The sequence below is a fragment of the Bacillus sp. Hm123 genome (assembly GCF_051842975.2).
GTDB lineage: Bacteria > Bacillota > Bacilli > Bacillales > Domibacillaceae > Bacillus_CE.
Genome location: NZ_CM200277.1, coordinates 3,375,525 through 3,433,195 on the forward strand (window position 1 = coordinate 3,375,525; position 57,671 = coordinate 3,433,195).

The 57,671-nt window shown below is 41.0% G+C and carries 58 protein-coding genes and 1 pseudogene (2 of these 59 cut by a window edge); 21 read left to right on the top strand and 38 right to left on the bottom strand.

Annotated features, from left to right (window positions below; translation table 11 throughout):
- From pyrG to ACSVDJ_RS17650, 9 genes are all read right to left on the bottom strand, one after another.
- Positions 1 to 14 carry the start of a CTP synthase gene (gene pyrG / locus ACSVDJ_RS17610; RefSeq protein WP_439167632.1) on the bottom strand. Its footprint begins 1,585 nt before the window's first position, so only the first 14 of its 1,599 coding nucleotides appear in the window; the start codon lies at positions 12 to 14; the stop codon falls past the left edge of the window.
- A 200-nt stretch (positions 15 to 214) separates the two neighbouring features.
- Positions 215 to 757, bottom strand: a complete 543-nt coding sequence (gene rpoE / locus ACSVDJ_RS17615; RefSeq protein ID WP_439167634.1) for a DNA-directed RNA polymerase subunit delta — start codon at positions 755 to 757, stop codon at positions 215 to 217.
- Positions 758 to 1,298: 541 nt separating this feature from the next.
- Entirely contained in the window at positions 1,299 to 4,568 is a 3,270-nt protein-coding gene (icmF, locus tag ACSVDJ_RS17620) for a fused isobutyryl-CoA mutase/GTPase IcmF (RefSeq protein WP_439167636.1), read from the bottom strand.
- 12 nt (positions 4,569 to 4,580) lie between these two features.
- Entirely contained in the window at positions 4,581 to 5,219 is a 639-nt protein-coding gene (locus ACSVDJ_RS17625) for a TetR/AcrR family transcriptional regulator (RefSeq protein ID WP_094833601.1), read from the bottom strand.
- Between the two features lie 198 nt (positions 5,220 to 5,417).
- Positions 5,418 to 6,557, bottom strand: a complete 1,140-nt coding sequence (locus tag ACSVDJ_RS17630; RefSeq protein ID WP_439167638.1) for an acyl-CoA dehydrogenase — start codon at positions 6,555 to 6,557, stop codon at positions 5,418 to 5,420.
- 20 nt (positions 6,558 to 6,577) lie between these two features.
- On the bottom strand, positions 6,578 to 7,714 hold the full coding sequence (locus ACSVDJ_RS17635; protein ID WP_439167640.1) for an acyl-CoA dehydrogenase: 1,137 nt from the start codon (positions 7,712 to 7,714) through the stop codon (positions 6,578 to 6,580).
- Positions 7,715 to 7,742: 28 nt separating this feature from the next.
- The gene (locus tag ACSVDJ_RS17640; protein WP_439167641.1) at positions 7,743 to 8,594 is read right to left on the bottom strand and encodes a 3-hydroxybutyryl-CoA dehydrogenase; all 852 of its coding nucleotides are present in this window, start codon (positions 8,592 to 8,594) and stop codon (positions 7,743 to 7,745) included.
- Between the two features lie 42 nt (positions 8,595 to 8,636).
- Positions 8,637 to 9,821: an acetyl-CoA C-acetyltransferase gene (mmgA, locus tag ACSVDJ_RS17645; RefSeq protein WP_439167643.1), complete on the bottom strand. Its 1,185-nt coding sequence runs from the start codon at positions 9,819 to 9,821 to the stop codon at positions 8,637 to 8,639.
- A gap of 251 nt (positions 9,822 to 10,072) precedes the next feature.
- Positions 10,073 to 12,304, bottom strand: a complete 2,232-nt coding sequence (locus tag ACSVDJ_RS17650; protein WP_439167645.1) for a (Fe-S)-binding protein — start codon at positions 12,302 to 12,304, stop codon at positions 10,073 to 10,075.
- 286 nt (positions 12,305 to 12,590) lie between these two features.
- Here ACSVDJ_RS17650 and ACSVDJ_RS17655 point away from each other — a divergent pair, with 286 nt between their 5' ends.
- Entirely contained in the window at positions 12,591 to 13,709 is a 1,119-nt protein-coding gene (locus ACSVDJ_RS17655; RefSeq protein WP_518620701.1) for a phospholipase D-like domain-containing protein, read from the top strand.
- A 43-nt stretch (positions 13,710 to 13,752) separates the two neighbouring features.
- On the opposite strand, the gene argS is transcribed toward ACSVDJ_RS17655, so the two are convergent.
- From argS to speE, 4 genes are all read right to left on the bottom strand, one after another.
- Complete coding sequence (gene argS / locus ACSVDJ_RS17660; RefSeq protein WP_439167648.1) at positions 13,753 to 15,423, bottom strand: arginine--tRNA ligase; 1,671 nt, start codon at positions 15,421 to 15,423, stop codon at positions 13,753 to 13,755.
- Positions 15,424 to 15,447: 24 nt separating this feature from the next.
- Entirely contained in the window at positions 15,448 to 15,900 is a 453-nt protein-coding gene (locus ACSVDJ_RS17665) for a YwiB family protein (protein ID WP_439167649.1), read from the bottom strand.
- 111 nt (positions 15,901 to 16,011) lie between these two features.
- Positions 16,012 to 16,896: an agmatinase gene (gene speB / locus ACSVDJ_RS17670; RefSeq protein WP_439167651.1), complete on the bottom strand. Its 885-nt coding sequence runs from the start codon at positions 16,894 to 16,896 to the stop codon at positions 16,012 to 16,014.
- A gap of 71 nt (positions 16,897 to 16,967) precedes the next feature.
- Positions 16,968 to 17,798, bottom strand: coding sequence for a spermidine synthase (speE, locus tag ACSVDJ_RS17675; RefSeq protein WP_439167653.1), 831 nt, complete (start codon positions 17,796 to 17,798; stop codon positions 16,968 to 16,970).
- Between the two features lie 226 nt (positions 17,799 to 18,024).
- Between speE and ACSVDJ_RS17680 the strand changes: the two genes are divergently transcribed.
- On the top strand, positions 18,025 to 20,070 hold the full coding sequence (locus ACSVDJ_RS17680; RefSeq protein WP_439167655.1) for a transglycosylase domain-containing protein: 2,046 nt from the start codon (positions 18,025 to 18,027) through the stop codon (positions 20,068 to 20,070).
- A 162-nt stretch (positions 20,071 to 20,232) separates the two neighbouring features.
- On the opposite strand, the gene ACSVDJ_RS17685 is transcribed toward ACSVDJ_RS17680, so the two are convergent.
- Both ACSVDJ_RS17685 and ACSVDJ_RS17690 read right to left on the bottom strand, forming a co-directional pair.
- Positions 20,233 to 20,739 (bottom strand): YwhD family protein, encoded by a 507-nt coding sequence (locus ACSVDJ_RS17685; protein ID WP_439167657.1) that lies wholly within the window; start codon positions 20,737 to 20,739, stop codon positions 20,233 to 20,235.
- An 18-nt stretch (positions 20,740 to 20,757) separates the two neighbouring features.
- Positions 20,758 to 21,399, bottom strand: a complete 642-nt coding sequence (locus ACSVDJ_RS17690) for a site-2 protease family protein (protein WP_439167659.1) — start codon at positions 21,397 to 21,399, stop codon at positions 20,758 to 20,760.
- A 157-nt stretch (positions 21,400 to 21,556) separates the two neighbouring features.
- On the opposite strand from ACSVDJ_RS17690, the gene thmT reads away from it, so the two are divergent.
- Positions 21,557 to 21,745: a 2-hydroxymuconate tautomerase gene (thmT, locus tag ACSVDJ_RS17695; protein WP_439167661.1), complete on the top strand. Its 189-nt coding sequence runs from the start codon at positions 21,557 to 21,559 to the stop codon at positions 21,743 to 21,745.
- A 66-nt stretch (positions 21,746 to 21,811) separates the two neighbouring features.
- Positions 21,812 to 22,009, top strand: coding sequence for a hypothetical protein (locus tag ACSVDJ_RS17700; RefSeq protein WP_439167662.1), 198 nt, complete (start codon positions 21,812 to 21,814; stop codon positions 22,007 to 22,009).
- A gap of 532 nt (positions 22,010 to 22,541) precedes the next feature.
- On the opposite strand, the gene ACSVDJ_RS17705 is transcribed toward ACSVDJ_RS17700, so the two are convergent.
- From ACSVDJ_RS17705 to ACSVDJ_RS17715, 3 genes are all read right to left on the bottom strand, one after another.
- Entirely contained in the window at positions 22,542 to 23,042 is a 501-nt protein-coding gene (locus ACSVDJ_RS17705) for a YwgA family protein (RefSeq protein ID WP_439167664.1), read from the bottom strand.
- Between the two features lie 33 nt (positions 23,043 to 23,075).
- On the bottom strand, positions 23,076 to 24,374 hold the full coding sequence (locus ACSVDJ_RS17710; protein WP_439167666.1) for an HD domain-containing protein: 1,299 nt from the start codon (positions 24,372 to 24,374) through the stop codon (positions 23,076 to 23,078).
- A gap of 245 nt (positions 24,375 to 24,619) precedes the next feature.
- A complete protein-coding gene (locus ACSVDJ_RS17715; protein ID WP_095479196.1) occupies positions 24,620 to 24,844 on the bottom strand; it encodes a YuzB family protein in 225 nt (74 codons plus the stop codon).
- A 221-nt stretch (positions 24,845 to 25,065) separates the two neighbouring features.
- Between ACSVDJ_RS17715 and ACSVDJ_RS17720 the strand changes: the two genes are divergently transcribed.
- Positions 25,066 to 25,758 (top strand): RsfA family transcriptional regulator, encoded by a 693-nt coding sequence (locus ACSVDJ_RS17720; RefSeq protein ID WP_439167667.1) that lies wholly within the window; start codon positions 25,066 to 25,068, stop codon positions 25,756 to 25,758.
- Between the two features lie 41 nt (positions 25,759 to 25,799).
- Here ACSVDJ_RS17720 and lipL read toward each other — a convergent pair whose 3' ends face one another.
- Positions 25,800 to 26,639 (bottom strand): octanoyl-[GcvH]:protein N-octanoyltransferase, encoded by an 840-nt coding sequence (lipL, locus tag ACSVDJ_RS17725; RefSeq protein WP_439167668.1) that lies wholly within the window; start codon positions 26,637 to 26,639, stop codon positions 25,800 to 25,802.
- Between the two features lie 181 nt (positions 26,640 to 26,820).
- On the opposite strand from lipL, the gene hemQ reads away from it, so the two are divergent.
- The 4 genes from hemQ to ACSVDJ_RS17745 all read left to right on the top strand — a co-directional run bounded on the left by hemQ (position 26,821) and on the right by ACSVDJ_RS17745 (position 28,745).
- A complete protein-coding gene (gene hemQ / locus ACSVDJ_RS17730; protein WP_439167670.1) occupies positions 26,821 to 27,567 on the top strand; it encodes a hydrogen peroxide-dependent heme synthase in 747 nt (248 codons plus the stop codon).
- Positions 27,568 to 27,714: 147 nt separating this feature from the next.
- A complete protein-coding gene (locus tag ACSVDJ_RS17735; RefSeq protein ID WP_439167672.1) occupies positions 27,715 to 28,137 on the top strand; it encodes a cell wall hydrolase in 423 nt (140 codons plus the stop codon).
- Between the two features lie 21 nt (positions 28,138 to 28,158).
- A complete protein-coding gene (gene gerQ, locus ACSVDJ_RS17740) occupies positions 28,159 to 28,590 on the top strand; it encodes a spore coat protein GerQ (RefSeq protein ID WP_439167674.1) in 432 nt (143 codons plus the stop codon).
- A 17-nt stretch (positions 28,591 to 28,607) separates the two neighbouring features.
- Positions 28,608 to 28,745, top strand: coding sequence for a hypothetical protein (locus ACSVDJ_RS17745; protein ID WP_439167675.1), 138 nt, complete (start codon positions 28,608 to 28,610; stop codon positions 28,743 to 28,745).
- 75 nt (positions 28,746 to 28,820) lie between these two features.
- Here ACSVDJ_RS17745 and ACSVDJ_RS17750 read toward each other — a convergent pair whose 3' ends face one another.
- The 4 genes from ACSVDJ_RS17750 to ACSVDJ_RS17765 all read right to left on the bottom strand — a co-directional run bounded on the left by ACSVDJ_RS17750 (position 28,821) and on the right by ACSVDJ_RS17765 (position 31,254).
- Complete coding sequence (locus ACSVDJ_RS17750; RefSeq protein WP_439167677.1) at positions 28,821 to 29,189, bottom strand: DUF423 domain-containing protein; 369 nt, start codon at positions 29,187 to 29,189, stop codon at positions 28,821 to 28,823.
- Positions 29,190 to 29,205: 16 nt separating this feature from the next.
- Positions 29,206 to 29,481, bottom strand: a complete 276-nt coding sequence (locus ACSVDJ_RS17755) for a YwdI family protein (protein WP_439167679.1) — start codon at positions 29,479 to 29,481, stop codon at positions 29,206 to 29,208.
- A 13-nt stretch (positions 29,482 to 29,494) separates the two neighbouring features.
- Positions 29,495 to 30,502 carry a potassium channel family protein gene (locus ACSVDJ_RS17760; RefSeq protein ID WP_439167680.1) on the bottom strand — a complete coding sequence of 336 codons (1,008 nt, stop codon included), beginning with the start codon at positions 30,500 to 30,502 and terminating at the stop codon, positions 29,495 to 29,497.
- 77 nt (positions 30,503 to 30,579) lie between these two features.
- On the bottom strand, positions 30,580 to 31,254 hold the full coding sequence (locus ACSVDJ_RS17765; protein WP_439167682.1) for a uracil-DNA glycosylase: 675 nt from the start codon (positions 31,252 to 31,254) through the stop codon (positions 30,580 to 30,582).
- Between the two features lie 170 nt (positions 31,255 to 31,424).
- Between ACSVDJ_RS17765 and pdxK the strand changes: the two genes are divergently transcribed.
- From pdxK to bshB2, 3 genes are all read left to right on the top strand, one after another.
- Entirely contained in the window at positions 31,425 to 32,234 is an 810-nt protein-coding gene (gene pdxK, locus ACSVDJ_RS17770) for a pyridoxine/pyridoxal/pyridoxamine kinase (RefSeq protein WP_439167683.1), read from the top strand.
- A 99-nt stretch (positions 32,235 to 32,333) separates the two neighbouring features.
- Complete coding sequence (locus ACSVDJ_RS17775; protein WP_439167685.1) at positions 32,334 to 32,684, top strand: YojF family protein; 351 nt, start codon at positions 32,334 to 32,336, stop codon at positions 32,682 to 32,684.
- A gap of 27 nt (positions 32,685 to 32,711) precedes the next feature.
- A complete protein-coding gene (bshB2, locus tag ACSVDJ_RS17780; protein ID WP_439167939.1) occupies positions 32,712 to 33,407 on the top strand; it encodes a bacillithiol biosynthesis deacetylase BshB2 in 696 nt (231 codons plus the stop codon).
- A 142-nt stretch (positions 33,408 to 33,549) separates the two neighbouring features.
- On the opposite strand, the gene ACSVDJ_RS17785 is transcribed toward bshB2, so the two are convergent.
- The 3 genes from ACSVDJ_RS17785 to ACSVDJ_RS17795 all read right to left on the bottom strand — a co-directional run bounded on the left by ACSVDJ_RS17785 (position 33,550) and on the right by ACSVDJ_RS17795 (position 37,102).
- Entirely contained in the window at positions 33,550 to 34,539 is a 990-nt protein-coding gene (locus ACSVDJ_RS17785; RefSeq protein WP_439167686.1) for a nuclease-related domain-containing protein, read from the bottom strand.
- Positions 34,540 to 34,903: 364 nt separating this feature from the next.
- A complete protein-coding gene (gene ilvA / locus ACSVDJ_RS17790; RefSeq protein ID WP_439167688.1) occupies positions 34,904 to 36,163 on the bottom strand; it encodes a threonine ammonia-lyase IlvA in 1,260 nt (419 codons plus the stop codon).
- A gap of 69 nt (positions 36,164 to 36,232) precedes the next feature.
- Positions 36,233 to 37,102 (bottom strand): Cof-type HAD-IIB family hydrolase, encoded by an 870-nt coding sequence (locus tag ACSVDJ_RS17795; RefSeq protein ID WP_518619560.1) that lies wholly within the window; start codon positions 37,100 to 37,102, stop codon positions 36,233 to 36,235.
- Between the two features lie 301 nt (positions 37,103 to 37,403).
- Between ACSVDJ_RS17795 and ACSVDJ_RS17800 the strand changes: the two genes are divergently transcribed.
- The 3 genes from ACSVDJ_RS17800 (at position 37,404) to ACSVDJ_RS17810 (ending at position 40,897) form a co-directional block, all read left to right on the top strand.
- A complete protein-coding gene (locus ACSVDJ_RS17800; RefSeq protein ID WP_439167691.1) occupies positions 37,404 to 38,756 on the top strand; it encodes a YjiH family protein in 1,353 nt (450 codons plus the stop codon).
- A 159-nt stretch (positions 38,757 to 38,915) separates the two neighbouring features.
- Positions 38,916 to 39,995 (top strand): AI-2E family transporter, encoded by a 1,080-nt coding sequence (locus ACSVDJ_RS17805; protein ID WP_439167692.1) that lies wholly within the window; start codon positions 38,916 to 38,918, stop codon positions 39,993 to 39,995.
- An 86-nt stretch (positions 39,996 to 40,081) separates the two neighbouring features.
- Positions 40,082 to 40,897 carry an alpha/beta fold hydrolase gene (locus tag ACSVDJ_RS17810; protein ID WP_439167693.1) on the top strand — a complete coding sequence of 272 codons (816 nt, stop codon included), beginning with the start codon at positions 40,082 to 40,084 and terminating at the stop codon, positions 40,895 to 40,897.
- Positions 40,898 to 40,927: 30 nt separating this feature from the next.
- Here ACSVDJ_RS17810 and ACSVDJ_RS17815 read toward each other — a convergent pair whose 3' ends face one another.
- The 3 genes from ACSVDJ_RS17815 to ybaK all read right to left on the bottom strand — a co-directional run bounded on the left by ACSVDJ_RS17815 (position 40,928) and on the right by ybaK (position 43,094).
- Positions 40,928 to 41,992, bottom strand: coding sequence for a hypothetical protein (locus ACSVDJ_RS17815; RefSeq protein WP_439167694.1), 1,065 nt, complete (start codon positions 41,990 to 41,992; stop codon positions 40,928 to 40,930).
- 197 nt (positions 41,993 to 42,189) lie between these two features.
- Positions 42,190 to 42,474, bottom strand: coding sequence for a hypothetical protein (locus ACSVDJ_RS17820; RefSeq protein WP_439167695.1), 285 nt, complete (start codon positions 42,472 to 42,474; stop codon positions 42,190 to 42,192).
- Positions 42,475 to 42,617: 143 nt separating this feature from the next.
- On the bottom strand, positions 42,618 to 43,094 hold the full coding sequence (gene ybaK / locus ACSVDJ_RS17825; RefSeq protein ID WP_439167696.1) for a Cys-tRNA(Pro) deacylase: 477 nt from the start codon (positions 43,092 to 43,094) through the stop codon (positions 42,618 to 42,620).
- 78 nt (positions 43,095 to 43,172) lie between these two features.
- Between ybaK and ACSVDJ_RS17830 the strand changes: the two genes are divergently transcribed.
- Positions 43,173 to 43,823, top strand: a complete 651-nt coding sequence (locus ACSVDJ_RS17830) for a LytTR family DNA-binding domain-containing protein (protein ID WP_439167697.1) — start codon at positions 43,173 to 43,175, stop codon at positions 43,821 to 43,823.
- 122 nt (positions 43,824 to 43,945) lie between these two features.
- Positions 43,946 to 45,469: a succinyl-CoA:acetate CoA-transferase ScpC gene (scpC, locus tag ACSVDJ_RS17835; protein ID WP_439167698.1), complete on the top strand. Its 1,524-nt coding sequence runs from the start codon at positions 43,946 to 43,948 to the stop codon at positions 45,467 to 45,469.
- 176 nt (positions 45,470 to 45,645) lie between these two features.
- On the opposite strand, the gene desB is transcribed toward scpC, so the two are convergent.
- On the bottom strand, positions 45,646 to 46,737 hold the full coding sequence (desB, locus tag ACSVDJ_RS17840; RefSeq protein ID WP_439167700.1) for a Delta(10) desaturase DesB: 1,092 nt from the start codon (positions 46,735 to 46,737) through the stop codon (positions 45,646 to 45,648).
- Between the two features lie 304 nt (positions 46,738 to 47,041).
- Here desB and ACSVDJ_RS17845 point away from each other — a divergent pair, with 304 nt between their 5' ends.
- The 4 genes from ACSVDJ_RS17845 to ACSVDJ_RS17860 all read left to right on the top strand — a co-directional run bounded on the left by ACSVDJ_RS17845 (position 47,042) and on the right by ACSVDJ_RS17860 (position 48,901).
- Complete coding sequence (locus ACSVDJ_RS17845) at positions 47,042 to 47,200, top strand: hypothetical protein (protein WP_439167702.1); 159 nt, start codon at positions 47,042 to 47,044, stop codon at positions 47,198 to 47,200.
- Entirely contained in the window at positions 47,201 to 47,347 is a 147-nt protein-coding gene (locus ACSVDJ_RS17850; RefSeq protein WP_518620703.1) for a transposase, read from the top strand.
- 54 nt (positions 47,348 to 47,401) lie between these two features.
- Positions 47,402 to 47,539 carry a hypothetical protein gene (locus tag ACSVDJ_RS17855; protein ID WP_518619567.1) on the top strand — a complete coding sequence of 46 codons (138 nt, stop codon included), beginning with the start codon at positions 47,402 to 47,404 and terminating at the stop codon, positions 47,537 to 47,539.
- A 168-nt stretch (positions 47,540 to 47,707) separates the two neighbouring features.
- Positions 47,708 to 48,901 carry an ABC transporter permease gene (locus ACSVDJ_RS17860; protein ID WP_518619569.1) on the top strand — a complete coding sequence of 398 codons (1,194 nt, stop codon included), beginning with the start codon at positions 47,708 to 47,710 and terminating at the stop codon, positions 48,899 to 48,901.
- Between the two features lie 251 nt (positions 48,902 to 49,152).
- On the opposite strand, the pseudogene ACSVDJ_RS17865 reads toward ACSVDJ_RS17860, so the two are convergent.
- The 8 genes and pseudogenes from ACSVDJ_RS17865 to ACSVDJ_RS17900 all read right to left on the bottom strand — a co-directional run.
- Positions 49,153 to 50,334, bottom strand: a pseudogene (locus ACSVDJ_RS17865) (IS4 family transposase); the annotation flags it as partial.
- Positions 50,335 to 50,528: 194 nt separating this feature from the next.
- Positions 50,529 to 51,692, bottom strand: a complete 1,164-nt coding sequence (gene trpB / locus ACSVDJ_RS17870) for a tryptophan synthase subunit beta (protein WP_439167705.1) — start codon at positions 51,690 to 51,692, stop codon at positions 50,529 to 50,531.
- Between the two features lie 125 nt (positions 51,693 to 51,817).
- Positions 51,818 to 52,531 (bottom strand): ABC transporter permease, encoded by a 714-nt coding sequence (locus ACSVDJ_RS17875; protein ID WP_439167707.1) that lies wholly within the window; start codon positions 52,529 to 52,531, stop codon positions 51,818 to 51,820.
- Complete coding sequence (locus ACSVDJ_RS17880; protein WP_439167708.1) at positions 52,528 to 53,373, bottom strand: ABC transporter ATP-binding protein; 846 nt, start codon at positions 53,371 to 53,373, stop codon at positions 52,528 to 52,530. Before ACSVDJ_RS17880 ends, ACSVDJ_RS17875 begins: the two co-directional genes overlap by 4 nt.
- A gap of 158 nt (positions 53,374 to 53,531) precedes the next feature.
- Positions 53,532 to 54,554, bottom strand: coding sequence for a LytTR family transcriptional regulator DNA-binding domain-containing protein (locus ACSVDJ_RS17885; RefSeq protein WP_439167941.1), 1,023 nt, complete (start codon positions 54,552 to 54,554; stop codon positions 53,532 to 53,534).
- Positions 54,555 to 54,682: 128 nt separating this feature from the next.
- The gene (purU, locus tag ACSVDJ_RS17890) at positions 54,683 to 55,585 is read right to left on the bottom strand and encodes a formyltetrahydrofolate deformylase (RefSeq protein ID WP_439167710.1); all 903 of its coding nucleotides are present in this window, start codon (positions 55,583 to 55,585) and stop codon (positions 54,683 to 54,685) included.
- Between the two features lie 87 nt (positions 55,586 to 55,672).
- Entirely contained in the window at positions 55,673 to 57,058 is a 1,386-nt protein-coding gene (locus ACSVDJ_RS17895) for a sigma-54 interaction domain-containing protein (protein ID WP_439167712.1), read from the bottom strand.
- A gap of 104 nt (positions 57,059 to 57,162) precedes the next feature.
- Positions 57,163 to 57,671 carry the 3' portion of a 3-hydroxybutyrate dehydrogenase gene (locus ACSVDJ_RS17900; protein WP_439167713.1) on the bottom strand. The gene runs 268 nt beyond the window's last position, so the window shows 509 of its 777 coding nt (coding positions 269-777); its start codon lies beyond the right edge, outside the window — the gene reads right to left on this strand; it ends in the stop codon at positions 57,163 to 57,165.

The following is a 57,671-nucleotide window of genomic DNA, read 5'->3' on the forward strand; positions in this document are numbered from 1 at the left end:
ATATATTTAGTCAACTGAAAAGCCCCCTTCAATCTATTGTTCCCTATAATAAAAGTATTGAATAAACCAATTTTTCTCAGGGCTAAAAACGCAAAAACGCCCCGCTTACTTAAAAAGTAAAGGGAGCGTTATAATCATAAAACATATCTCTTAAAGAGCCCAAATAAAATACTACAATTTGGACTAGGATAAGTCAAGAAAAGATTAAAAATCTTTATTTTTGCTCGTCTTCGTCATCATCATCGAGATCATATTCATCTTCAGTAACTAACTCATCATCAAAGTCTTCTTCATCTTCATCGTCTTCATCTAAATCAGCAATTTCTTCGACTTCGTCTTCTTCATCTAGATCGTCAATGTCCTCTTCTTCAAAATCGAAATCTTCATCGGCCTCATCCAGATCTTCAATCTCTTCGTCTTCTTCAAGGTCCTCTTCTTTGACAGCCTTTTTCGTCTTTTTCTTTTTCGTTTTGACCGCTGTAGTTACTTCTTCTTCCAACTGGTCAATTGGATACCATGCACGCAGTCCCCAGCGGTTCTCGCCCAATGTAATGAAGCGACCATCGAAATTTAAATCTGTATAAAACTGGACCATACGCTGTCTTAACTCTTCATCACTCAGCTCTAAATACTGTTGAATTTGATCTAAAATCTCTTGAAATGTAATCGGTTGTTTACTTTCTTCAAGAATACTAAATGCCACTTCAATAAAGGACATTTCTTTTCGTTCTTCTTTTGACAATTGCTTTAAATTCACATCCGCACTTCCCTTCTCTATTTACACACCCTGCGAAAGTGGTGGAGCTTTACCCGCACCCTTTTCATTGCTTTCGAACAATTTTCAGAGCAAAAAAGGCCATATTTTTCATTATAAACATAACCACTTTCAATATGCTATAAGTTTATGTCAAGATTCATACTTTTTTTCTCCATTTACTTGATACTTTCATTTAGTGATGTTTTTTGGGGCTCTTTAATTCTATATAAGCTTTATAGAATAAGAATAAGGAGAGGAAAATAAAAGGAATAGCACCTAGTTGTTTATTATATAACCATATAAATCCAAACGTACTGATACCTATGATGATATAACCTAATAATTGTTTCACCTTTTCACATCCCGTCATTGTCCTTATTCTCATTGTATACTTACAGATAGCATTTATAAAACAAAAATAGTGTTAAGAAATTGCAAAGGTTTCATCTGTTATCATTTATACCCAAAACAATCAAAAACCATAAGTAAAAAAACTGAGCGCCAAAGGAACAACCTACATTCCTTTGACGCTCAGCCCGATTTACATATTTCTTCTATACTGGCCGCCCACCTCATAAAGAGCTTTCGTAATTTGACCTAGACTAGCCACTCGCACACAGTTCATTAGCTCCGCAAATATATTGCCACCGCTAATCGCTGTTTCTTTCAGCTGCTTCAAGGCCACTTCCGTTTCATCTTGATGCTTTTGTTGGAAGTAACGTAAATTCGTAATTTGCAGCTCTTTTTCTTCCATTGTGGCTCGAGCAATTTCCATATTATCAATGTCCTCTTCAGACGGAGGATTCGGATTTAAGTAGGTGTTTACACCAATAATCGGCAGTTCACCTGTATGCTTGAGCATTTCGTAATGCATCGATTCTTCCTGAATTTTTCCGCGTTGATATTGTGTTTCCATCGCACCGAGCACACCGCCACGATCGTTAATGCGCTCAAACTCTTGCAGCACAGCTTCTTCGACTAAATCTGTCAGCTCTTCCACAATAAATGAACCTTGTAGCGGATTTTCATTTTTAGACAAGCCATGCTCATTCGTAATAATTAATTGAATCGCCATCGCCCGACGAACCGACTCTTCTGTCGGTGTTGTGATCGCTTCATCGTACGCATTCGTATGAAGCGAGTTACAGTTGTCTTGCAGTGCCATTAATGCTTGTAAAGTCGTACGAATATCATTAAAGTCAATTTCTTGCGCATGCAAGGAACGACCGGACGTTTGGACGTGATACTTTAATTTTTGCGAGCGTTCATTCGCACCATATTTGTCACGCATCGTCGTCGCCCAAATACGGCGTGATACCCGCCCAATCACTGTGTACTCTGGGTCCAACCCGTTCGAGAAGAAGAACGATAAGTTAGGAGCAAAGTCATCAATATTCATGCCTCGACTTAAATAATACTCTACATACGTAAAACCATTAGCGAGCGTAAAAGCTAGCTGAGAAATCGGATTCGCTCCCGCTTCGGCGATATGATAGCCAGAAATCGAAACCGAGTAATAGTTACGCACTGATTGATCGATGAAATATTGTTGAATATCTCCCATTAAGCGTAAAGCAAATTCTGTCGAGAAAATACAAGTGTTTTGTCCTTGGTCTTCTTTTAAAATATCTGCCTGTACCGTTCCGCGTACCGTTTGCAGCGTCTGTGAACGAACGTCTGCGAATTCCTCTACCGTCAGCACTCGGCCAAGTTCTTCTTCCTTCACCTTCACTTGCTGATCAATCGCTGTATTCATAAACATCGCCAAAATAATCGGCGCCGGTCCATTAATCGTCATCGATACAGATGTCGATGGATGACAAAGATCAAAGCCTTGATATAGCTTTTTCATATCATCTAGTGTACAAACGTTGACACCACTCTCCCCAATCTTCCCGAAAATATCTGGGCGATGATCCGGGTCTTCTCCGTACAACGTCACGGAGTCAAAAGCAGTGCTTAAACGCTTCGCCGTATCATCCTTTGATAAGTAGTGGAAACGGCGATTCGTTCTGTCAGGTGTTCCTTCTCCAGCAAACTGCCGCTTCGGATCTTCCCCTTTTCGTTTAAACGGGAATACTCCCGCCGTATAAGGAAAAGAACCTGGTACATTTTCGCGGTACACCCAGCGAAGAATCTCACCGTAATCCGCATATTTCGGCAAAACCACTTTCGGAATAGGAAGCCCTGATAAGCTAGTCGTCGTCAATTCCGTCACGATCTCTTTATCGCGCACCTTCGTCACAAACTTTTCGCCTGCATATTTTTCACGTAATTCCTGCCAGCCACGCAGAATATTTTTCGATTCAGCCGTTAATTGATCTTCCAATGCTGCTTTTAACGCTGCTAGTGAACGAAGAACTTCTTCATTCTTTTCCTTCGTCTTTACCTCTTCCATCGCTCCCTCTAATTGGAACAATCGACGAGCAATATTCATTTGTTCTTCCGATCGTTTATGATAACCACGTACGGTTTCTGTAATTTCGCGTAAGTAATAACGACGATCATTTGGAATAATCACGTTTTGTTTCTCTACATTCGCTTTTTTGCTAAAAGAAGCGGCCCAACCGGTACCCGTTTTTTCATTGATCGTTTCGACTAAAGCCGCAAATAATGCATTCGTCCCTTGGTCATTAAACTGGCTCGCAATCGTTCCATACACAGGCATCTCATCGAGCGGCTGATCAAATAAATTACGGCTACGCTGATATTGCTTTTGCACTTGGCGTCTCGCATCTTCAGACCCTTTTCTTTCAAATTTGTTAATAACAATTAAATCCGCAAAGTCGATCATATCGATTTTCTCAAGCTGAGATGGCGCCCCAAATTCACTCGTCATTACATACATGGACACATCGGAAATCTCAGCAATCTCTGCATCCCCTTGACCGATCCCACTCGTTTCAACGATGATTAAATCATATTGTGCCGCTTGCACGACTTTAATCGCATCTTTAATCGCCAGTGATAACTCTGTACGAGAATTTCTTGTCGCTAAACTACGCATAAATACACGTTGGTTAAAAATAGCGTTCATCCGAATACGGTCACCGAGTAACGCCCCACCCGTCTTTTGCTTCGTTGGATCAATCGACAAAACCGCTACTTTTTTCTCTGGAATTTCATTTAAGAAGCGACGAATCAACTCATCGGTAAGCGAGCTTTTTCCGGCTCCCCCTGTTCCCGTAATCCCGATGACAGGTGCACGTCCCCCCATCGATTCAATTCGTTCAAAAATTTCTCGCGCAGCTGTTTGTTGCTCTGCATCCGCATCAATTTGATCTTCAGCAAGCGAAATTAATTTTGAAATAACCGGAATCTCACCATTACAAAGCTGATCAAGCTCCTCTTTTACAGAGCTTGTTACAGTGGAATAATCACATTCTTCAAGCATGCGATTAATCATGCCTTGCAAGCCATATTGACGACCATCTTCTGGAGAAAAAATCCGAGCAACTCCATACTCATGAAGTTCTTTAATTTCTTTCGGAATGATAACGCCACCCCCGCCTCCATAAATGCGAATATGAGAGCAGCCTCTTTCCTTTAACAAATCATAAATGTATTTAAAATACTCCACATGTCCCCCTTGATAAGAGGAAATCGCAATCCCCTGAACATCCTCTTGAATGGCAGCGTTTACAATCTCTTCCACAGAACGATTATGACCTAGATGAACCACTTCCGCTCCACTCGATTGCAAAATACGACGCATAATATTAATGGATGCATCATGACCATCAAAAAGGCTAGAAGCTGTCACAAAGCGAATATGATGCTTAGGTTTATAAATTCCCACTGTTTGACCCATATTATCTCCCCCTTAGCTTTTTGTTTTGTACCCGTTAATACCGGAAAAAAGCAAATCCGTCTGCAGCTGAATATAGTCATCAATCGTGAATGACTTTCTTAAAGTCCAGCGACGGAACCCCCACATTTGTCCTTGAACAAAAATATTTTGTGCGAGCATATGGATCGTTCGCTCATCCATCTCCAATTCCTTTGTCTCCACACAACGACGAATCAACGTTTCAAACATGCTCACCATGTCCATTTCCTTTTGCAATACATACGGTAGCGCATCCTTTGAAAGCGATTTGGCTTCCTGGTACATTACAAGTACTTCATCCTGCATATCGTCCATGACTTTAAAATAATAACCGACACCTAGCTTTAAGCTATCAAGTGTCCCTGCCTCTAAATCGATTCTTTGCAACCGATCTTTTACTTGGTCATAAATGCTATCACATACAAGATAAAGAACATCCTCTTTTGTTCGGATATATTCATATAAAGTACCGATGCTGAACCCCGATGCTTTCGCAATTTCTCTCGTTGTTGTCCGATGAAAGCCTTTTTGCTTAAAAAGTTGGACCGCCCCTTTAATCATTTCGGACCGCCTTTTTTGTATCAACTGTTCATCTTTGACAGATGCATGTACTTTTCGTTTATTTGCATCCATTTTTTATCAACCGCCTTTATTTGAACATACAGAAAACAAGGAGGAAGAACAGACGAGAGGATTGAGTACCCCTCCTCTGTTCTTGTCTTAATATGAAATTTTTTGGTTCTTTGACTTTATAAAGTGTTTCTTCGACTTTCTAATCATTCCAGGTCAGAACATTTGCTTGTCGTGTCTGGACAGTCGGCTCCGCTTTTCTTATTTAGTCACCATTCTAGAAATAACTAGGCGCTGGATTTCTTGTGTTCCTTCGTAGATTTGAGTAATTTTTGCGTCACGCATATAGCGCTCTACTGGGTAATCTTTTGTATAGCCGTAACCACCGAAGATTTGAACGGCTTCTGTTGTGACTTTCATTGCTGTGTCACCAGCCATTAGTTTAGACATAGCCGACTCTTTTCCGTATGGTAATCCTTGAGATTCTAACCAAGCCGCTTGGTATGTCAACAAACGAGATGCTTCTACAGCGGTTGCCATATCAGCAATCTTGAACGAGATCCCTTGGTTTGCGACGATTGGTTTGCCAAATTGTTTACGCTCTTTCGCATATTCAATCGAAGCATCTAACGCACCTTGTGCGATGCCGACTGCTTGAGCCGCAATTCCGTTACGACCGCCATCTAATGTCATCATCGCCACTTTAAAACCATCGCCCACCTCGCCTAAAATGTTCTCTTTCGGCACGCGGCAGTCTTCAAAAATAATTTCCGTTGTCGGTGATGAACGAATGCCGAGTTTCTTTTCTTTTTTTCCAACGGAGAAGCCTGCGAAGTCTTTTTCGACGATAAATGCTGTTGTGCCGCGTTGTTTCGATTCAGGATCAGTTAAAGCAAACACGATATAAGTATCAGCAATACCGCCGTTAGTGATGAAGATTTTCGAACCATTTAAAATGTAATCGTCACCATCTAAGCGAGCTGTCGTTTTCATTCCACCTGCATCCGACCCTGAACCCGGCTCCGTTAACCCGTACGCACCGATTTTTTCTCCTTGCGCCATCGGCTTTAAGTATTTTTGCTTTTGTTCTTCTGTACCGAACTTATAAACAGGCCATCCTGCTAAAGACGTATGAGCGGATAACGTTACGCCTACTGAAGCACAGACACGCGATAACTCTTCCACTGCGATACAATAAGCTAAATAATCACTGCCAATACCACCGTACTCTTCTGGCCACGGAATCCCCGTTAAGCCAAGCTCCGCCATCTTATGGAAAAGCTCCATATCAAAGCGCTCTTCTTCATCGCGCTCGGCTGCTGTTGGTTCCACTTCATTTTTAGCAAAGTCTCGTACCATCTTGCGAATCATTTCATGTTCTTCTGTTAATTGGAAGTTCATCTCCTGTCCCCATCCTTTGTCTATTTAATGAGCTGCTTACTAATAACAAGTCTTTGAATTTCGCTAGTACCTTCATAAATTTCTGTAACTTTCGCATCTCTGAAATAACGTTCAACGGCATACTCTTTCGTGTAGCCGTAACCGCCGTGTACTTGAACAGCTTCAATCGACACGTCAACCGCTGTTTTGGAAGCAAATAATTTCGCCATTGAAGCTTCTTTTCCACACGGAAGACCTTGAGCGCGTAAATTGGCGGCACGATACACAAGTAGTTTCGCAGCTTCTACGCTTGTCGCCATATCTGCTAGTTTAAAAGCAAGTCCTTGCTGTGCGGCAATTGGCTTTCCAAACTGCTTGCGTTCTTTTGAATAATTCGTCGCTTCTTGTAAAGCTGCTTCAGCGATCCCCAACGACTGAGCAGCAATCCCAATTCGACCGACATCAAGATTTGCCATCGCAATTTTAAAGCCTTCTCCTTCTTGACCGAGAAGATTCGCTGCTGGCACTTGCATATCTTCAAATGTCAATTGTACTGTACGTGAGCCGTGAAGCCCCATTTTATGTTCGTCCTTGCCGATCACAAGACCTGGCGTATCTTTTTCAACGATAAACGCTGAAACCCCTTTGCTTCCCAATTCAGGATTAGTAGAAGCAAAGACAATATATGTATCTGCTTCTCCCCCATTTGTGATAAACACCTTCGAGCCATTAATAATATATTGATCCCCTTGTTTGACCGCTCTTGTTTTTAAGCTTGCGGCATCTGAACCAGCACTCGGCTCCGTTAAACAAAATGCTCCCAAATATTCCCCCGCCGCTAATTTCGGCACATATTTCTGCTTTTGTTCTTCTGTTCCGAAGTAAAGAATAGGGTTCGTTCCGACAGACGTATGAACGGATAGAATAACGCCTACTGTCGCACTCACTTTCGACAGCTCGTTAATAGCGATAATGTATGACGTAAAATCCATTTCACTGCCGCCATACTCTTCTGGAATCGTGATCCCCATTAACCCTAATTCAGCCATCTTCTTAAGGATTTCGCGCGGGAATTCCCCCTCTTCCATACGCTCAATCCACGGAGCGATTTCAGACTCCGCAAAATCTCTCACCATTTTCCTCATCATTTCTTGCTCTTCTGTAAAACGCAATTCCATGATTGATTCCCCCTGTTGTTAATGAGTGTTATTCGTAGCTGTAAAATCCGCGACCTGACTTTTTACCGAGCCAGCCTGCTTTTACGTACTTTCTCAATAATGGACATGGTCGATATTTATCGTCACCAAAGCCGTCATGTAAGATTTCCATAATGTAAAGACAAGTATCGAGACCGATAAAATCAGCTAAAGTTAATGGCCCCATCGGATGGTTCATGCCGAGCTTCATCACTTCATCAATCGCTTCTTTCGTTGCTACCCCTTCATATAACGTATAAATCGCTTCATTGATCATCGGCATGAGGATACGATTAGAGACGAAGCCTGGAAAATCATTCACTTCCACAGGTACTTTACTTAGCGTATGTGTCATGCTTTCAATCGTTTTATACACTTCATCCGCTGTCGCTAAACCGCGAATAATTTCGACTAGCTTCATCACAGGCACTGGATTCATAAAATGCATGCCGATTACTTTTTCAGGACGATCTGTTGCCGCTGCAATTTCAGTGATAGGTAAAGAAGATGTGTTTGAAGCAAGAATCGTATGGTCTGGAGTAATTTCATCTAGCTGAGCAAAAATTTTACGTTTAATCTCCATGTTTTCAACTGCTGCTTCAATAACTAAATCGACGCTTTGCGCGTCTTGTAAATCCGTCGATTTCACGATGCGACTTAACACTTCTTCTTTTTCTCCTGCCGTCATCCGCTCTTTTTCCACTTGACGAGAAAGGTTTTTGTTGATGACCGCTAAGCCGCGTTCTAAATATTCTTCTTTTAGATCATTTAAAATGACTTCATAGCCTGCCTGTGCACAAACTTGTGTAATTCCTGAACCCATTTGACCTGCACCGATGACCATTAACTTTTTGACCTTCATCCTTTTCCCTCCGCATTTTCCTCAATTGTTCGCAATAAAAAATTACCCTTGCACTTCAATCATGACCGCATCGCCTTGACCGCCACCGCTACAAATAGATGCAATTCCGATACCGCCACCTCTGCGCTTCAATTCATACGCAAGTGTTAAAATAATTCTCGCACCGCTTGCACCGATCGGATGACCGAGAGCGACCGCACCGCCATTGACGTTCACTTTCTCAGAATCTAAATTAGCAATTTTCCCGCTAGCTAAAGCGACTGCTGCAAACGCTTCGTTAATTTCAAACAAATCGACTTCTTCTAAAGAACGCCCCGTCTTTTTCAATAACTCATTAATAACAAGACCAGGTGTTTGTGGAAAATCTTTCGCTTCTACTGCGACTTCCGCGTGACCAATCACTGTAGCGAGCGGTGTTTTCCCTTCTTGCTTTGCCCGTTCGTCGCTCATTAGCACTAGGGCAGCTGCTCCATCATTAACACCTGGTGCATTTCCTGCTGTGATCGTTCCTTCTTTCCCGAAAGCTGGACGCAACCTAGCTAACGTTTCTTTCGTTGTCTCTTTACGTGGTGCTTCATCTTGGGAAACTGTGATAGGATCTCCTTTTCTCTGTGGTACTTGAACAGCAACGATTTCTTCTGCTAGCTTGCCAGATTCAATCGCTACAATCGCTTTTTCATGGCTTCCTACCGCCCATTCATCCTGCTCTTCACGAGAAAGATTGAACTCTTCAGCTGTACTGTTTCCGTATGTTCCCATATGTACGCCTGTAAAGCTACAAGATAGCCCGTCAGATATCATTAAATCGACTAATGGTGCATCGCCCATACGAAGGCCCCAACGCCCCTTTAGTAACGCATACGGCGCATTAGACATCGACTCCATCCCACCAGCAACGATGATATCCTCATCGCCCGCACGAATAATTTGATCAGCTAATGTGACACTTCGAAGCCCAGATGCACAGACTTTGTTAATCGTTTCCGTCTTCACTTCCCAAGGAATCCCTGCTTCTCTTGCCGCCTGTCTCGATGGAATTTGCCCTTGCCCCGCTTGAAGAACATTTCCAAAAATCACTTCATCTACTTGATCAGACTGAACACCTGCTCGATTCAACGCTTCCTTGATCGCAATCCCACCAAGCTGAGAAGCAGTTAATGAGCTTAACCCTCCACCGAATTTCCCAAAAGGCGTTCGCGCCCCATCAATAATCACTGTTTTTGTCATGCTTTTTTCCTCCTTCAAGTTAGGAATAAGTAACCGTTTTCACCATTTGACTGAACGCTCGCTCAAAACAACATCAAAAGGAAAGAGACACAAATACCCCTTCGCCTCTCTACCTCTCTCTTACCCTTATTTTAATCCAAAATTTGATAAAATCAAATAACAATAAAGAAAATTCAAAAAAATTTTACAAAAGAAAAGCGGAAGGCGCTGTCACATATGAGGCACTCCGATGTGACAGCACCCTTATCCTGTTATTTTTGCTCTTCTTCTGCCGAAGCTGTTTCTGCGATCACAGCCTCTTTTTGCTCCTCTGGTTGTTCTACTTCCGTTGGTGCTTCTGTTGTTTCTTCTGACTCTTCTTCAGGCGTGATTGCGGCTTTTTGCGGACCGAAAACAGCTTTTTCTAACAGCTCAGCCACATCATAAGTCGCCACCTTGTCCTCGACTTCCTTCGCTTTCGTTCCATCAGATAGCATTGTCAAACAATATGGACAACCTGAGCTAATGACTGAAGGTTTGCAAGCTAATGCTTGTTCTGTACGGGCAACGTTAATGCGGTGTCCAGTATCTTCTTCCATCCACATTAATCCTCCACCGGCTCCACAGCACATGCCTGTTTCGCGACGACGTTCCATCTCCACAAGCTTGACACCTGGAATCGTCTTTAAGATTTCACGCGGCGGATCATACACTTCGTTGTAACGTCCTAAGTAACAAGAATCGTGGAAGGTGATCGTCTCGTTCACTTCATACTGTGGCTTGAGTCGGCCTTCTTTTACGAGCTGATCAAGCAATTCTGTATGATGATAAACTTCTGCAGTCAATCCTAAATCCGGATACTCATTTTTGAAAATATTGTACGCATGCGGATCGATCGTCACAATCTTCTTCACTTCGTTTTTCTCGAATTCAGCGATGTTTGCTGTCGCGAGCTCTTGGAATAAAAACTCATTTCCAAGTCGGCGCGGTGTATCTCCTGAGTTTTTCTCTTTATTTCCTAAAATGGCGAATTTAACATCGGCTTCGTTTAATAATTTCGCAAAAGCAAGCGTAATTTTTTGGCTGCGATTATCGAATGCTCCCATGGAACCAACCCATAGCAAGTATTCGAAGTCTTCGCCGGCTTTTTTCATTTCTCTCACCGTTGGCACATGAACATCGTCGCGCAGGTCACGCCAGTTTTCTTTTTCTTTACGATTTAAGCCCCATGGATTTCCTTGACGCTCAATGCTTTGCATCGCACGCTGAGCTTCCGGGTCCATTTTTCCTTCTGTTAATACAAGATAGCGACGCAAATCGATAATTTTATCGACATGCTCATTCATGACTGGACATTGATCTTCACAGTTACGGCATGTTGTACAAGCCCAGATTTCCTCTTCGGTGATGACGTCACCAATTAAGCTCGGATTGTAAAGCTCCGCTGCTACTTCGACTCCGCCTCCTTTAGCCGCACTAGCCATCGCTAGCTGATTGCCTTTCGTACCAGAGAAAGAGAAAGCTGGTACCCACGGTTGTTTCGACGTTACAGCGGCGCCTGTCATCGTCAAATGATCACGCATTTTGACGATCAAATCCATTGGCGAGAGCATTTTTCCTGTGCCTGTCGCCGGACACATATTTGTACAGCGGCCACACTCTACACAAGCATAAAAATCAATCATTTGTCGTTGATTAAAGTCTTGAATCTTCCCCACGCCGAATGACTCTTGAGACTCGTCTTCAAAATCAATTGGCTGAAGCGTTCCAGCCTTTTCTAAACGGTGAAAATAGACGTTAACAGGGCCCGCAATTAAGTGGGCATGCTTCGATTGTGGCACGTAGACTAAGAAAGTAAGTAGGACGATTAAATGAATCCACCACATCACATAGAAAATGGCAATGGCAGCTGTTTCCCCGATGCCAGCCATCGCTACAGCAACTGCTGAAGCGATTGGTTCAATGCCCATCCAATGAACGTTTGCTCCCTCATGCCAAATTAAATCCATTCCGTTTCCAACAAGAACAGAAAGCATAAGCGATCCGATGAAGATTAACACAAGTCCATTTTTCCAGCCGCGCTTTAAACGAACCAATTTTTCAATATAGCGACGGTGGAAAGCCCAAACAACCGCCACTAAAATGACTAATGTGACAATTTCCTGGAAAAATTTAAAGCCGTCATATAATGGGCCAAGCGGCAAGTGAGCCCCTGGAACAATCCCCTTAATAATAAAATCAATGGCGCCGAGCTGTACGAGCAAAAAGCCATAGAAAAACATAACGTGAATCGCACCGCTCTTCTTATCCTTAAGAAGCTTCTTTTGACCAAATACATTGACCCAAATGTTATTTAAGCGCTCTTTCACATCTTTATTAAATTCTTCTTTTTTCCCTAATTGAATGTACTCGTAACGCGTTTTCAATAAATAAACGAATAAATAACCCCCGTAAGCGATTACAGCAATTGTTGCAATTAAGTTGATCCACAGTAAACCGTTCATTCTCCCCCACGCACTCCTTTCCGAGATGTCAAAACATTTCCCCCTTTTTAAACAAAAGCAAACATAAAAAATTTTCAGAATGTTTATACCTCTATTATATTATGAATGAGCATTCAGTCAACCAATTATTTTACTTTTTAAAAAAAAAGATGATGGAAACAACTTTTTCTCCATTTTGGAGATACTACGAAGAAAAGGAGGTGGAGGGATCGTGTGGTTTGTTTTCGGTCTTTTTTTCCTGTTGATTCTCGTCTTAGCCGATCTTTATTTTGGAAGAAGAAAAATGATGAACACCCCCTCTCAAAAGAAGTACCCACATAGAAAAGGAGAGATTCAGTTTTTTGGAAGTGGACCAGAATTTTTTGATCAGTTGTTTACGGATATAAAGGAGGCTCAACATCGGATAAGCTGCCTATTTTATATTGTGAAGGATGATGAATGTAGTCAACATTTTTTCTCACTGTTAAAGCAAACCGCCGAACGTGGGGTGGAAGTTTATTTATTAATGGATTGGCTCGGCAGTTATAAAGTCAAAAAAGCCACCGTGAACGAGTTGAAGCAAGCGGGTATTCACGTAGATTTCTCCTGCAAGCCTCGCTTTCCTTATTTCTTCTTTTCGCTACAGCAGCGCAATCATCGTAAAATTACGGTGATTGATGATCAAATTGCCTATCTAGGTGGCTTCAATGTTGGTCGCGAATATATAAACGAAAGCAAAAAACCTGCACTGTCTCCATGGAGAGATTATCATTTGCGTATCAAAGGAGAAGCGATTCAAGATTTGGAAGCGGAGTTTTTGGCTGATTGGAATCAGGAGAAACGACCTTTTTTACATGGGATATGTCAAGCAAAGACTTGTGAACACGGGATTAAACACGCGATTTTGCCTTCTAAAAACGGGGAGCTTGAAGATCAAATGATCTCCATGATCGCAGCTACTAAACAGTCTTTATTTATCGGTTCTCCCTACTTTATTCCTTCTCAGCCGGTGTTTCAGCAACTAATAGCAGCACTTGAGCGCGGCGTGTCGGTCACGATCCTGCTACCTGCCCATGCCGATCATCCACTCGTTAAGCAAGCCGCCTATCCTTATTTGCGAAAGCTACTTCAACATGAAAATGTGCGTATTCATTTATTTAATAACGGCTTTTATCACGCGAAAATTGTCATATTCGACAACCGTCTTTGCGATATCGGTACAGCCAACTTCGACGAGCGTAGCCAGCTCACCAATTGGGAATGTAACGGTTTGATCGATAGCTCTACATTTATCGCTGGCATTCAACCTGTTATTGAAAAAGATATTGCTAATTCAGAAACATTAACGTTAGATGGACTGAATCACTTATCCATTGGTGAACGAGTGCAGGAACAGCTAGCCAAAGTAATTCGTAGGTATTTATAGCTATGAAAAAGCTTGCAGCACCGATGTCTGCAAGCTTTTTGAATTACATTTTTTCTGGTGCGGATACACCGATTAGTTGTAGCGCATTTTTCAATGTGATTTGTACCGCTTTGATCAGTGCTAGGCGTGCTTCCGATAGCGCCTTATTGTTTGGATCGAGCACTTTTTCTGCGTTGTAGAAGCTATGGAACGCAGCTGCTAGCTCTTGCGTGTAGTTAGCGATGCGGTGCGGAATACGTTTTTCTGCTGCTTCTGCCACCACTTGTGGGAAGTCACCGATTTTTTTCAATAAGTCAATTTCTTTTTCAGCCACTAGAAGCGACAGATCCGCCTCTGGATTGATGTGCATATTTTGCTCGTCGCCTTGGCGGAGGATACTGTTAATACGTGCATGGGCGTATTGAGCATAATAAACAGGGTTTTCGTTCGATTGTGAAACAGCCAAGTCTAAGTCGAAGTCCATATGCGTATCGCCGCTTCTCATTGCGAAGAAGTAACGAACAGCGTCTAACCCTACTTCTTCAACTAGCTCACGCATCGTGACCGCTTTTCCTGTACGTTTACTCATCTTCATTTTTTCACCGTTTTTATATAAGTGAACGAGTTGGATGACCTCTACTTCAAGGCTTTCTTGGTTGTATCCAAGCGCCTCAACAGCCGCCTTCATCCGGGGGATATAGCCATGGTGATCGGCTCCCCAAATGTTGATCACTTTTTCGTGACCGCGCTCAAATTTATCTTTATGGTAAGCAATGTCTGGAGTTAAATATGTGTATGTGCCATCGTTTTTCACAAGCACACGATCTTTATCGTCGCCAAATGTCGTTGAACGGAACCAAACAGCTCCCTCTTCTTCAAAAATATGTCCTTTGTCACGAAGAGCGGCCAATGCCTCGTCGATTTTGCCGTTTTCATAAAGCGATGTTTCCGAATACCAAACATCGAAATCTACACGGAAGTTGGCTAAGTCTTTTTTCAGCTTTTCCATTTCGTATTTCAAGCCGTATTCTCTAAACGTTTGGTAGCGCTCTTCTTCTGGCATTGACACGAACTTGTCGCCGAATTTTTCTGCTAGCTTTTGACCGATGCCGATGATATCTTTGCCGTGGTAACCGTCTTCTGGCATCTCTTTTTCCTGACCTAGCGCTTGGAAATAACGCGCTTCGACAGATAAAGCTAAATTATGAATTTGATTACCTGCGTCGTTAATATAATATTCTCTCGTCACATCATAGCCGGCTTTTTCAAGCACGTTACATAAAGAATCACCAACAGCCGCCCCGCGAGCATGTCCTAAATGAAGATCGCCTGTCGGATTCGCAGACACGAATTCTACTTGAACCTTTTGGTTGTTTCCAGCATTCGTCTGACCATATTTATCGCCTTCTTGTAGCACAACTGGCACTAAATCCGTTAAATATTGATTGTTCATGTAAAAATTAATAAAACCTGGTCCTGCAATTTCAATTTTTTCGATCGATGCTTTCGTTTGATCGAAATGAGCGATGATATCTTCCGCAATCGCACGTGGAGCCTTTTTTGCTATGCGAGCTAGCTGCATAGCCATATTCGTTGAATAATCCCCATGTGCTTTCTCTTTCGGCGTTTCTAAAATCACTGCCGGAATTTCTTCCTCTTGTGCTAAGCCTGCCTTTACGACGGCCGCTTTCACTTCTGCTTTTAATTCTTCTTGTACTTTTTCTGCAATATTCATTGTGAAAATTCCTCCTTTTTAGAGTCAAACTCCTTGAAATGTAATACTCATTTCGTATGTTCCAACTGGTGATTCCTGCATGAACAAGTTGTAATTTAGTTTGAGCATGCCTTGTACGGTTTGTTCGTTGTATGTACATTCATGAACTAGCGTGTTCGTTTGTGTGCTTAACAGCAATGTGCCATATGGACTATCATAGGAGCCATTTTGCTGTTCGTCTAAATGGAAAGGTAGTCGCATCTTGACGGCTCCACTACGTAAAATTAACGCCTCATTTTGAGAGAATTTCACAATCGTATGAATCGTTCCTTCTTCTTGCACCTCATCGTACTTTAAAAAGAACCCGCTACTTTTTTCGTAAAACTGTCCCGAAAGCTTGAGCTCGTAAGATTCCTTTTCCCCATTCATCTCAATGTTTGTCGTTAAACAAATATTCACAGGAATATGTGCTTGCTGATTGGTCGTCAAGCGCTTCACTTCCTTTATTTTTTCACTGTTATAACTTATTAAGTATAAAAATCTTTAGCGGAAAATGCAATGTTTGAAAAAGTGAAAACCCCTGGTACTGTTGACCAGGGGAATCTCTAATTATTTCTTATTTGCTACAGCCCAGCCAAGCATCATTTCACGAATCAGCTTAGAAGCGGTATTCGCTGTTTGCTCAGACGAATCATAAATTGGTGCGACTTCCACTAAATCGCCGCCCACAACGTTTACTCCAGAGCGTGCGATCGCGTGAATGGAAGCAAGCAATTCTTTTGATGTAATCCCGCCGCAGTCGACTGTACCTGTGCCTGGCGCATGAGCCGGGTCTAACACATCGATGTCGATCGTCACATATACCGGACGACCAGCAAGTGTTGGTAAAATGTCTTTCAACGGCTCAAGCACTTCAAACTTCGAAATGTGCATGCCATTTTCTTTCGCCCATTGGAATTCTTCCTTCATACCAGAACGAATCCCGAATGAGTATACGTTCGATGGACCGATCAACTCAGCAATTTTGCGAATCGGCGTCGAGTGAGAAAGCGGCTCGCCCTCATACTCTGTACGCAAATCCGTATGAGCATCCATATGAATGATCGCTAAATCCGGGTATTTTTTCGCTACAGCCTTCATTACTGGCCACGACACTAAATGCTCGCCACCCATACCAAGTGGGAACTTGCCATCTGTTAATAGACCATCAATATAGTTCTCAATTAAATCTAAGCTTTTTTGAGCATTTCCGAACGGTAATGGAATATCACCAGCATCGAAATATTTCAGTTCCTCCATCTCGATATCTAAATACGGACTATACTCTTCTAAACCGATCGACACTTCACGAATACGGCTCGGGCCAAAACGAGAACCCGGACGATAACTAACCGTCCAATCCATCGGCATCCCGTATAACACGACGCTACTCTCTTCATAGTTCGGATGACTCCCGATAAATACATTTCCTGAATAAGCTTCATCAAAACGCATAACAACCCCACCTTTTTATGTAAAAAAATTTAGCTAATGAAGAGGTCCTGCAAGCAGGACCTCTTTTCATCTTACTCCGTCATATCTTTGACGAATTTCGGTAATACGAAAGCAGCTTTGTGCAATTCTTTCGTGTAGTATTTTGTTTCGATTTCGTGGAAGCGCTCTTCGCTTACTTCAAGCGGATCGTGTTTTTTCGAACCGATTGTGAATGTCCACAGACCGCTTGGATACGTTGGGATATTCGCTGTGTACAGACGAGTGATTGGGAAAATTTCTTTCACGTCGCGTTGTACTTCACGAATTAAGTCCGCTTTGAACCATGGGTTGTCTGTTTGTGCAACGAAAATACCATCTTCTTTTAACGCTTTCGCAATTCCTGCATAGAAGCCTTTTGTGAAAAGGTTCGCAGCTGGGCCGACTGGCTCCGTAGAATCAACCATGATGACATCGTACTCATTTTCGCTGTTCGCGATATGCATAAAGCCATCATCGACTTGAACATCAACGCGCTCATTATCAAGCTCGCCTGCGATTTCCGGTAAAAATTTCTTCGAGAATTCGATGACTTTGCCATCAATGTCAACAAGCGTCGCTTTTTTCACGCTTGGGTGCTTTAACACTTCGCGGATCACGCCGCCGTCTCCCCCACCAACAACAAGAACGTTTTCTGGATTTGGATGCGTAAATAAAGGCACGTGTGCGACCATTTCATGATAAACGAATTCATCTTTTTGCGAAGTCATAACCATGCCATCTAAAAATAGCATATTACCCCATTCTTCTGTTTCAGCCATTTCAAGATATTGAAAATCCGTTTGCTCCGTGTGAAGCGTCTTCTTGATCTTCATTGTAATACCAAAGTTTTCTGTTTGCTTTTCTGTATACCAAAGTCCAGCCATTCAATCCTCTTCCTTTCTATTTAAAGAGTGGTCTATTTATTATCTGTAAAGCGCGGACAAACAGGCCGCCCTTGCTAAATCATTCTTAGTCAAAGCATCGTTTCGCCTTTTTTCCACAAAAAAAGTATAGTGGAATCTTGCAAAAATTCAAGAGGATTTTATGTTTAAAAACTAGTTTTTTTTTTCATACTGAAAGATATCTATTCTAAATAAGGCAGGTGATTATATGAAAATCACGACCCTGTCACGATTTCATCGAACAGTCAAGTGGGTACGGGCTAGCTTGTTTCTTAGTTTTTTTGCCGTCATCATTTTAGCATTATTGTTTAGTGCTGGTTATATGTACTTCAAAATTTTAGGTGAACCAGAAGTTGTTGTGCCACAATCCACTTTATATTTTGCTGCTAATGGCGAGGTGATTGGCGAGAGTCATGCAGGTGAAAAAAGATATTGGGTGCCTCTTGATGAAGTATCCCCTTTTTTGCTGCAATCTACTCTAGCCATTGAAGATAAAAAATTTTATAAACATAACGGATTCGATTTCAAACGAATTGGTGGAGCCATTGTCGCTGACTTGAAGGCGATGTCGAAAGTACAAGGAGCAAGCACAATCACGCAGCAATACGCACGTAATTTATATCTTTCTCATGATAAAACATGGAAGCGAAAGCTATCGGAAGCTGCCTATACGGTTCGACTCGAACTGAATTTTTCTAAAGAGAAAATTTTAGAGGGCTATGTGAACACAATTTATTATGGACATGGCGCCTATGGCATTGAATCCGCTAGCCAATTTTATTTCGGCAAAAAAGCGAGCGACTTAACGCTCGCTGAAGCCAGTATGCTTGCTGGGATTCCGAAAGGTCCGTCCGTTTATTCACCAATTAAATCGATGGACAACGCCAAAAAGCGGCAAGGAATCATTCTTCAGGAGCTAACTAAGGATGGCATCATTACTGAAAAGGAAAAGCAACGGGCCGAAAGCGAATCCCTTCAGCTAGTGGCGAAGCATCCTCACACCGATGTTGAACAAGCCCCTTATTTTCGCGATGCCGTTCAAAGAGTATTAGCTTCTGAGCTTAACATTGATGAGCAGACGATCGCTCTCGGCGGTTTAAGAATTTATACGACGCTCAATCCGACACATCAAAAAATTGCTGAGCAAACGATTCAAAAAGTGATTCCTGACGAGTCAAACATCCAGCCAGCGCTCGTGTCAATCGCGCCGAAAACCCATTATGTGACCGCTCTCGCTGGAGGAAAAGACTTCAAGCAAAGCTCGTACAATCGAGCCGTTCAAGCGATTCGACAGCCCGGTTCAACGTTTAAGCCCTTTTTGTATTATGCCGCTTTAAAAAACGGCTTCACACAAGCGACGATGTTAACGAGTGAACCGACTTCCTTTCAGTTTGACGAAGGTCGCAACGTCTATGCACCGAGCAATTTCAATCATCAATACGCCGATAAAGAAATGACGATGGCGCAGGCAATAGCCGTATCCGATAATATTTACGCCGTGAAAACACATCTTTTTCTCAAGCCAGAAACACTCATTAAAACAGCGAAGGACTTCGGCATTTCAACTTCTTTAAAGCCCGTTCCCTCCCTCGCTCTCGGAACCTCTGGTGTGCGCGTGCTCGACATGGTCAATGCTTATGCAACAATCGCGAACGGCGGACAATATGAGAAGCCTGTTTTCATTACAAGGGTCGAAAATGCGCACGGAGAAGTTATTTATGAGCATCAACCAAGTCGTATCGAGAGACTTGATCATAAGAAAACGGCGGTCTTAACACAGATGATGACAGGAATGTTTGATGAAAAGTTAAATAGTCAGGCTCATGTGACCGGTGAATCGCTGGCGCCGAAAATGACGAGGTCTTACGCTGGAAAATCTGGTTCTACCAACACAGACTATTGGATGATTGGCTTCACTCCACAGCTCACGATGGGCATATGGACGGGGTATGACGATGGAAGAAAAATTACTGTAGGAGCTGATCAATCATTGGCAAAAAAAATATGGATTGAATTTATGGAAAAAGCCCACAAAGGGAAAAAAGCGAAAAAGTTCTCCAAGCCGGATGGGGTCGTTGCCGTCAAAGTGAACCCTGAAAACGGAAAAATTGCCAGTGAATACTGTCCAATTACACGCAAAATGTATTTTGTGAAAGGGACTGAACCTGAAGAGTATTGTACGGAGCACTTACCGAAGAAAAAGAAACAACAAGAGAAAAAAGACAGCTGGTTCGATCGACTTTTTCCTTTTTAATCTACTAAAAAAACCTCGGGTGTGCGGCCCGAGGTTTTTTATTGTCCTAGCTTATGCAACTTGTGCATTATCCTTATTGTACTTTTTTTGTTAATATTCAGCAATATGTGAATCGTGAATCCACGAAAAAAAGTTCATATTTTAGACACAATCAAAGAGGTGTCAGTCAGCTAAACCTTCCTTCAATTGCGGTGAAGATAATTCCCACATTTCTGCATTATGACCCTGTAAAAATTGTTTCAGTATTTTTTTCGAACGGGCGTCCATATGATCCACGATGATGTGACTTTTTAACGATTTATCCATGCGGTTCACATGTTCAGGAAGAGATTTGTAGCCACGGCGAGCTGCGCGGTTCACCGTCATCTCACAAGCAGTCACGCCTGCATAAAATGGACCTTCCTCGGAGCGATCAATCGTTACCCAAACGAGCCAAAACGGCTTAGCGCCTTCTGGTACCTCTTCTTTATTCGGCAAAAACTTAATCCCTTTCTCAACGGCACTACGAGCATGCATCGCACCGACATCGATAAAAGCATCATCTTCTTCCACATCAATAAAGACAGGCGACACATTTTCTAAGCTAAGCGCCCCTTTGCCGAAACCTTTATGACCGTCTGTTGGGTCGTTTTTGATAATATTAAATCCTACTTTTTTCTTTTTTTCCACGTTGAAGTCCCCTTTCTATCAAACAAAAATTGAAAAGATCATCGCAAACCCTTGCAAGAGCGCAGGTAAAACCATATTAAAAATCGGTTGAATCACCCATTGATTAAGCGGTGTAATCACGATGATCAAGAAAATTAACACGCCATATTGCTCGTATTGTGTTAATTTCACTCGTGTCGCTGGCGAAGCTAAATCTTCGATGATTCGGTAACCATCAAGCGGTGGGAATGGCAACAAGTTGAATACGAATAACACTAAATTCAGCCACACCATCATTTGTAGTAAATCAACGAAAAACGGCGGAATCCCAGCTGGCACTAAGAAAAACATCAATCCAAAAGCAAGTAAGGCGATGATGAAATTGCTAAGCGGTCCCGCAAAGGAAACTAAAATGCTAGCGAGCCGAGGGTTTTGGAAATTACGACGATTTACAGGCACCGGACGAGCCCAACCAAATCCTGCGATTAAAATAAAAATCGTACCGATCGGATCAAGATGAGAAATCGGATTCAACGTTAGCCTCCCTTGCTCCTTTGCCGTATCATCTCCAAACTTGTACGCAACAAACGCATGAGCAAACTCATGAAACGTAAACGCAACCACAAGAGCAATGACAACAAACGGCATTTCTTCTAATGAAAAAGCTAAAAAACGCTCCAAATAACAAACCCCTTTTTTATTTAATAATTATTATTGTAACTGATATCGCACATCTATTTCTATTATTTCCTTTTCTGTAATGTTGCTTAATCACATAAAAAAAGCTTACAATTTGATTGAACCTACATAGTTCATTATAGAAAAGGAGAGAAATATTATGCCATACGTAACAGTTAAAATGCTTGAAGGTCGCACAGAAGACCAGAAAAAAGCACTAGCAGAAAAAGTAACAGCCGCTGTCAGCGAAACAACAGGTGCCCCAGAAGAAAAAATCGTCGTCTTCATTGAAGAAATGACAAAAAACCACTACGCCGTAGCCGGAAAAAGACTAAGCGACGAAGAATAGAAAAGCGGAAGGCGCTGTCCAGCGACGTATGGACTGGAACGAGCCGATCGAGATAAAGGAAACACGATGAACGTCAGTGAATCGATGTTGACTTATCGCAAGGAGGAGCGTGGAAGTCCACTAGTCGCTAGCGCCTGGAGCTGGACAATCGAAATGCGGAAACGGCCGTTTAGACTCGAAAGGCATAAGACGGACCGTCGAAGTGGCGTTCTTTGCCACATAGACGTGACGACTTATGCCCGAGAGTCTGGCCGTTGGAGCTAGACAAATAGAAAAGCGGAAGGCGCTGTTTAGCGACGTATGGACTGGAATGATCCGATCGAGATAAAGGAAACACGATGAACGTCAGTGAATCGATGTTGACTTATCGCAAGGAGGAGCGTGGAAGTCCACTAGTCGCTAGCGCCTGGAGCTAGACAATAGAAATGCGGAGCCGACTTGCTCAGACACGACAAGCAAATGACAGAATGACAGAATGACGGAATGGCGTTCTTCAGCCATGCAGTCAGGCTGACATTTGACTCAAGTGTCTAGGAGGCGGAGCTAGACAACCGAAAAGCGAAGCCAGCTGAAAGATTATTTTTTAACTTTCAGCTGGCTTTTTAGCATAGAGTCTATTCACTAAAGATATGCCTTGGAATGTCGAAGAAAACGTTCATAAGAGCAAAGAAATGATACAAACGTCGAAAAAATTCCTCATAAGATCAAAGAAACCACTCAAACATCGAAGAACTCGCCCTTAATATCAAAGAAATCCGCCCCATCCAATAAAAAAACCCGCCCGAGGAGCGAGTTTTCATTGTAGCTTCTTTAATTTTTCAATATAAGCATACGCTTCGTCGATTTCTTCTTCGGTGTAGCGTTGTTTGCTTTTGAGCGTAAAGATTTTTTCTGCTACTTCTTCACGTGGTAATGTATCAAAATAAAGTACAGTAGACACTAATTCCAAAAAGCGAGCCGATTGGCTATTCATTTCTATCGCCGTCTCTTTTAAACGAGGCATGTCTACATCGGCATGCTTTAAAAACGTCTCGCCTTCTTCCGTCATCGTATAGCGATATTGATAGTATCCGCCTTTTTTCTCGCGCACTTCACCGATAAATCCCATATTGCACAACTCTTCTACACGCAGCGTTAATTCCTCTGAATAAGGTCCGTAAAAATGAAATTCGAACTTTTCCTGAAAAGGGAAGGAGATCTTCTTTGCGATGTAAATCATTTTCTGCAACTTCTTTCGCCCGATCACTTCTCCACAGGCTGCCAACGCCCCCATTAATTTTGCATGTTCTTTTAACACAATTTATTCAACTCCCACCTTATCGTTCACACACTAAATTTCCAAAATCGACCGAATTTGCTTTTTTATATTTCGTCTCGATGACTGATCATACAGTCTATCTGCAGGAAAATATAATTTATGGTCTGTTCGTCTTTTCCCCGAAATGGCGTCAACAATCTCTGACTCTCGTGACAATTCTCGAAGTTCCTCATTTTTCATTAACAAATAAATCGGTAGACGCTCTTCCTCTTCGCCCGGTCGGTAAAAATCATACGGCAAATCGGAGGAAGAATCATACACTAAATAATATTCCGGATCGATGCCCGCCTTCTTAAATAGCGCCTCAAGCTCACTATGCTTACGGTAATCTTTCGCCGGATCAAATTCGATATACTTAAATAAATCTCGGTTCACAAAACGGCGACATAAATCACTTAAAATCGCATCCTCTTCTTCTTGCCACACTTGAAAATAATAAAGCATCACCGCTTCATCCAATTTTAAATAGTCTTGAAGGACATACTCTTCATTAAAGATCGAATAGAAATGGAGGGGCTTATAAGTAAAGTTATATTCTTTTCGAAACAGCTCTTTCGCCCGATGCAAAATTTTTGTCAACAGCACCTCAGCACTCCTTGTGACTGGATGAAAATACACTTGCCAATACATTTGGTAGCGGCTCATAATATAATCTTCCACCGCATGCATCCCACTTTGTTTAATGACGACTTGATCTTCCCGCGGACGCATCACTCGCAAGATTCGCTCCATGTCAAAATGACCGTAGCTCACCCCGGTAAAATAAGCATCACGCTGCAAATAATCCATTCGATCGGCATCAATTTGGCTGGAGATCAAACTGACGACGAGCTTATTTTCAGACGTTTTCCCAATAATTTCTGCTACTTTTTTTGGAAACTGTCGATCTACTCTTGTCAATATGGCGTTCACTTCTGTGTCCCCAAGAATAATCATCTTCGTAAATTCCTCATGGTCAAGTCCAAATACCTTCTCAAAGGAATGCGAAAAAGGTCCATGTCCGACGTCATGAAGTAATGCGGCGCATAAAGATAGCAGTCGGTCCTCGACATTCCACTCTTGACGACCAGCAAACACATCATCAACGATGCGACGAACGATTTCATACACCCCTAATGAATGATTAAAGCGACTATGCTCGGCCCCATGAAACGTCAAATACGTCGTGCCTAACTGTCGTATTCGGCGCAAGCGCTGAAATTCCTTCGTTCCAATTAAATCCCAAATCACGACATCACGTACATGGATATATCGGTGAACAGGGTCTTTAAACACTTTCTCTTCTTGTAACTTTCGCTTTGAATACTCCATTGTATACCCCCATTCCTGCTTCATCATGCTTCCATTATAACGAACTTTGGCATATTTATCGGGATAAACAATGATCGAATTTGTTCTTTTCTCAAAAAAGTGAAGAATCTACAGGGCTATTGCATATAGTAATAAGGAAAACAATCAAATAGATCCCTTTTGATCTGCAACTCTCAACTAAAAAATCTATTATTTATCAAACAAAAAATCACCTCATCCACTTCGAACGGTTAGGTGATTTCCAACTATTTTTTTAACTTTTTTCGCACTTTTTCCATTAACTCTTCTTCCGTCAACGCAGCCACTGGCCGATTATTAACAAAAGCAAAAGTTTTTTTACGTCCTGGTCCGCAGTAAGACTGGCAGGCAATATCAATAGTCGCATCTGGGTCGATATCCTTCAACTTCGGCAACAAAGTTTTCAAGTTCACAGCCTGGCAATCATCGCAAACGCGAAATTCATTTGCCATCTATATACAAGTCCTTTCTTTTATAAGATCAAACTATTCGATATTTTACATGGAATGGTTGTCGTTTGCAAGGGGCAATCCTTCACGTTTAAGCAATGTTTCCACTAAAAACAGTTAAACTAGCAGAAAAAAATTATTTTTCCATATTGGTATAAATCTATTGTAATTTGCTCATCCTGTCAGTAGACATATTTTTCACTAAAAAAGGGAGTTGAAAATAAATGAAAAACAGGCAAGATGCATGGTCAGAAGAGAATGATCTATTGCTAGCGGAAACGGTGTTGCGTCATGTCCGTGAAGGTAGCACACAGTTAAATGCTTTTGAAGAAGTTGGTGACCAATTAAATCGAACATCAGCTGCTTGTGGGTTCCGGTGGAATGCTGTCGTCCGTCATCAATACGAAAAGGCATTAGACCTTGCAAAAAGACAACGAAAACAGCGCAATCGTTTGCTTGGAAAAGAACAAGGTGGAAAGAAAAAGCTATTGTACCAACCGCCAGCGCCATCATTAGAAGAAGTCGAAGCGATGTCCATGCCGCTTGGCAATGATGTGGAAATGGCACTAGATATGGCTCCTACTTCAGCTACTCCGCAACTAACAGGCGAAATCACAATGGAAAAAGTGATTGCCTTTTTGCAAGCTGTCTCAGGAAATTCCTATCAAACCGATCGATTGAAACAAGAGAATGCCAGATTAAAGCATGAGCTTACGGAGACGGAGAAAGAGAACACACGTTTAGAAGATCGTGTGGCCGAGCTGGAACAAAACTCTGAAACAATGCAAGAAGACTATGAAACATTAATGAAAATCATGAACCGTGCGCGAAAGCTCATTTTGTTTGACGAAGAAGATCCATCCTCTACTTCTTTTAAAATGGATCGCAACGGAAATTTAGAAAAGATGGCAGAATAAAGTTTAAAAGGGCTGATTGTCAAAGTCAGCCCCCTTCCCCTTCACTCTAATAACGCTTTCTCATTCCGCTCGACTACTCGCTGTAAATACCGTTGATACCAATCAGCCTCTTCCCCCGCTAAGGAGCTAGGCACTAATCGATCACTATAGTTGTTTAATACGGTCAAGAAACGCCGCATGACCTCTTGAATAGTTAGCTCCTCACTAAATAATTCCGATAACGAAGCCATCACACTCGGCTGAATCGTTGGATAGACCCACTTTGTTTGCTCAGCTTTTTTACCAGCTTGATAAAAACGGCGAATCAGCTCCGCTCGTTCACTCCCACTACCTGTAACACATAAATAAATTTGTACCGCTACGCCTTTACGAATGCGTCGTTGAGAAATACCGGCAAATTTCTTGCCTCCGATACTTAAATCATAGCTTCCCGGACAATATGAACCAACTACCTCAAATGCCTCAATCTGCTCGCTATATTCTGCAAACATCTCTCGAATAAGTGTCAGCATCGCTTCATACCCACGATCAATATCAATTCCCTTTTCTGTATCCGGGAAAATCAATGATAAATTAAGCACTCCTTCATCGAGCACAACCGCAAGCCCACCTGAATTACGAACAATCACTCGATAACCAGCATCCTTTAACACTTGAACGCCATCGGCTAAAAAAGGGAGCTTCGTATCTTGAATGCCGAGCACAATCGTGTCATGATGCACCCACGCTCTCGCCGTCGCCGGACTGACCTCGGCACCGACCGAGGTACAAAGCGTGTCATCCATCGCAAACGATTGCAACGCATCAAACATCGGACCTAGACTCGATTGATCAATGATTCGCCACTCTTTTTGCTTGAGTAGCTCTAGCTTTTCACTCATAGGCTGAATCCCCTTCTACCCAAAATCAACTACCTCACATTCTTTCAGCATACCTTTCTTACACAATAATTCAAGAAAAATTTATCACGCTAGATTTTGTCGTCCGAAGTGTCTTCTTATCGTTTGTAGGGCAAACTATGTTATATTAGAGATTGAAAATGAATACATAGGAGTGAATGACATGAGCGAAGCAGCAAAAACATTGGATGGCTGGTATTGCCTTCATGATTTCCGTCTAATCGATTGGGCGAGCTGGAGAATGCTTTCTAGCGATGAGCGACAAACAGCAATTCACGAGTACCAACAATTTTTAGCGAAATTAAACATCGCGCATGAAGCGAAAGAAGGCAGTCACGCATTTTACAGTGTGGTCGGTCAAAAGGCAGACTTTATGTTAATGATCCTTCGTCCAACGATGGAAGAGTTAAACGTATTAGAAACTGAATTCAATAAGTTAAAAATTGCTGAATACATGATCCCTAGCTATTCTTACGTCTCTGTTGTTGAACTTAGCAACTATTTATCTTCTGATGAAGATCCTTATGCAAATCCACAAATTCGCGCTCGCTTATATCCAGAGCTGCCTAGAGCGAAACATGTGTGCTTCTACCCAATGGATAAACGCCGTCAAGGAGAAGACAACTGGTACATGCTTCCGATGAAAGAGCGTGGTGCTCTAATGCGCAGCCACGGCATGATCGGCCGTCAATATGCTGGTATCGTTAAACAAATCATCACTGGCTCTGTCGGTTTTGATGACTATGAATGGGGCGTTACGTTATTCTCTGACGATGTCCTTCAATTCAAAAAACTCATATATGAAATGCGTTTTGATGAAGTCAGCGCTCGCTACGGCGAATTCGGTTCTTTCTTCGTCGGAAACTTAATGGATGACGAGAAGCTTGAACAAATGTTACATGTAAATTAATGAATGAAATCCTCTTCTACTTGGTAGGAGAGGTTTTTTAGTTGTACACTTTTGAAACTCTCCATTCCGCAAAGTTTTCGGTCATGAACTCCACCCTTTCACATACATATAAACTGAAAAGTCGTTTGACAAAAGTGAGGTGGAATTGTGGGAGTCGTTGCTCATAATGAAGCAGATGTGAAACTGTTAGCTAGGTTGATGAGAGCAGAGGCTGAAGGAGACGGCCAGCTCGGCATGTTGATGGTAGGCAACGTTGGCATCAACCGCGCTCGGGCGGACTGTCTCGATTTTAAAGATATTCGTACGATTCGCTCGATGGTCTATCAACGACCAGGCGGATTTGAGGCTACACAAAAAGGTTATTTTTATCAAAGAGCGAGGCAAAAAGATATTAACCTTGCTCGAAAAACGATTCGAGGAGGGCGCTACCATCCTGCTAGCAATTCTTTATGGTTTTTCGAGCCGCCTGGAAGTTGTCCTGTCCAGTGGTATAATCAGCCGAATACCGGTCGCTTTAAATCGCATTGTTTCTTTTCTCCGACTCGTGCCAATTGTCCAAGCGTTTATTAACGATTCGAAGGAGGATTCTTAATGAAGCAACAGACCGCAAATCCGTATATGTATAATATGCCGATGTATTATCAACCAAGCCCTATGTATACGACACCAGCAGGCTCCACCTTACCAGCAGCAGGAGGAACGACTGGGCAAGTAGCTGGGCAACAGACTCCTGGCATGTTGCCAACAGAAGAATCTTACATCGAAAACATTTTAAGACTCAACCGCGGAAAAGTCGCTACTGTCTATATGACCTTTGAAAACAACCGTGAATGGAACGCCAAAATCTTCAAAGGCGTCATTGAAGCCGCTGGTCGCGATCACTTAATCTTAAGCGACCCCCAAACCGGTAGGCGCTACCTATTACCAATGATTTACCTCGACTACATCACATTCGACGAAGAAATCGAATATCAGTACCCATTCAACGGCGCCCAACCAATGGCCAGCTACCCTCCTAGATAACAAAAGCGGAAAACGAAATGCAAAGCCAACTTGGTCAGCCGCGACAAGCAAAAGACGAGCCGGCTGAAAGGTTGTTCTTTAACCTTTTGGACGGATTGACTTTTGACCTCGAGCGGCTAGTTGGCGGCGCTAGACAACACGATGAACGACAGTGAATCGATGTTGACTTATCGCAAGGAAGAGCCCTAGCAAAAAAACTGTTCCCCCATCATCAGGGAACAGTTTTTTAATTATATCTTCATGACAGCAAGGACAAGTAGCACCCAGCTCGCTAAAAACGCCACACCACCCAATGGTGTAATCGCTCCAAGAACGCCAACTTGCGTCAATGTTAAAACGTACAAGCTTCCAGAAAATAAAATGATTCCAACAAGCATTAACCAACCAGACCAATTAAGAAGGGAACTCGCCGGAATTTGTCCCATAAGAATACCGATAAAAATTAAGCCAGAGGCATGAAACATTTGATATTGAACACCCGTTTTCCAAATATCTAAATACTTAGGCGCTACCTTGCCTTCTAGTCCGTGAGCACCGAACGCCCCAAGAGCCACTGATAAAAATGCGTTAATGGCCCCGATAATAATAAATGTCTTCATTTGTTACATCCTCTCCTTAGAAATCAAATATTGAATCACCGTTGGCTCCATCTTCTGTTTCTAGCTTTTCTTCTTGACTGATTGTTGGCTTTGACAATGTCGGCGGTGGAAAAGCGTGCTCTGCTCGAACAGAAGAAACCATTCCTTGCCCCTCCGCAGACTCCAATACTAAATCACACAACGCTTTAATCGTATGTACATGCCGCTTAATTTCATCACTTTTTTCAGCTTGCCGTGCTTGTCGAACTTCTATTTCTATTTTGTTCAGCACAGATTGATGGGAAATATTCATGATCACACCTCCATTAAGGGGTTACCGCTTTTTCAAACACCGTCAAATTTTCCTCAGCCCCAAACACTATTATTTTATCATGCGGCTGGAATTTTTCATCTGATTTCGGTGTACCTACTAAATATCCATTCCTTAAAATAGCCACAATTGTCACATGATAAGCATTGCGAATATCTAAATCTCTCAATGATTGTCCAACAAACGGTGAGTCACTTTGGACCAATATTTCTTCAATCGAGTATTCATGTTGGTCTGCAGAGAGCACTAAATCCATATAACGGACACTTAATGGTTTTAAAATAGACATCACCATTTGCTTCCCGCCAATGGAGGACGGATTAATGACTTTAGCTGCCCCAGCCGTCTTCAACTTCGTAGCTGTGGCCTCTCTTTGGGCTCTTGATACAATATAAATATCAGGATTGAGTCCCTTAGCCGTCAACGTGATAAACACATTATCTGCATCGCTAGGTAACGTCGCCACTAGCGTAGATGCTCGTTCAATACCAGCTGACTTCAATATATCATCTTCAGTTGCATCCCCAACAATAAAAAATTCATCGGGTTGAAGTGCTTTATGTAAAGCTTCCTCTCGTTCGTCAATAAATACAGCCTGCATCTCTTTACGACCTCTGACATACTCCAATACTTCTTCTCCGACTCGCCCTAATCCACAGACGATCATATGATTCTCTAATTGATCAATCTTTCTTTTCATCTTTCTCTCCCTCATTGATGTAGAAAGCTCACCCTCTACGACGAGCGAAGCCACCGCACCGATAGCGTAAGAAACAATCCCGACACTAATTGGAATAATGATTAACGCAAACACTTTTCCACCATGTGTTACCGGAATCGTATCTCCATAACCGACAGTCAATACAGTAATAATAGTTAACCAAAGAGCATCAAATAAGTTTAACTTTTCAAAATAGCTAAATCCAATCATTCCGATTACACACATCGCACTCATCGCAACAATACTATTGATCAAATGCTGGTAACGTTGTCTATTTTTCATCAAACATCCTCTTTTACCTTCAGAATCCCTCTGTTTTTGTCAATGTTCCACGTGAAACATCGATAGTAGTCGAAACATCAATCATCGTGAAGACACCAATTGACAGGTGTTTCACCAAGCTCTTGCAGAAAGTCATTTGCCTGTGAAAATGGACGACTTCCGAAAAATCCTCTACTAGCTGATAGTGGGCTCGGATGCGGTGCTTGAATAATTTTATGTTTCGATTGGTCAATCAAGGCTAATTTACTTTGAGCAGGTCGTCCCCAAAGAATAAAGATCACTGGCTTTTCTCGTTCATTAATGCAAGCAATCACGCGATCAGTAAATCGTTCCCACCCTTTCTTCCGATGAGAATTCGCTTCTCCTTGCCGAACGGTCAATACGGTATTCAACAGTAATACCCCTTGTTTAGCCCAAGGAATTAACGAACCATTAGTCGGAATCTCGCATCCCACATCCTGAGATAATTCTTTGAAAATATTTCTTAACGACGGCGGTAACGGGACTTCCGGTTGAACAGAAAAACTTAAACCGTGAGCTTGATTCGGTCCATGATAAGGGTCCTGTCCAAGAATTACTACTTTGATCTCCTTATAAGGCGTGAAATGAAACGCATTGAAAATGTCATACATGTTCGGATAAATGGTTTTTGTTGCATATTCTTGTTTCAAAAATTCCTGAAGCTGTAAATAATAAGGCTGTTCAAATTCACCCTGAAGCAACTCTGCCCAATCATTTGTTAAAGTAGCCAACATACTCTCTCCTTTCAGTAATCGATCACCGGTAGATATTTACACCTATTTTACCAGTCCTGCAATGGTTCGGCACTCTAAAAAGACTTGTGTAAAACATTTAAATTTTTTACACTATTAATACATATTAATATATGTTGCTTGACGAACTTTAGGAGGTTTTGGACAATATGACGATGAAGAAGACATTAACGATTGCCGGTTCAGATACGAGCGGTGGCGCGGGTATCCAAGCGGATTTGAAAACGTTTCAAGAACACGGCGTATATGGCATGACCGCTCTAACAACAATTGTAACAATGGACCCGAACAATCATTGGCACCACGGTGTTCATCCCCTTTCCCTTGATACGTTAGAAGCTCAATTAAAAACAGCGATGTCTGTCGGTATTGACGCGGCTAAAACAGGTATGCTGGCGACGGCTGACATTATCGAAATGGCTGGTAAGCATTTGAAAGAAAACGGCATCGATAAAGTCGTGATCGACCCTGTCATGGTTTGTAAAGGCGACGATCAAGTGCTGAATCCAGAAGCGCCTGTTGCGATGCGCGAATTTCTACTTCCGATCGCTACGGTTGTAACGCCGAACTTATTTGAAGCGTGGCAATTATCTGGTGTCGGCCCGATCCGCACAGTGGAAGATATGAAAGCAGCTGCTCAAAAAATCCATGAGCTCGGCGCAAAAAATGTTGTCGTAAAAGGTGGAAAACAGCTGGATCACACGAAAGCCATCGACGTATTCTACGACGGCAAAGAATTTGTTGTGCTTGAAGCTGACAAAGTAGAAACAACTTACAACCATGGAGCTGGCTGTACATTTGCGGCAGCTATCACAGCAAACCTTGCCAATGGTCAAAGCGTAAAAGACGCAGTGACGAACGCGAAGCAATTTGTGAACGCCGCAATCCGTCATGGATTTAAGCTTAACCAATACGTAGGCCCTGTTATGCATGGTGCTTTCAATAAAGTAAATAACTAAGTGCAATTGGACCGCTTGAAAGAAGGCGGTCTTTTTTTTCGCTTTCATCGCTCGATTTTAGTAAAATAATTGTTACAGGCTTGTAGAGGAGGGTTCACTTTGGAGCCAATTATCGTATCAAAAGTTCAAGATGTTATCGATCAGTTTGCTAAAGAAGAAGTATATATTCATCTCGAAACAACAAACGGCGCTTATGCGACACATTTTAATGAAAAAATGTTTTCAGCGGGGGCTTATATTCGCAATGCCCAACTTCAATATGAACATGGGAAAATTGTCGGTGACGGTCCATACCGCGTCGGCTTAAAGCTAGCGATCGGCTGGGTGTACGCAGAAGGTTTGACTCACTTTAGCTTCGATGAAAAAGGACGATTGTTGCTAGCTGGGCACGACTTTGACGGAAAGCTGGCTGTTGCCTTGCAAATCGGCAAAGAGCCTTTTAACTACTAAAATGGGAAGGAGCACTACTCAATGGTGATGGAAATCGAAAAAGAGCGCCATGTCCTTGTCATCTTTCCCCATCCAGATGATGAAGCGTTTGGCGTTTCAGGAACAATTGCTACTCATACGAAAAGAGGCACGCCCGTTACTTACGCTTGCCTAACCTTGGGAGAAATGGGGCGAAACCTCGGAAATCCCCCATTTGCCACACGTGAATCACTGCCCGAAATCCGCAAAGCCGAATTGAAAGCGGCAGCTAAAGCATTGAAAATCGATGACTTGCGCATGATGGGCTTACGTGATAAGACATTAGAATTTGAAGATGATAAGAAAATGGCGAATCTTGTATCCAACTTAATAGACGAGCTGAAACCATCGTTAGTGATCAGCTTTTATCCCGACTTTTCTGTTCATCCTGATCACGAAGCGACCGCCCGTGCTGTCGTTCGTGCGATTCGTCGACTGCCAGAAAACGAGCGCCCTAAATTGCACTGCGTCGCATTCGCTAACAATACAGACTCAGATCTAGGCGCTCCCGATATCATCTATGATATTAACGACACATTCGAGCAAAAAATGGACGCCCTACGCGCCCACATCTCCCAAACAGCTTGGATGCTAAAAGAAATGGAAAAGCTTCTAAATCAAAACGATGAACAAACGATTCAACGCATTAAATTTGAACGCTTCTGGTCCTATCGCTGGGACGATGACCAAGTGAGCGAGTTATAAACGTAACCCCCGGTCGCGGAATTGGACCGGGGATTTTTAACTTTGTTTAGACTTCTTTGACGTTGTGTGGCTTTTCTTCGACTTTTTAGACATTTCTTCGACCTTACGCGACTTTTCTTCGACTTTCTATCAATATCAACGATTATTTATGCTTAGCATCATTATTTAAGTTCGAGATAGAATAGCAACGATTTTTAGTATGGCCACTTTCTTTGAGTTGAAGTGACTTTAAAAATTTATATGTGAAATTTAAGGACTCCGTTTGGAAAAAATCAGCTAATCGCTTAGTCGTAACTTTGTGGCCAAACAATTGAGCATATTCTTGTAGAGCTTCAAAATGAGCATTTTTCGATACATGATGGCAACTTAAGCATTGCCAACTTCGCTTCATCCTTGTCATAGCTATTCTTTTACAAGCAGGGCAGCGCACTCCTTTAACTATATCCTTCTCTAGAACTTGAAAACGAGCCATTATATTTAAGTCATACGGATTACTTTGTTGAATGATTTGTGTAGAAAGAAATTGAAGTTGGTGAGATTGTAAAATAGGAGTAGAGTAGGTTTTCAGGAGGGCGTCAATTTTATCGGGAATCTCCGACGCATGAATGATTTGATTAATATAATTTTTATTAGGGGGTGAAATATCGATTCTTGCTAATGAGTTGCTCATGACCAATGCGGTGAGTACAGGAATAGAATATACATTATGCTGAGCCAACCAATCTATAAAGTGCCTTTGCTGTCTGCGCATTTGAAGAATCGGATCTGCAAACACTTCTTCCTTTCCCTCTAGCGTTCGTATTAGTTGACGCGTATCTCCTTTAAATAATAGTTGTCCAGAATAGTTTTTCACTTCCATAATTAAGAAAAAATTAGGTGTTAAAAGCACAGTGTCAATTTGAAAAAAGGAATACTCTCCTGCTGGTAATCGAATATCATGCAATATGAACACATCATTTCGCTTCACCTCTCGTAAAAAGTAATCAACGGTTTGTTCTCCTCGATAACCAGCCTGATGTCTCCCATAAGCTTCTTCAATGGCAGCCATTTGACTATGCCTTTTCGGAAGTCGATTCATTAAAACCTCCAATTTCGACAAAAGCAATGGCTTCGAACGTGGTTTCATAATCATATTATTTGTCCTTTCAGTTAAAATAGCTTACATTACCTCTTTTCTTGCTAAGACTTGATTTTCCTTTTAGTACATAGAGAATTTACATTGTTTTAACAAAAACTCGTTACTCTTCAAAAAAGCTTGGATCAATCAACTATTTCTTTGACCTTGCTACAAATTTCTTCGACTTTCCCGCGCTTTCTTCGACCTTGTCACACACTTCTTCGACTTTCCTCCGCTTTCTTTGACCTTGCCACACACTTCTTCGACTTTCCCGCGCTTTCTTTGACCTTGCCACACACTTCTTCGACTTTCCTCCGCTTTCTTCGACCTTGCTGCTGCCACAGACAAAAAGAAGCCACGCCTAAGCGTGGCTTCCACTTTAAATGAGTAAATTAAACAAAAACGGATCACTGTTGATTTCGATGTATGGAAATCCTTTTTGTTTCATGCGGTTGATAAGTGGGAAGTAGTCTTCTTTGTACTTTAACTCGATGCCGACAAGGACTGGGCCTTCGTCGCGATTATTTCGTTTCGTGTATTCGAAGCGTGTGACATCATCGGTTTCTCCGAGTACTTCGTGCAGGAATTCTCGTAAGGCTCCGGCACGTTGCGGAAAGTTGACGATGAAATAATGTTTCAGCCCTTCATAAATGAGAGATCGTTCTTTAATTTCCTGCATGCGATCGATGTCATTATTTCCGCCGCTCACAACACAAACAACATTTTTCCCTTTAATCTCATCCTTGTAAAAGTCAAGTGCGGCAATCGGTAGAGCACCAGCTGGCTCCGCTACGATCGCATTTTCGTTATAGAGCTTCAAGATAGCTGTACATACTTTTCCTTCCGGGATAATGACAATATCATCAAGCACTTCTTTACAAATTTCCATCGTAATATTGCCAACTTGCTTCACTGCCGCTCCGTCAACAAATGGATCGATTTGTTCGAGAGCAACCACTTCATTATTAGCAAGGGACGTTTTCATCCCTGGTGCTCCCTCAGGCTCTACACCGACCACTTTTGTGTTTGGGCTAATGCTCTTCACATACGAACCAACACCAGATGCTAAGCCACCGCCGCCAATTGAACAAAATAGATAGTCAATCGGATCAGACATCTCGTTCATGATTTCGACGCCAACTGTTCCTTGCCCAGCAATCGTTCGATAGTCATCAAATGGATGGATAAATTCCATTTGCTTCTCTGAACAAAAACTCATCGCCGCTAAATAAGAATCATCAAATGTATCTCCGGTTAAAATAACCTCCACATTGTCTCCACCAAATAGCTTCACTTGTGATACCTTTTGTCTTGGCGTAGTGGATGGCATAAAGATAGTTCCTTTAATATTTAACTGCTTGCAAGAAAAAGCAACTCCTTGCGCGTGGTTACCTGCGCTTGCACAAACGACTCCTTTGGCTCGCTCTTCTTCTGACAGGCTATATATAAAATTGTACGCACCGCGTAATTTAAAAGAGCGAACAATTTGCAGATCCTCGCGCTTTAAATAAATATTGCATCCGAAACGCGCCGATAATAGCTCATTTTTTTGTAATGGTGTTTGAGACACCACATCTTTTAACGTTTGATTTGCCATGACGATGTCTTCTACTTTTACTTTCGTTAGTGCACTACTCACATTTCTCGCCTTCTTTATTCGAATTTTAAGAATTATTCTAACACACTCACAACTCGTTTGGGTAGAGAATCACGAGAAATTCTCGTGATTCTCTACACCGATCAATTTTTCAATAGCAGCTGCTACTCCATCCTCATCATTGGTGGCTGTCACGTAGTTACATAGTGCTTTCACTTCTGGATTGGCATTGCCCATAGCTACCGGGAAGCCCACACGCTCTAACATAGAAACATCATTGAAGTTATCACCAATCGCCATCGTTTCTTCAAAGGTAATTCCTTTTTCTCTTATGAATTGTTCTAAAGCGATCCCTTTTTGAGCATCACTATGAGTAATTTCAATATTTTCACTTCCTGAAGAACTAACCGCTAAACCTTGCATAAGAGCGAGCTGTGTTTTCGCTTCGTCTAACTTCTCTTTTTTAAATGAAAAAGCTAAAAATTTGGAAACAGCTGTGTCCTCATCATTAATAATCTCTTCATAGCTGTCCACTAAGTGAAGGAGACCTTTTGTAAAACGGATTTTAGCTGCTTCACGAATTTGGTCTTGCGGAATTTCTGAATGAGCTGTTAGAAAAATATTAACCATAATATCGAGCGCTTTTTCATAATCATCTGTGAACGTACCTTTGGCTGTATGTACTTCAAAGTAGAGTCCCATTTCCTTTAGCATTTGGAAGATACGTGTAGCTGTTTCTTTCTCAATAAAAGAATGTTTTATCACTTCGCCAGAGACGTCCCGAACTTCTGCCCCATTTGCGCAAATGATCGGACAATGAATATCCGCTTGATCAAGGGCGTAGCGAGCTTCAACATAAGAACGCCCCGTCGCCACAACGACCTCTACTCCTTCTGCTTGAGCAGCTTTGATCGCTCGGCGATTTTCTTCACTTACTTCCATTTTCCCATTTAAAAGGGTGCCATCCATATCTGTAGCCATACATTTTATCATTTTTTCCACCTGCTCTATGTTGTATTGTATTCACTTACTTATTTTAGCATGAATGACACGCAACATCTTTTTCAAGGAAAGTGTAAAGTCTTCTAACAAATTCCTCTACACTTTTTGTCGAATTTGTGACATTGTATCTTTTCAATTATATATTATTATGTTATAGTTTTTACAAATAATTCGAATTGTTTTTATATTTAAAATACAGGGAAATTGTAGATTTTTAAGCTTATACGCATTAAAATTAGTATTTCCTAATAATTATACAAAGGAAGGAATAATTAATAAAATGGAAAAGACTAACAACTATTCATTCTCACATATTTTACGTTTTATCATTCCATCGTTCATCGGTGTTCTGTTATTTATGACCCCCGTCAAAATCGGCGAAGGGTACACTATTCCTATCGCTTTCTTGTCTAATTCTTTGCAAGATAAGATAGGAGCCTACATTCCGGCCATTATGGCGATTTTAATTCTGATTTCAGGGCTCGGTACGTTATTTGTAAAACTTGTTCGCCCCGAGTTTGTCAGACGCTCTCATTTCTTAGCTTCCCTATTCGATATCACACCTTTTTGGACAACGGTGCGTGTGCTAGGAGCTATTTTTGCCATGATGACTTTATTAAAATTAGGTCCGGAAGCCATTTATTCTGAAAATACAGGTGGCCTATTATTAAATAGCTTATTGCCTGTATTATTTGCCACTTTTTTATTTGCAGGCTTGCTTTTGCCTTTATTATTAAACTTCGGTTTGCTCGAATTTATTGGCTATTCATTAACGAAAGTGATGCGTCCACTATTTAAATTGCCTGGGCGTTCATCTGTCGACTGTCTCACGTCTTGGCTCGGTGACGGTACAATTGGGGTGCTATTAACGAGTAAACAATATGAAGAAGGCTTCTATACGAAGAAAGAAGCCGCGATTATCGGTACTACGTTCTCAGTCGTTTCTGTTACGTTTTGTTTAGTAGTCATTTCTCATGTTGGATTAGGAGATTATTTCATTCCTTTCTATGGAGCTGTTATTCTTTCAGGAATCGTAGCCGCATTGATTTTGCCGCGAATCCCGCCTCTTTCTAGAAAAGAAGATACGTTTATTAATGGAAATGAGAGAACAACATCTGAAGAGAGAATTCCTGCAGGCTATTCTCCGATTTCCTACGGTTTTAATCAAGCGGTGGCACAAGCACAAAAAAACAAACCTGCTCACGTAGTGAAGGATGGGATTCATAACGTTATCGACATGTGGCTTGGTGTAGCACCAGTCGTCATGGCGTTAGGTACAATTGCACTAGTGATTGCCGAAACGACTCCTGTATTCCAATGGCTCGGAATGCCGTTTATTCCACTGCTTGAATTGCTACAAATTCCATTTGCTGCAGAAGCATCTGAAACGATTATGGTCGGCTTTGCTGATATGTTCTTACCATCTGTTATCGGCGCTGAAATCGAAAGCGAGCTTACACGCTTTGTCATCGCGACACTTTCCGTTTCTCAGCTCGTCTATATTTCAGAAATGGGCGGTCTAATCCTAGGAACAAAAATTCCAGTATCATTTAAAGACCTGTTCTTAATCTTCATCCTAAGAACACTCATCACCCTACCAATCATCGCTGGAATCGCCCACTTAGTATTTTAATTGAAAAGCGGAAGGCGCTGTTTAGCGACGTATGGACAAAAAACCGACAACGTACTCTCGATTCATCCCGAGCGTGCATTGTCGGTTTTGTATATAAAAGGGTTTCTCTACCACTCCTATCTCGGTATAATAAAGCTAGTAGAGAAAGGAAGTGAGTGCATGACTCATAAAACTTGGTTTCAATTCGGGATTGGCATTATCCTTCTACTTGTCATTATTAGGATGTTCAGAGAAGTACAAGATATTTTCTATCCATTGATGATCGTGATAGAAACGGTCTTTTTACCAATTTTACTGGCCGGTGTTTTATTTTACTTAACACGTCCGATGGTTAACTGGCTCGACGGGAAACGTTTCCCTAAATGGTCTTCCATTTTAATTGTTTTCGCCTTACTTTTTGGAGTATTTTGGATGTTGTCAACGATCATTGGCCCGCTTGTAAATGAACAAATGACAAAGCTGATTAAAAATACCCCTCGAATGTTTCACGCAGCCGAAGAAGGTATTAGTTACATAATGAATCAACGAGAGCGACTGCCAGAAAGTGCAATGCAAGCAATTGAGGAAGCTCTTAATAAAATTCAAGCAATGGCTATGTCTTTCGGTACTTGGTTGATTAACTTTATTCAATCATTGCTACAAGCAACCATCTCGATCGTATTAGTTCCGTTCTTCTTGTTTTATATGTTGAAGGATCGTGAAAAATTCACTCCGTTTATCACTCAGTTTTTCACTGGGAATCGTAAAGAGTGGGTACAGAAGACGCTAGGTGATTTAGACAACACATTAAAATCCTATATACAGGGGCAACTTTTTGTTAGTTTTCTCATAGGAGTTATGCTCTTTATTGGATATTTAGTCATTCGATTAGATTATGCACTCCTTTTAGCACTATTCGGCATGGCAACGAATGTCATTCCATTTTTAGGCCCTTACTTAGCGGTCGCTCCTGCTCTATTAGTAGCATGGGCACAAGACCCTCAACTAGTAATTTATGTATCGATCATTATGCTCGTAGCGCAGCAAATTGAGTCGAATTTAATTTCACCGAATGTAATGGGTAAAGCGCTTGATATTCATCCATTAACGGTTATTACTGTTATCCTTACTGCCGGAAATTTAGCTGGTATTTGGGGAGTTATTTTAGCCATTCCTGCTTATGCCGTCATCAAAACCATTGTCGTCAACTTGTACGATATGCGTCGGGAAATTAAACAAGCAGCGACTAAAAATGTGTAGTCAGACTGTCCTCGGACAGTCTTTTTCTCTTTAAAGATATTTCGATCAATAAAAGAACATACTTAAGACCAAAGGGGGAAAATAAGATGAGTCACCTGAGAAAAAACACCTTAATTGCACTCCTTATCGTCTTTAGTTGCATCGGTTATTATTTACTTACTCAAACAAAAGCAGCGACTGCGCCTCCCTCTAACGTTACGGTATTTGTTCATGGCTATAAAGGGACAGCCGTTTCTTTCCGTTCGATGCTCCATCGTTTCGAAAATGAGCATCAATGGGGCAAGCAAGCTCTCGTCTGCAAAGTGACGAAAGATGGCCGTATTTTGATCTCTAAAGTGCATCGTTATACAGCGAAGGACCGCTTGTTCGTTCAAGTCATATTTGAAAATAACCGAGCGAGCTTTAAGGATACCGCTTACTGGCTCTCTGAAGTGATGAACACGTTGAAGACCCATTATCGTATTGATCAGGTCAATCTAGTCGGCCACTCGATGGGTGGAATTGTGTCTACAAAATTTTTAGAGGATTATCAACACACAAATAAATATCCATATGTTGATAAACTAGTTGTGATCGGCAGTCCGTTTAAAGGGGTAAAAGAAGGAGCTTACTTGAAAACGAACATAGGAGGAGCTGCATATGACTTGATGCCTAATTCTTCTGCCGTTCAACAACTAGATCACAATAAAGAGGCTTTCCCGAAGCATGTACAAGTGCTCACAATTGCTGGAGTTGGTGATCAATTAGTGACCGTTGATAGCGCACTAGCGATTAAACACATCGTCCCTAAAGAAAACTATACCGAAGCCACCATTTTGGACCGCCACATTAACCATAGCGGCTTACATGAAAGCGATGAGGTTAATGCGCTAATCGGACAATTTTTATGGAACGAGAAATGAGAGCCAGAAATCGCTTCTGGCTCTCTCGTTTTAAAGTTTTTCTAAAATATGATGGCAAACGTGACTGATAATCGTTGGATCTTTCCTTTGTTCATATAATGTTTCGATTTGATCTTTGTATTGCTTGCTTTCTGCTAAATAACGAGTCGCTCTTTTCATTAAAGTACTGTATTGATCGGCCACTTCATTGATTTTCGTTGCATTTTTTTCATCGGTTCCTTCTTCGATAATTTCTTCATAAAGGTCAATAATACGATCAGACGGTCTGTCAGGAAAATATTCATGTGGGGCTGTGCTGTCGAATATAGCAAAGTCCAACTCTCTAGCGATCACCATGTCTATACTGTTTGGGTCAAAGCCACAATGATACACTTCTGTGCTATAGCCTCGCTCCTCTGCGGCAGCGACAATTTTCTTCATCATTGTTGACTTTCCTGAACCTGGTCGCCCTTTAATAAAGTAGCGATTGTTAAGATTCTCAGTTAAATTGTCGATGAAGTCCACCGCTCCTTTCGGGGTCGCCGCACCGAGAAAGCGATGTTTACTTACTGCTGTCTTCCGATATTGATCGTTTCCAGGAATGAGCTGCTGAATAATGTTGGCCGTCAGTTGATTCGCTCGCCGTTGATCGAGTGCTTGAATGTAAATATGCTCCCAGTCATCATGCACTTCAAGCGCCTTTCTAAAACAAACATAAGCCTTTGTTGTGGCTGTATTCGCTTTTTCTACAAACTCAAGTATTTCCTGTGCTGCTCGTTCAGAGACAGGCTTTCGTTCTGGAATGGTGACATACTGTTTGTTCGCCCCCGCGATTTCTTTAGCAGAAAGACTATACGCATACACAGCTGCTTTTTTATCCGTCATGATGACCCCTTCAAGGGCATCTGGATCAGAGGCACAGTGAACGAATTCCACATTCATTCCCAACTCTACACAACGCTCAGCCAATCGTCCGATACAAGCCTTTCTGTCCGCTTCTGTTCCACCATCTACAATAAACACTTGCTCGATCCCCTGAAGGTTCGTTTCAAGTAAGCTATAAAACCCTTTCGCCGTGTTGCCTCGTGTAAAATAACGAATCGCTTGATCGCTCATACTTACACCTCTTTATCGATCGATTTAAACTGGTCTCACTATTTATATATATGATGATCAAAAGTGGTTTATGTTCAGAGAGAGTCGGAGAAGGTTTGCTAAGGTTGATCAAATTACCCAAACACACGAAAAAGAGGTAGCCCCAGTTTGGAGGCTACCTCTCATGTACTAATAACAATTGTCGTTGTTCAGATCCCTTACTTGAAAATTTCTCGGTGAACTTCTTTGATGTTGTTTAGTGCATCGTCTAGACATTCATATTCTTGCCCGATTTTGTAGCTTTTCACATTCATTAATGAGCAATCTTCACCTGGATTGTGTAATACTTTTAAATATTCTTCCGTAGATCCTTCGACTTCTCCAAACTTGCCTTCATGAAAGACCGCTTGAGAATGCTGAAGTTTTTCGTAAATAACTAAGAAATCCTCTTTAATTTCACCGTCAAAATAATTTCTTGAATCAAGTAAGTTGACAACAACCATTATTATTTTCACTTCCTATTCTTTTGTTATGCCCACATTATATATCAAAAAAAGCAAAAAAATACCATGTTCATTATCTTTTCATCAAAAAGTCACATAACATTAACAGAAGCTTCACATAATATTCAAGGTTGTCATATCTTTTACTTGACCAGATCAAATTGGGCATTGCCGTTTGTTAAATTGATTAGATCAGCCGCTTTTAATTCGAGCTGGATGCCGATTTTTCCCCCGCTAACAATCAGTGTCTCTAGCGAGTTGGCACTTGCATCAATAAAAGTCGGATATAGCTTTTTCATGCCAATCGGTGAGCAGCCACCTCGAATATAACCTGTATGTTTTTGAATATCCTTCACAGGTATCATTTCAAGCTTTTTCTCTCCCGCCGCTTTAGCTGCTTTTTTTAAATCTAGCTCTTCTGCCACCGGAATCACGAATACGTATAAATCCTTCCCTCCACTCGTGACTAACGTTTTATAAACGATTTCCTGATTTTTACCGATTTTATTGGCAACGGAAATACCATCAATTTTTCCGTCCTTATTTTCATATACTAATGTCTCATAGGTCAATTTAGCGGCATCAAGCAGCCGCATCGCATTTGTTTTTGCTTTGCTCATTGATCTCTTCCTTTCTTCCTTCTTTCATAGGATCTTGATAAGATAAGTATATACGATAAGCAAGAAGAGGTGGAGATTATGGATAACCTTACAGTGACTTCTATTATGGATGTGATGAGGACATTTCTTCCATACAATACATCTGTGGCCGTGTCAGATGCAGAAAAGTTTATTTATTACCAGCCGAGTAAACTTGTGGATTTACAAATTCGTCCTGGTGAACCTTTTAAAAAAGGCGGCGTAACAGGAAAGGCGATTTCAGAAAAGCATACTGTTTCCGAATACATCGATAGCGAGGTGTATGGCACACCTTATTATGCCATGGCCGTCCCACTATTTAGTGGAGATCAGGTGACCGGTGCGGTAACAACGATTTTCCCTGCGAAGCCGTCACCGATCTCAACCAATTTTTTTACGATAAAATCAGAGGATTGTTGGTATCCTATTCCTTATAAAGATGTGATCTATTTGGAAGCAGAAAGTCGTAAAACAAAGGTACAAGCTGTCAACCGAGAAGGCTATCATAAGCTGAATTTAACTGAGCTTGAATTTTTATTGCCGGTAGATCATTTTATTCGCGTCCATCGTTCCTACATTGTCAATGTCAACTTCATTCAGGAAATTCAGCCGGATTCTCACTCTACTTTCCTGCTCATCATGAAGAATAAAATAAAGATACCAGTGAGCCAAACCTATTCCAGTTTGTTCAGAAAATCACTTAACTATTAACTTTCTGTTCCATGTATGATATATTCTGTTTCGGTGCAAATTAAAGGCTTTTCATGCAAAAGCGGATGAGCAAGCATCAGAAAGTTGATAGAATATTTAAAAAAGTAAGAGGGGGATTATTTGTGAATTCTCGAATCACAGAACGTTTGCGCAATACAAAATTACAATCGTTAATTGTATCTGCCGATGAGGCTGCCTCTTGGATTAAGGACGGAATGACTCTTGGACTAAGTGGTTTCACACGTGCTGGGGATGCGAAAGCTGTCCCAATGGCATTAGTGGACCGTTCTAAAGATGAACCATTTAAAGTTGATGTATACACTGGAGCTTCACTTGGGTTTGATATTGATAAATTAATGGCGGAAGCGGGGATCGTTAATAAACGCTTACCGTTCCAAGCAGACCCAGCGATGCGCAAGAAGATCAATCAAGGAGAAATGTACTTCACAGATCAGCATTTATCTCATGTCGCTGAAATGGTGCGAGCTGATGTATTAAATCCCATTGATTTCGCGATTGTCGAAGCGGTAGCTATTACAGAGGATGGAGCGATTATCCCAACAACATCTGTCGGAAACTCCTCTATTTTCTTAGAGAAAGCAGAAAATATCATTATTGAACTGAACGTAGCTCAACCGTTAGCTCTTGAAGGTCTACATGATATTTATGAAACAGGTGAACAGGGCCAACGCTCGCCGATTCCACTGACCTCTGTAGATACCAGAATCGGTACGAAAGGCGTTTATGTAGACGTTAATAAAATTAGAGGAATCGTGTTGACGGATGATTTAGACTCTCCTTCAACGATCACACCTCCAGATGAGGATACGGCAACAATGGCCAACCATTTAATTACGCTCTTTCGGGAAGAAATTAAAGCTGGCCGTTTAACGAATACGTTGGCTCCATTACAATCAGGGATCGGTACAGTAGCTAACGCGGTGCTTCACGGATTATTGGATTCAGAATTTGAAGATCTGGAAGTGTATTCTGAAGTATTACAGGATGCAGTATTTGATTTATTAGATAGCGGCAAAGTTCGCTTTGCTTCTGGGTGCTCCATCACATTGTCCGAAGCAAAAATGAAGCAAGTGTTTGCGGATATGGATAAATATAGTGATCAACTCGTGTTGCGTCCACAAGAGATTTCCAACCATCCTGAAATCATTCGTCGTCTCGGTCTAATTTCCATCAATACCGCTCTAGAAGCAGATATTTATGGAAACATTAACTCAACTCATGTCGGCGGCACAAAAATGATGAATGGAATCGGCGGCTCTGGAGATTTCGCTCGCAATTGTCGTTTAGCGATCTTTGTCACTAAGTCGATTGCGAAGGACGGCAAGATTTCAAGCATCGTGCCATTTGTCTCTCACGTCGACCATACGGAGCATGATGTCGATGTCCTTGTTACAGAACAAGGCTACGCTGACTTACGTGGTTTGGCACCAGTGGAACGCGCTCGCACTATCATTAATAACTGTGTACATCCAATGTATAAAGAGCAAATCTCTGCTTACTTTGATGAAGCACTAAAACGCGGTGGACATACGCCACATGTGTTAGCAAAAGCCTTTTCTTGGCATACGAACTTCGCTGAAAATGGCACGATGCTTAAAGAAGAATTTGCTACAACTAAATCATAATCTTTGCTAACGTCTGCAAGGTAGTTTAGACACCTTTGTGAAGACTAACCCCAGACTTCCAATCTCAAAGATGCGCTTTTATGTCTAAACTGCCGGGCGTTAATATAAAACAATACACTCCTAATACTGTCAAAGAAGAGGGTTGCTTATGAATAGCGACCCTCTTCTTTTCTTGTCTAACGACTAACAGAATCATTCGACTTCTCTTTTGTTGTCTTTTCTGATGTTACTTTTTGTTTAATATTGGAAGGTTCTAATCCATGTCCAAGTGTCCCAAACTTTGTTCCTGGAAATGGATCAACTAGCTCGGTCTGGTTATTGTATATACGCGGTGTCTTATAAAGAGCTGCTAGCGCTTGTGTTAACGGCATTTCATGATAGCGCTCCGGCCAGCGCTTTTTCAATTCGGCTTTCACGAGCGGATAGTATTTAGAACTCATTCCGGGAAATAAGTGATGCTCCGTATGGTAAGAAAAATTGAAATGAAGCATGTCTACCCATTTTGGAACGGTAACCGTTAAACTGTTAGCCAGTGGATCATTCACTGGTGTCATCGGATTTAGACGATGATTCGTCGCAATGTAAGCCATAACAATAAAGTTACCGATTAACAACGGAATAACAAACGCAAACAGCCATTTTAACGGACCAATTAGGAATAGAAGCCCAATCCATGTCACCCACGGCAAAAGCAACTGAAACCAAACGGACACGCGTTTATCTGGCTTGAATTCTAAAATAAACCGTTTAAACATTCGGAGCGAATGAAACGTAAATGTAATCGCTAAAAACGCCATACCTAAAAACCCTCGCAGTGAAGTTGGAAGCTTGTATATCCCCTTCAGTAACGGACTTTTGGCAAATTGTTCAATGGTCGGCCATGCATCGGGGTCCTTTTCTTCATCTTGCGTGTGGATATGATGTGTCATATTGTGCCACTTCCTCCATAGACGCGGACCTGTACTTAACGGAAAAAAGGCAATTCCTCCTGTTAAATCACGCAACCATGCTTTTCTAACGACGGTTCCATGCAAAATTTCATGTCCAAGTAGCCCCATCGAAGCAAAGGAAGAGCCTAAGATTACAGCTATCGGCACATAAAGCCATACATTCAAATCAGTCAAACTAATCGTCAATATTCCTGCGATAACAATCAATAAATGAACGAAACCAGCCCATAATCTCTCAGGAGCAGGCTTAAACGCTTGTTTAGGAAGGTGCGGCGCAATGCGTGCAGCATACCAACCAAATGATTGAAGCTCTTTCACTAAACGTCCCTCATTTCAATTTTTTGTTCTTCTTCAATATTGTCCGAAAACTCAAAATTATAAACCCTATCCTATCACTCGATTTTCACCTTTGTCAATCAAAATTATGACTAGGTATTAAAATAAGATATCATAAATAGATCCCAAAATAAATTTCACGAAAAAAAGGGGGCTGTCCAGAAAGTCAGTGAAAACTGACTTTCTGTGACAGCCCTTCTTCATTTATGGAAAAAAGCCCACAAAAAAATCGCCCTTTATAGTAAAATGAAGTTACCACACCACATTTCAAAAGGAGCGATTTTTTATGAGCAATCCAAAGATTACTACTGACCATTATAACACGCAAATGAGCCTTCCTCTAGAGGTAAAAGAAGAAACTTCCGTTTCCAAGCGAACGCTTTCCCCCACATTTAAACCGTATCAATCCTCCCAAAGCCAAACAATCCTAGACATTGAAGCTTAGATTCCTGAACATCACGTCGCACGGGTGATTGATGAAATGATCGAAGTGATCCCTGATGAGCAATTGTTTGCCTATTATTCAGGTGGCGGTCGAAGCTCGTACCATCCGAAAATGATGTTGAAAGTAATTTTGTATGGCTATTCCTAAAAGGTATACTCGTGCCGTGGCATCGAAAAGCTCACAAAAGAAAACCTTCCGACGATGTGGCTAGCTACGATGCAACAGCCCGATTTCCGCACGATTAATGAATTTCGTGGACAACGTATGAAAGCGATGATGGACGAATTGTTTGAAAAGATGATTCTGAAGTTAATCGTTAATATCGGTATAGGTTGCTAAACAATGTGCTTAAGCTAAAGTAATCAGGTTTAGGAAGAACTTTAAGATATATGGTTCATATTAGGAAATGAATTTAGGGAAAAGCAATTCATATATTGCAGTGAAGATAGATGAATATTTGGTGCACTCTATGTTTTTGAGAAAATTCATGAAAGTGTGGGTGTATTAATGGATATAAAAACATTATGGGGTTTAAGGTTTCAGGAATTTTATAGAAAGATGTTCAGATACTATTCAATCATTGGTGCGAATGTTGTTTACTTTTTTCTGATCATTAGTAGTATCTTTATTTATTATTTTAATTTATTTCTACAGTGGATACCTTCTCAAATATCTGTTGAAGTAATCTTATCACTATTTGTAACCTACACTTTAAAACAGACAAAAGTTCGTACTTTTGTTAAAAGGGCAGATATAATCTTTTTGTTGCCATTAGAATGGGGATTAAAGCCTTATTTTATTAAATCACTTATATATAGTTTTGTTATTGATGTTATTAAATTGGTAAGTTTCATAACTGTTTTTTTATCCCTATTTTTGCACACAACTAATATAAATCTTCTCTTTCTTTTTTTTATAGTGGGGATTGCTGCTTATAACATTTTAATGAAGTGGACTGAACAATGGTTAAAGACCCATGTACAATTTGTGTTACATAGGCTAAATAGGTTTTTTTCAATATATTTAATGTGTTACTTTTTGTTTAATAATGAATGGATTTTTGAGCTTGTTTTAATGAGTATAAATTTCATCTATTTAATTTATTTTATAGGAAAAAAAAGAAATCTGAATTGGCAATGGCTAATAGTTGAAGAAGAAAGTGCCTTATTAAGTAACTTTAAATTTATTAATATTTTCATGGATGTCCCTAATCTTAAACGTTCTTTTCGGAAAAGACGTTTGCTTACTATGTTTTTGAAAAGGTGTATTCCATATAGTCAGAGTAGTACATTCGTATATTTATACTCACACTTGTTTGTAAGATATAATGATTACTTTTACCTTTATCTAAGACTAACTGTAATTGGCATATTTGCTAATTATGCTATACCAACAAGTGGTTGGATTTTTACTCTCCTAATTTTACTTATGACTGGACTTCAAGTAATTCCTTTACAACATGAAATTAAACAAAGTGTATTACTTTATCCTATTTCTAAATCCCAGATGAATGATTCTTTCTTAAAGTTTGTCTTGGTTATATTATATGCACAATTGTTTATTCTATATTTCACTCGTTTCATTCATACTTCTACTGCTAAAATATACTATCTTATAATTGGAAGTTTATTTGTTTATCTATTTGTATATTTCTTTGTATCAAAGAGAGTCAATGTCTCAGGAAGTGCCTTTAAAGAATAACGTGATATTCAACTAACGGAGGCTTCAGCTTAACAAGCCAAATAAAAAGTCGGTTCCTTAGCGTGCTGGAATCCGACTTTTTTTAGGTTGAAATTTGCTTAGCGTACAAAATTTCCGAAATGTTGGCTGTACCCCATGCCCATCAAGCTAACGACAGAAACTGTTAGAGGCGTGGTAATTATTGTTCCAACACCGGTGAGTATCAGAAAAGTAAGCATGACAAAGAAACCTATTAAAATATGATTTTTTCGCTAGGCAGCTTGTTTCCGCTTTACTGTCGTTTCATACACGATACCGAGAATGTCAAAGACTGTCTTCTTCTGATACCGATGACACTTACGCCCATTCTTTTTAAACAATTGATAGAGGCGATAGAGAAGTTTTAAGAGTTCATGTGTGCCACCAGACATGGCCTCAAATAATAATGGAAAATAGTCCTTAATCATATAAATCGACTTGTATTCGCTTAGCTCTTGTTTTTTCTTTTCCAGCAGGAGCTGTCGCATTTGAAACATCGTGGAAGAACACAGAAGAATCCCGATGAGTTGTCCATATAAATGGCATTCTAAGCGTTCTTTTTTGATGTTTTTACACTCATCGATCTCAAAGAAAGATTTCCATGTTTTAAACAAAATTTCTATTTGCCAGCGTAATGAATACAAAGCGTGTACGTAATTCGTTTGTACTTTTTTTGTTGATGTGTTTGTGATATATACGTTGATTCCCATTAGTTGTTTACTTTTTTCTTTCATGACAATACCTTTCTTTTTCTCACGTACAGCTTGGTTTTTTAGACGTGTTTCGGTTTGATCATTCGTTAATCGATGGACAATGACACGTGTCGGTAATTTCTGAATTTGGCCAATATAAGCTTCCGAAATTTCCATGGTCTCACCTAGTTTCAGTTCTTTCATAATTTGTGCCATATCAAGCTGAATATATTCGGTCTGTTTCTTCATTGTACCGTTCTTGAAATATTCTGGCTCAGGGTTCTTGATATAAATGCGTGTATTCAACTTTAAGCGTGAGGTATAGTAGGCTTCTTTCTCATGAATGGTTTGTAAATCCCGCAAATCAAAATAACCTAAGTCACGCAGGCATAAATCACCTGCCTGCACGCTTTCAAGACAATCCGTGCCATAGGTTTTGTCATTATTTTTACCCGGTCCTAGCTGCACGTTTAAGAATTGTCCACTCAGTAAATCGTATTCTAATTGGATCTTTACACCTGCCGTGTGACTACTTCCACCTGAACCTTGATAATCATTTGCGAAGGCATCTGGCAGCTGAAACACCGTCGCATCCAAAATCCGAATACGTTTAAAAGCAGAAATCATGTGTGAAGATAGCGATTGTGTCGCACAAAGTTTTTGTGTTAGGAGTGAAGTAAAGACTTTTCTGAGGAAGGCGACAGCTGCTGAATTAAAGCGTTGTAATTCTTGTGAGAATAGATGTAATTCTTCAGAAAGCGAGAGGTCCATGAAAAAACGTCACCCTTTTCAAGTATTTTACTGAAAGAATAACGTTTTTTTCATTTTGGGGGAAATTCGTTTCTTTAGCTTGATGGGCATGTGGTACTACCCCAAAAAGCCGAGATTCAACGATAACCTTGAATCTCGGCCTTTGATTATTTCTTCATCATTTCAAATACTTGTTGAACGTCTTTATCCCCACGGCCAGAAATGTTAACAATAATAACTTGATCCTGCTTCATATCTGGAGCCATTTTGATTGCATGAGCAACAGCGTGAGAGCTTTCAAGAGCTGGAATGATCCCTTCTGTACGTGACAGCGTTTGAAAGGCATCCAGCACCTCCTGATTAGTTACCGTATAATACTCAGCGCGACCCGATTCTTTTAATTCACTATGTTCTGGACCAACGCCTGGATAATCAAGCCCGGCCGCAATCGAATAGGTCGGCTGTGGATTGCCCTCTTCATCCATTAACACGAGGCATTTGAAACCGTGCAAGACAGCTGGCTTTCCTTTCGTTAAAGAAGCTGCTTGATCTGGTTCCACTCCAATTAAGCGAACAGACGGCTCTTTTAAATAGTGAGCAAACGCCCCTATCGCATTGCTTCCACCACCGACACAAGCGATAACTGCATCCGGCAAGCGTCCTTCCTTTTCGAGAATTTGTCGCTTCGACTCCTCACTAATAATCGAATGGAAATGCTTCACCATCGTTGGATACGGGTGAGGACCAACGGCAGAGCCTAATAGGTAGAATGTGTTTTTATAATTAGCGATAAGATCATTCAACGCTTCGTCTACAGCATCCTTTAAACGACCTTGACCCTTTTCAACCGAAACGACTTTCGCCCCTAATAACTCCATCCGGAATACATTCAATGCTTGGCGGCGAATATCCTCTGCGCCCATGTAAATAACGCATTCCATGCCAAACATGGCACAAACAGTCGCGGTCGCTACGCCATGTTGGCCTGCACCTGTCTCAGCGATGACCCGCTTCGCTCCCATCTTTTTCGCTAGCAAAATTTGCCCCATGACGTTATTGATCTTATGTGATCCCGTATGGTTTAAATCCTCCCGCTTTAAATAGATTTTCGCTCCACCTAACTGCTTAGTTAACTGGCTAGCATACGTCAGCGGATTTTCGCGACCGACGTATTCTTTTAAATAATATTTAAATTCCTCGATAAACTCTGGATCATCTTTATATTTATGAAATTGCGCGGCAATATGATCTAATGCCTCTTTCATCTCAGGTGGTACAAAGCTACCACCAAACTGTCCGAAATATCCCTCTTCTAACTGTACTTTACTCATCTCTCTCTTCTCCTCTCAAATTCCAATAACTATTCTGAAAATTTATTTATTACTATAACAAGATCTTTTTTTTCCGTCAATGATAAAAGAGGTGACCTCTGCACCTTAAGGTCACCTCTTTTCAATTACTTATCAAATCGGCGTTTATTATAGATGACGAAACAAACGATCAGACTAGCTATTATCCAAATAAGCAAATTCAACACATTCGTTTTAATACTTGAAAACGTTCCTACTTCCATCGCCTTAGTCATTCCGATTACTAAATGATCCGATGGTAAATAAGAAACCAACCTGAGCAACATTTCATTTTCAATCATATATTTGACACTAGGTCCTAACATCATCAAGAACATAAACGGTACTCCGTAAATAGATGTTTGCGTCACATTTTCAGAAATCAAACCAATAATCGTTCCAAAAATTGTAAATAAAAACGCCGATAGCAAAATAACTCCAGATGTTAACCATATATTTTTCATATCTGTTCCTAAAATAGCAAAACATATACAACAAATAACGATCGTAGCAATAAAAGTTAGCAAGCTTTTGCCGATTAAAATTTCTGCTGGTCTTGCTGGTGATAACATTAAGACACGTAATGTATTCTTCTCTTTATCTTCAGCAATTAATAAAGATTGAATGTAGCATGTCACTACTGTGAAAATAATTAGAAGTGGTTTTGTAGCGGCTTCCGGAGTGTCTCCCCCATCAACTTTACTATTTAAAAAAGCAAACAAAATTGGCAATGCTACCATGATTAATATTTGTGAATTTGTCTTTAAGTCTTGATACTCTTTCGTAACAAGTGCTGAAATCCGCTTCATTGACAAGCTCATACTAAATCCCTCCCCGTTAATTGAATGAAGATATCTCCTAATGTTGGCTCGTTCGAATGAATGGAAATAAGCTCCCCATTTCGAATATACTCTTGGATTTTGGCTCCACCCGCTTCATCCATTTTCAACGTTTCTTTTTTTTCATTTTTTAACATGAGTTCAATCGTATAGTCTGTATATTGGAGACGAAGCTTTTTCGGCTCACCCAATGCAACAATTTCGCCGTTATTTAAGAAAGCAACACGATCACATAACGATTCTGCTTCCTCCATATTATGAGTGGTTAAAAAGATCGTCGTTCCTTCTTCATTTAAACGGCGCAATCCATTGTGAATATGCTGTACATTCGCCGGGTCTAATGCCGATGTTGGTTCATCTAAAAATAATAAATCTGGTTTATGCAATAACGCTCGCGCTAATGTCACACGTTGCTTCATTCCTTTAGATAACTTTTTCACTAACGTTTTCTTTTCATTTAATAGATTCACTTCATTTAAGACTTCGTCAATTCGCCATTCGTTGACATCGTACAATTTGGCAAATAGAGAGAGGTTATCATAAATACTCAAACGTTCATATAACCCGCTATTATCTGTTAGAATACCGATGCGCTTTAAGTGATCATGATTCACTTTTTTAATGTCTGTTCCGAAAACCCTTACTTCTCCATTTGAATGAAGTAACTGGGAAGTAAGGATTTTGACCGTTGTTGTTTTCCCCGATCCACTCGGGCCGAGCAATCCAAAAATCTCTCCTTTTTTAATGGTAAAATTAATATTTTTCAAAGCGGTTTTGTGTCCAAATGTTTTCAACAATTGGCTCACTTCAATAATGTGGTCCATCTCGATCGCTCCTTTATGATTCCGTTTGTAATTAGTAGATGGTTACATCATAAAAGGAAACTCAAAGTCCCACCTTATTTTTCCTGTGAACAGATCGAAAAAATGCTGAGTGATGCTTATGTATAATTCAATCCTTCATTTAGGCCGTTCAAATTTCACTACAATCCTAAAATCCCTTTCAATTCATCAAAACGCGCTTTCGATAAAGGGATCGAACTTTTCTTGTCATCATCAAGAACTAAGCTATAGCTGTTTCTTGTCCACGTAATTACTTCACGCACTCGCTGTAAATTGACAATATAGGAACGATGGCAGCGAAAGAAACCAAATGCCTTTAGCTTCTCCTCTAAATCATTGAGTGTAAACGAGCAAGGAAAGCTCCCTTCCGATAAATGCAAGTGTGAGACTCCTTCTTGGCTTTCTATATAATGAATTTCTGGAGGATCAAATAAAATCACTTTTTCTTTCACTTTTGCTGGAATCTTTTCAAGCTTCATTGGCTTCAGAACTTCCGTGGATTCCTCATCCGCTCGTTGGTTTTCCGGCTCATCCTCGTCCACCTCAATTTTTTTCAAGCCTTCTTCATTCAACCAATAAACTTCATTCGTTAAAGACAATGCATCTTCTAAAAAAGATGTTATGATTAAGATCGCTTTTTGCTCCTTTTGCAATTGTCGAATCGCATTTCGAATAATGATGGCACTTTCAATATCAATGTTTTGCTCTGGCTCCTCCAACACAACTAAATCATAATTATTTATAATTGCCCGCCCTATCTGCAAACGTCTTTTTTCCGAAAAAGTTAGCTTGGCAGTTTTCACCTCTTTCTTGTCCAACAAACCAAGCAGTTGAACCACTTCATCAACCGTCCTATCAGATTCCGACATTTTTTGAAAGAAAGCTAAGTACTCTTTCACTTTTAATCTCTCATAAAGACCATCATCTAAAAAACAAGCACTTATTTCCCGGAAAATATTTGAGTCACTTTTCAGATCATTTCCTTTGAAGTATACATAGCCTTTTGAAGCTACTTCCTCTCCTAAAATAATTTTTATTAGCATATTTCCTAGATGTTGGTTACAGCGAATGACCACACATTGACCTCGATCAATTTGAAAGCTAATCGTCGGCAATAATGTCGTATTTCCTATTTTTTTCGATAAGTTTTTTACAGATAGCAATTGCGTCACAAAACAACCTCCATTAAATGAATTTTTTACCAAGTGAAATTTCAAAAAAAAGCTACCCTTAAGCTCATTGCATGGAAATAATCCATATAACAAGGTCCTTAAGGGCAGCTCACTACTAATTAACGGAAGACAATGGTTTTATTTCCGTGTACAATTACACGGTCTTCTAAATGCCACTTAACTGCACGTGCTAGTACACGACGTTCAATCGACTGACCAATTTTCTTCAAGCCAGCTACATCGTCACGATGGTTCACCCGCTCAATATCCTGTTCAATAATCGGACCTTCATCCAAGTCATTCGTTACGTAGTGCGACGTGGCTCCAATCAATTTCACTCCGCGTTCGTGCGCCCGCTCATACGGTCTTGCACCGATGAAAGCAGGGAGGAAAGAGTGATGAATGTTAATAATTTGATTCGGAAAATGACTGACGAAATCCTCCGTTAAAATTTGCATATAACGAGCCAAAACGATCACATCGACTTCGTATTCTTTCAACAGTTGAATTTGTTGCTGCTCTACTTGCTTGCGAATGTCTTTATTAGCTGGGATATAATAAAACGGGATACCAAGCGCTTCTACCATCCCTCTCGTACTCTCGTGATTACTAATAACAAGAGCGATATCGGTTGGCAGATCTCCGCTTTGCCACTCCCAAAGCAACTCAAGCAAGCAATGAGGTTCTTTAGAAGCGAAGATGGCCATCTTCTTTCGTTCCTCAGCATATGTAAATTGATACTCCATAGCAAACTCCGATGCTAGCACATCAAAATCTTTCTCCATTTGCGCCGCATTTTCTGCTAAATTCGGACGATCAAACTCAATTCGAATGAAAAAGGTGCCGCCTTCTGGATTATTAGAATATTGATTCGACTCAATAATATTGGCTTCATGTTCAAATAAAAATTTAGAAATAGCCGCGACAATTCCCGGACGATCCGGACATTTGACTAGCAATCTTCCACGACTACCTAGCTTCTCCTCTTGAAGTAAAGGTTTTGTCTGCACGTTCGTTTTCATAGTTTGAACCTACCTTTTTGCGATAATTAATTATTCATTATACCGCAAGAAAAACAGAATGAAAATAATTTTCTGACACCATTATGCTCATAAACCATATAATTTACATTTGTCATACAAGCTCGTTTTACTAATCCCTAATAACTTAGCTGCTTCTAGTTTATTATTTCCTGCCTTCTTCAATGCTAGTTCTAAAGCCGATTTCTCCGCTTGAGCTAACATTTGTTTTAATGGAAGCACGGCTTGCTCTTCTCGTTCATGTAATTTCGTGACAGTCGGTTCTTCCTGCAAATAAAGAGGTAAATGATGCAATTGAATGACCTTACCATCTAAGACATTCACAGCCCGCTCTAATACATTTTCTAATTCTCTAATGTTGCCAGGCCATGAATGGAGCAGCAAACGATTTATCACTTTTAAAGAGATCGTCAGTTGCTCGCGACTAAATGTTTTTGCTAGCTTTTTTACTAACATGTGAGCAATGGTAGGCAAATCCTCTTGACGCTCGCGTAAAGAAGGAATGTCAATTTTCATGACGTTGAGTCGATAATACAAATCTTCGCGAAACTCTCCCTGATGCACCATTTCTTCTAAATTACGATGAGTAGCAGCAATGACGCGAACATCAACCGGAATCGGCCTTTGCCCACCGATCCTCTCAATCTCTTTTTCCTGTAGCACGCGAAGCAGCTTTCCTTGCATTAGTAACGGCATATCTCCTACCTCATCTAGAAAGATCGTTCCGCGATGAGCGAGCTCGAACTTTCCTTTTTTCCCACCTTTCGTTGCCCCGGTAAAAGCTCCCTCTTCATAGCCAAACAGTTCGGATTCTAGCAATGGCTCAGGGATCGCCGCCGAATTCACTCGCACAAACGGAAACGCCGCTCGCTGGCTCGCCCCGTGAATCGCATGAGCAAATAACTCCTTTCCCGTACCAGAAGGCCCCATTAGTAGTACCGATGATTGACTTCCTGCCACGCGCTGAGCCAACTTTTTTGCTTCTTTAAACGTCGAGTTCTCGCCAATTAAGTCCGCAAAGCTATACTTGCTTTGCAACTCTTTTTCAAATTTCTTTTTATAATATTTCAGCTCTTCAAGAAAAGGTTGGACTTTTTCCGAATAAGCCATCCAATCCTCAGAATTACGAAACATGACGGTACCGACGGCTCCAACTAGCTCTTCATTTACATATAAAGGATAGCGATTAGCAATCATTTCATTGCCTTTAATTGGATGAATCGAAGCAATTTCCGGCTGTGACGTCTGGACGATCAGATGCATTCTCGTATTTTCGATAACATCGCGCACATCTTTCCCTATTGCTTCGGAGACGGTCGTTCCGAGATAGTCGCAATAAGCTGCGTTAATATAAATAATGATACCTTTACAGTCAACTACTACTACCCATTCTGCGGCGATATTAATCATTTCCTCAAGCCATTCATAAGGCAACTTACTGACTAATCTCTTCATATCTACAATTCCCGTCCTTCCCTTTTGTTTACTATTATTATAGTAACAAAAATTGGGACAAAAAAACCTTTCAAGCAATGAATCACTTGAAAGGCGATCGTTTTCTATTGCACCGTATATCCTCCATCGAGAACGACCGCTTGACCGGTCACTCCCTTTGCTTTCTCACTAGCTAGGAAAATCGCATAATCAGCGATTTCCTCTACACCAAGAAGGCGCCTTTGTGGAACGAGCGGATAAATCACTTCTTCCAACACATTTTCTAATGGCACATTTCTCGTTTTCGCTAAATCCTCCAATTGGCCGCGCACAAGCGGTGTGTCCACATACCCTGGACAGAGAGCATTGACTGTTATGCCGTGAGCAGCCGTCTCTAGCGCAGCTACTTTCGTTAAGCCAATAACGCCATGCTTGGCACTGTTATAAGCTGCTTTCCCAGCAAAACCAACAAGGCCATTAATAGACGCCATATTAATAATTCGACCCGAGCCATTTCTCTTCATAATCGGTAAGGCGTGCTTAATAAAAACAAAAGGTGCGGTCAGCATCACTTGGATCAACAGCTCAAACTTCTCTGTTGAAAATTGTTCAAGCGGTGCTACATGCTGCAACC

Excerpts from the sequence above, each read along its gene's own strand:
- icmF (WP_439167636.1), bottom strand. The coding sequence starts at position 4,568 with ATGGGTCAAACAGTGGGAATTTATAAACCTAAGCATCATATTCGCTTT.
- ACSVDJ_RS17625 (WP_094833601.1), bottom strand. The coding sequence starts at position 5,219 with ATGGATGCAAATAAACGAAAAGTACATGCATCTGTCAAAGATGAACAG.
- ACSVDJ_RS17630 (WP_439167638.1), bottom strand. The coding sequence starts at position 6,557 with ATGAACTTCCAATTAACAGAAGAACATGAAATGATTCGCAAGATGGTA.
- ACSVDJ_RS17635 (WP_439167640.1), bottom strand. The coding sequence starts at position 7,714 with ATGGAATTGCGTTTTACAGAAGAGCAAGAAATGATGAGGAAAATGGTG.
- ACSVDJ_RS17640 (WP_439167641.1), bottom strand. The coding sequence starts at position 8,594 with ATGAAGGTCAAAAAGTTAATGGTCATCGGTGCAGGTCAAATGGGTTCA.
- mmgA (WP_439167643.1), bottom strand. The coding sequence starts at position 9,821 with ATGACAAAAACAGTGATTATTGATGGGGCGCGAACGCCTTTTGGGAAA.
- ACSVDJ_RS17650 (WP_439167645.1), bottom strand. The coding sequence starts at position 12,304 with ATGAACGGTTTACTGTGGATCAACTTAATTGCAACAATTGCTGTAATC.
- ACSVDJ_RS17655 (WP_518620701.1), top strand. The coding sequence starts at position 12,591 with ATGAACACCCCCTCTCAAAAGAAGTACCCACATAGAAAAGGAGAGATT.
- argS (WP_439167648.1), bottom strand. The coding sequence starts at position 15,423 with ATGAATATTGCAGAAAAAGTACAAGAAGAATTAAAAGCAGAAGTGAAA.
- speB (WP_439167651.1), bottom strand. The coding sequence starts at position 16,896 with ATGCGTTTTGATGAAGCTTATTCAGGAAATGTATTTATCGGGAGTCAT.
- speE (WP_439167653.1), bottom strand. The coding sequence starts at position 17,798 with ATGGCTGGACTTTGGTATACAGAAAAGCAAACAGAAAACTTTGGTATT.
- ACSVDJ_RS17680 (WP_439167655.1), top strand. The coding sequence starts at position 18,025 with ATGAAAATCACGACCCTGTCACGATTTCATCGAACAGTCAAGTGGGTA.
- thmT (WP_439167661.1), top strand. The coding sequence starts at position 21,557 with ATGCCATACGTAACAGTTAAAATGCTTGAAGGTCGCACAGAAGACCAG.
- ACSVDJ_RS17700 (WP_439167662.1), top strand. The coding sequence starts at position 21,812 with ATGAACGTCAGTGAATCGATGTTGACTTATCGCAAGGAGGAGCGTGGA.
- ACSVDJ_RS17710 (WP_439167666.1), bottom strand. The coding sequence starts at position 24,374 with ATGGAGTATTCAAAGCGAAAGTTACAAGAAGAGAAAGTGTTTAAAGAC.
- ACSVDJ_RS17715 (WP_095479196.1), bottom strand. The coding sequence starts at position 24,844 with ATGGCAAATGAATTTCGCGTTTGCGATGATTGCCAGGCTGTGAACTTG.
- ACSVDJ_RS17720 (WP_439167667.1), top strand. The coding sequence starts at position 25,066 with ATGAAAAACAGGCAAGATGCATGGTCAGAAGAGAATGATCTATTGCTA.
- lipL (WP_439167668.1), bottom strand. The coding sequence starts at position 26,639 with ATGAGTGAAAAGCTAGAGCTACTCAAGCAAAAAGAGTGGCGAATCATT.
- hemQ (WP_439167670.1), top strand. The coding sequence starts at position 26,821 with ATGAGCGAAGCAGCAAAAACATTGGATGGCTGGTATTGCCTTCATGAT.
- gerQ (WP_439167674.1), top strand. The coding sequence starts at position 28,159 with ATGAAGCAACAGACCGCAAATCCGTATATGTATAATATGCCGATGTAT.
- ACSVDJ_RS17745 (WP_439167675.1), top strand. The coding sequence starts at position 28,608 with ATGCAAAGCCAACTTGGTCAGCCGCGACAAGCAAAAGACGAGCCGGCT.
- ACSVDJ_RS17750 (WP_439167677.1), bottom strand. The coding sequence starts at position 29,189 with ATGAAGACATTTATTATTATCGGGGCCATTAACGCATTTTTATCAGTG.
- ACSVDJ_RS17755 (WP_439167679.1), bottom strand. The coding sequence starts at position 29,481 with ATGAATATTTCCCATCAATCTGTGCTGAACAAAATAGAAATAGAAGTT.
- ACSVDJ_RS17760 (WP_439167680.1), bottom strand. The coding sequence starts at position 30,502 with ATGAAAAATAGACAACGTTACCAGCATTTGATCAATAGTATTGTTGCG.
- pdxK (WP_439167683.1), top strand. The coding sequence starts at position 31,425 with ATGACGATGAAGAAGACATTAACGATTGCCGGTTCAGATACGAGCGGT.
- bshB2 (WP_439167939.1), top strand. The coding sequence starts at position 32,712 with ATGGAAATCGAAAAAGAGCGCCATGTCCTTGTCATCTTTCCCCATCCA.
- ACSVDJ_RS17785 (WP_439167686.1), bottom strand. The coding sequence starts at position 34,539 with ATGATTATGAAACCACGTTCGAAGCCATTGCTTTTGTCGAAATTGGAG.
- ACSVDJ_RS17795 (WP_518619560.1), bottom strand. The coding sequence starts at position 37,102 with ATGGCTACAGATATGGATGGCACCCTTTTAAATGGGAAAATGGAAGTA.
- ACSVDJ_RS17800 (WP_439167691.1), top strand. The coding sequence starts at position 37,404 with ATGGAAAAGACTAACAACTATTCATTCTCACATATTTTACGTTTTATC.
- ACSVDJ_RS17805 (WP_439167692.1), top strand. The coding sequence starts at position 38,916 with ATGACTCATAAAACTTGGTTTCAATTCGGGATTGGCATTATCCTTCTA.
- ACSVDJ_RS17810 (WP_439167693.1), top strand. The coding sequence starts at position 40,082 with ATGAGTCACCTGAGAAAAAACACCTTAATTGCACTCCTTATCGTCTTT.
- ACSVDJ_RS17815 (WP_439167694.1), bottom strand. The coding sequence starts at position 41,992 with ATGAGCGATCAAGCGATTCGTTATTTTACACGAGGCAACACGGCGAAA.
- ACSVDJ_RS17820 (WP_439167695.1), bottom strand. The coding sequence starts at position 42,474 with ATGGTTGTTGTCAACTTACTTGATTCAAGAAATTATTTTGACGGTGAA.
- ybaK (WP_439167696.1), bottom strand. The coding sequence starts at position 43,094 with ATGAGCAAAGCAAAAACAAATGCGATGCGGCTGCTTGATGCCGCTAAA.
- ACSVDJ_RS17830 (WP_439167697.1), top strand. The coding sequence starts at position 43,173 with ATGGATAACCTTACAGTGACTTCTATTATGGATGTGATGAGGACATTT.
- ACSVDJ_RS17845 (WP_439167702.1), top strand. The coding sequence starts at position 47,042 with ATGAGCAATCCAAAGATTACTACTGACCATTATAACACGCAAATGAGC.
- ACSVDJ_RS17855 (WP_518619567.1), top strand. The coding sequence starts at position 47,402 with ATGTGGCTAGCTACGATGCAACAGCCCGATTTCCGCACGATTAATGAA.
- ACSVDJ_RS17860 (WP_518619569.1), top strand. The coding sequence starts at position 47,708 with ATGGATATAAAAACATTATGGGGTTTAAGGTTTCAGGAATTTTATAGA.
- trpB (WP_439167705.1), bottom strand. The coding sequence starts at position 51,692 with ATGAGTAAAGTACAGTTAGAAGAGGGATATTTCGGACAGTTTGGTGGT.
- ACSVDJ_RS17875 (WP_439167707.1), bottom strand. The coding sequence starts at position 52,531 with ATGAGCTTGTCAATGAAGCGGATTTCAGCACTTGTTACGAAAGAGTAT.
- ACSVDJ_RS17880 (WP_439167708.1), bottom strand. The coding sequence starts at position 53,373 with ATGGACCACATTATTGAAGTGAGCCAATTGTTGAAAACATTTGGACAC.
- purU (WP_439167710.1), bottom strand. The coding sequence starts at position 55,585 with ATGAAAACGAACGTGCAGACAAAACCTTTACTTCAAGAGGAGAAGCTA.
- ACSVDJ_RS17895 (WP_439167712.1), bottom strand. The coding sequence starts at position 57,058 with ATGAAGAGATTAGTCAGTAAGTTGCCTTATGAATGGCTTGAGGAAATG.